The 48,239-nt window shown below is 38.0% G+C and carries 37 protein-coding genes; 18 read left to right on the plus strand and 19 right to left on the minus strand.

Going from position 1 to position 48,239, the window contains the following annotated elements; genetic code table 11:
* From rpmI to ACIQZ2_RS07695, 8 genes are all read right to left on the minus strand, one after another.
* Positions 1 to 189, minus strand: a 189-nt coding sequence (gene rpmI, locus ACIQZ2_RS07660) for a 50S ribosomal protein L35 (protein WP_395768264.1), incomplete at its 3' end; no start/stop codon positions are given.
* Between the two features lie 76 nt (positions 190 to 265).
* Positions 266 to 826, minus strand: a complete 561-nt coding sequence (gene infC / locus ACIQZ2_RS07665) for a translation initiation factor IF-3 (RefSeq protein ID WP_395768265.1) — start codon at positions 824 to 826, stop codon at positions 266 to 268.
* A gap of 100 nt (positions 827 to 926) precedes the next feature.
* Positions 927 to 2,867 carry a threonine--tRNA ligase gene (gene thrS, locus ACIQZ2_RS07670; protein WP_395768266.1) on the minus strand — a complete coding sequence of 647 codons (1,941 nt, stop codon included), beginning with the start codon at positions 2,865 to 2,867 and terminating at the stop codon, positions 927 to 929.
* Between the two features lie 63 nt (positions 2,868 to 2,930).
* The gene (locus ACIQZ2_RS07675) at positions 2,931 to 4,001 is read right to left on the minus strand and encodes a tetratricopeptide repeat protein (protein ID WP_395768267.1); all 1,071 of its coding nucleotides are present in this window, start codon (positions 3,999 to 4,001) and stop codon (positions 2,931 to 2,933) included.
* Positions 3,998 to 6,775, minus strand: a complete 2,778-nt coding sequence (locus ACIQZ2_RS07680; RefSeq protein WP_395768268.1) for a hypothetical protein — start codon at positions 6,773 to 6,775, stop codon at positions 3,998 to 4,000. The genes ACIQZ2_RS07675 and ACIQZ2_RS07680 overlap by 4 nt, the downstream gene beginning before the upstream one ends.
* Positions 6,742 to 8,157, minus strand: coding sequence for an aldehyde dehydrogenase family protein (locus ACIQZ2_RS07685; RefSeq protein ID WP_395768269.1), 1,416 nt, complete (start codon positions 8,155 to 8,157; stop codon positions 6,742 to 6,744). Before ACIQZ2_RS07685 ends, ACIQZ2_RS07680 begins: the two co-directional genes overlap by 34 nt.
* A gap of 11 nt (positions 8,158 to 8,168) precedes the next feature.
* Complete coding sequence (locus ACIQZ2_RS07690) at positions 8,169 to 8,942, minus strand: hypothetical protein (protein WP_395768270.1); 774 nt, start codon at positions 8,940 to 8,942, stop codon at positions 8,169 to 8,171.
* Positions 8,939 to 9,982 carry an AMP-binding protein gene (locus ACIQZ2_RS07695; protein ID WP_395768271.1) on the minus strand — a complete coding sequence of 348 codons (1,044 nt, stop codon included), beginning with the start codon at positions 9,980 to 9,982 and terminating at the stop codon, positions 8,939 to 8,941. The genes ACIQZ2_RS07690 and ACIQZ2_RS07695 overlap by 4 nt, the downstream gene beginning before the upstream one ends.
* An 83-nt stretch (positions 9,983 to 10,065) precedes the next feature.
* Between ACIQZ2_RS07695 and ACIQZ2_RS07700 the strand changes: the two genes are divergently transcribed.
* From ACIQZ2_RS07700 to ACIQZ2_RS07720, 5 genes are read left to right on the plus strand one after another with little or no spacing between them, the layout of a single operon-like run.
* Positions 10,066 to 10,515 (plus strand): DUF2452 domain-containing protein, encoded by a 450-nt coding sequence (locus ACIQZ2_RS07700; RefSeq protein WP_395768272.1) that lies wholly within the window; start codon positions 10,066 to 10,068, stop codon positions 10,513 to 10,515.
* Between the two features lie 6 nt (positions 10,516 to 10,521).
* On the plus strand, positions 10,522 to 11,346 hold the full coding sequence (gene menB / locus ACIQZ2_RS07705) for a 1,4-dihydroxy-2-naphthoyl-CoA synthase (RefSeq protein WP_395768273.1): 825 nt from the start codon (positions 10,522 to 10,524) through the stop codon (positions 11,344 to 11,346).
* 2 nt (positions 11,347 to 11,348) lie between these two features.
* Complete coding sequence (locus ACIQZ2_RS07710) at positions 11,349 to 11,753, plus strand: EVE domain-containing protein (protein ID WP_395768274.1); 405 nt, start codon at positions 11,349 to 11,351, stop codon at positions 11,751 to 11,753.
* Between the two features lies 1 nt (position 11,754).
* Entirely contained in the window at positions 11,755 to 13,374 is a 1,620-nt protein-coding gene (locus tag ACIQZ2_RS07715) for a hypothetical protein (RefSeq protein ID WP_395768275.1), read from the plus strand.
* Positions 13,374 to 14,282 (plus strand): class I SAM-dependent methyltransferase, encoded by a 909-nt coding sequence (locus tag ACIQZ2_RS07720; RefSeq protein ID WP_395768276.1) that lies wholly within the window; start codon positions 13,374 to 13,376, stop codon positions 14,280 to 14,282. The genes ACIQZ2_RS07715 and ACIQZ2_RS07720 overlap by 1 nt, the downstream gene beginning before the upstream one ends.
* On the opposite strand, the gene ACIQZ2_RS07725 is transcribed toward ACIQZ2_RS07720, so the two are convergent.
* The 3 genes from ACIQZ2_RS07725 to ACIQZ2_RS07735 all read right to left on the minus strand — a co-directional run bounded on the left by ACIQZ2_RS07725 (position 14,279) and on the right by ACIQZ2_RS07735 (position 20,061).
* The gene (locus ACIQZ2_RS07725; protein ID WP_395768277.1) at positions 14,279 to 15,169 is read right to left on the minus strand and encodes a bifunctional 5,10-methylenetetrahydrofolate dehydrogenase/5,10-methenyltetrahydrofolate cyclohydrolase; all 891 of its coding nucleotides are present in this window, start codon (positions 15,167 to 15,169) and stop codon (positions 14,279 to 14,281) included. The two genes, ACIQZ2_RS07720 and ACIQZ2_RS07725, sit on opposite strands and share 4 nt — an antisense overlap.
* Positions 15,170 to 15,172: 3 nt before the next feature.
* Positions 15,173 to 17,665 (minus strand): type I DNA topoisomerase, encoded by a 2,493-nt coding sequence (topA, locus tag ACIQZ2_RS07730; protein WP_395768278.1) that lies wholly within the window; start codon positions 17,663 to 17,665, stop codon positions 15,173 to 15,175.
* Positions 17,666 to 17,775: 110 nt separating this feature from the next.
* Positions 17,776 to 20,061 carry a DUF5686 family protein gene (locus ACIQZ2_RS07735; RefSeq protein WP_395768279.1) on the minus strand — a complete coding sequence of 762 codons (2,286 nt, stop codon included), beginning with the start codon at positions 20,059 to 20,061 and terminating at the stop codon, positions 17,776 to 17,778.
* 171 nt (positions 20,062 to 20,232) lie between these two features.
* Between ACIQZ2_RS07735 and ACIQZ2_RS07740 the strand changes: the two genes are divergently transcribed.
* The 3 genes from ACIQZ2_RS07740 to ACIQZ2_RS07750 all read left to right on the plus strand — a co-directional run bounded on the left by ACIQZ2_RS07740 (position 20,233) and on the right by ACIQZ2_RS07750 (position 24,139).
* The gene (locus ACIQZ2_RS07740) at positions 20,233 to 22,497 is read left to right on the plus strand and encodes an aconitate hydratase (protein WP_395768280.1); all 2,265 of its coding nucleotides are present in this window, start codon (positions 20,233 to 20,235) and stop codon (positions 22,495 to 22,497) included.
* A 72-nt stretch (positions 22,498 to 22,569) separates the two neighbouring features.
* Positions 22,570 to 23,511, plus strand: coding sequence for a ribose-phosphate pyrophosphokinase (locus tag ACIQZ2_RS07745; protein ID WP_395768281.1), 942 nt, complete (start codon positions 22,570 to 22,572; stop codon positions 23,509 to 23,511).
* Positions 23,512 to 23,572: 61 nt separating this feature from the next.
* On the plus strand, positions 23,573 to 24,139 hold the full coding sequence (locus ACIQZ2_RS07750; protein WP_395768282.1) for a 50S ribosomal protein L25/general stress protein Ctc: 567 nt from the start codon (positions 23,573 to 23,575) through the stop codon (positions 24,137 to 24,139).
* Positions 24,140 to 24,246: 107 nt separating this feature from the next.
* Here ACIQZ2_RS07750 and ACIQZ2_RS07755 read toward each other — a convergent pair whose 3' ends face one another.
* Together ACIQZ2_RS07755 and ACIQZ2_RS07760 are read right to left on the minus strand one after the other, a co-directional pair.
* Positions 24,247 to 26,427 carry a sodium-translocating pyrophosphatase gene (locus ACIQZ2_RS07755; RefSeq protein WP_395768283.1) on the minus strand — a complete coding sequence of 727 codons (2,181 nt, stop codon included), beginning with the start codon at positions 26,425 to 26,427 and terminating at the stop codon, positions 24,247 to 24,249.
* A 66-nt stretch (positions 26,428 to 26,493) separates the two neighbouring features.
* The gene (locus ACIQZ2_RS07760) at positions 26,494 to 29,040 is read right to left on the minus strand and encodes a DUF5686 and carboxypeptidase regulatory-like domain-containing protein (protein ID WP_395768284.1); all 2,547 of its coding nucleotides are present in this window, start codon (positions 29,038 to 29,040) and stop codon (positions 26,494 to 26,496) included.
* A gap of 78 nt (positions 29,041 to 29,118) precedes the next feature.
* Here ACIQZ2_RS07760 and ACIQZ2_RS07765 point away from each other — a divergent pair, with 78 nt between their 5' ends.
* Positions 29,119 to 30,321: an aspartate aminotransferase family protein gene (locus ACIQZ2_RS07765; protein ID WP_395768285.1), complete on the plus strand. Its 1,203-nt coding sequence runs from the start codon at positions 29,119 to 29,121 to the stop codon at positions 30,319 to 30,321.
* On the opposite strand, the gene trxA is transcribed toward ACIQZ2_RS07765, so the two are convergent.
* The 3 genes from trxA to ACIQZ2_RS07780 form a co-directional block, all read right to left on the minus strand.
* Positions 30,318 to 30,641, minus strand: a complete 324-nt coding sequence (trxA, locus tag ACIQZ2_RS07770) for a thioredoxin (RefSeq protein WP_315576240.1) — start codon at positions 30,639 to 30,641, stop codon at positions 30,318 to 30,320. The genes ACIQZ2_RS07765 and trxA overlap by 4 nt on opposite strands.
* A 68-nt stretch (positions 30,642 to 30,709) precedes the next feature.
* Positions 30,710 to 34,270 carry a DNA polymerase III subunit alpha gene (gene dnaE / locus ACIQZ2_RS07775; protein ID WP_395768286.1) on the minus strand — a complete coding sequence of 1,187 codons (3,561 nt, stop codon included), beginning with the start codon at positions 34,268 to 34,270 and terminating at the stop codon, positions 30,710 to 30,712.
* 13 nt (positions 34,271 to 34,283) lie between these two features.
* Positions 34,284 to 34,958, minus strand: coding sequence for a DUF2461 domain-containing protein (locus tag ACIQZ2_RS07780; RefSeq protein WP_395768287.1), 675 nt, complete (start codon positions 34,956 to 34,958; stop codon positions 34,284 to 34,286).
* A 142-nt stretch (positions 34,959 to 35,100) separates the two neighbouring features.
* Here ACIQZ2_RS07780 and trpS point away from each other — a divergent pair, with 142 nt between their 5' ends.
* A complete protein-coding gene (trpS, locus tag ACIQZ2_RS07785) occupies positions 35,101 to 36,072 on the plus strand; it encodes a tryptophan--tRNA ligase (protein WP_395768299.1) in 972 nt (323 codons plus the stop codon).
* Positions 36,073 to 36,624 carry a phosphatase PAP2 family protein gene (locus ACIQZ2_RS07790; RefSeq protein WP_395768288.1) on the plus strand — a complete coding sequence of 184 codons (552 nt, stop codon included), beginning with the start codon at positions 36,073 to 36,075 and terminating at the stop codon, positions 36,622 to 36,624.
* Here ACIQZ2_RS07790 and ACIQZ2_RS07795 read toward each other — a convergent pair.
* Entirely contained in the window at positions 36,597 to 37,595 is a 999-nt protein-coding gene (locus ACIQZ2_RS07795) for an acyl-CoA reductase (protein ID WP_395768289.1), read from the minus strand. The two genes, ACIQZ2_RS07790 and ACIQZ2_RS07795, sit on opposite strands and share 28 nt — an antisense overlap.
* Before the next feature lie 122 nt (positions 37,596 to 37,717).
* Between ACIQZ2_RS07795 and ACIQZ2_RS07800 the strand changes: the two genes are divergently transcribed.
* From ACIQZ2_RS07800 to ACIQZ2_RS07810, 3 genes are all read left to right on the plus strand, one after another.
* Positions 37,718 to 38,068, plus strand: a complete 351-nt coding sequence (locus tag ACIQZ2_RS07800; protein WP_395768290.1) for a 4Fe-4S dicluster domain-containing protein — start codon at positions 37,718 to 37,720, stop codon at positions 38,066 to 38,068.
* Between the two features lie 322 nt (positions 38,069 to 38,390).
* Positions 38,391 to 39,533, plus strand: coding sequence for a porin (locus ACIQZ2_RS07805; protein ID WP_395768291.1), 1,143 nt, complete (start codon positions 38,391 to 38,393; stop codon positions 39,531 to 39,533).
* Positions 39,534 to 39,569: 36 nt separating this feature from the next.
* Positions 39,570 to 40,916 (plus strand): ammonium transporter, encoded by a 1,347-nt coding sequence (locus tag ACIQZ2_RS07810; RefSeq protein WP_395768292.1) that lies wholly within the window; start codon positions 39,570 to 39,572, stop codon positions 40,914 to 40,916.
* Between the two features lie 270 nt (positions 40,917 to 41,186).
* On the opposite strand, the gene mtaB is transcribed toward ACIQZ2_RS07810, so the two are convergent.
* Both mtaB and ACIQZ2_RS07820 read right to left on the minus strand, forming a co-directional pair.
* Positions 41,187 to 42,506 (minus strand): tRNA (N(6)-L-threonylcarbamoyladenosine(37)-C(2))-methylthiotransferase MtaB, encoded by a 1,320-nt coding sequence (gene mtaB, locus ACIQZ2_RS07815; protein WP_395768293.1) that lies wholly within the window; start codon positions 42,504 to 42,506, stop codon positions 41,187 to 41,189.
* 91 nt (positions 42,507 to 42,597) lie between these two features.
* The gene (locus ACIQZ2_RS07820) at positions 42,598 to 43,611 is read right to left on the minus strand and encodes a glutamine synthetase beta-grasp domain-containing protein (protein ID WP_395768294.1); all 1,014 of its coding nucleotides are present in this window, start codon (positions 43,609 to 43,611) and stop codon (positions 42,598 to 42,600) included.
* A gap of 240 nt (positions 43,612 to 43,851) precedes the next feature.
* On the opposite strand from ACIQZ2_RS07820, the gene ACIQZ2_RS07825 reads away from it, so the two are divergent.
* From ACIQZ2_RS07825 to ACIQZ2_RS07840, 4 genes are all read left to right on the plus strand, one after another.
* Positions 43,852 to 46,059 carry a glutamine synthetase III gene (locus tag ACIQZ2_RS07825; protein ID WP_395768295.1) on the plus strand — a complete coding sequence of 736 codons (2,208 nt, stop codon included), beginning with the start codon at positions 43,852 to 43,854 and terminating at the stop codon, positions 46,057 to 46,059.
* A gap of 6 nt (positions 46,060 to 46,065) precedes the next feature.
* Positions 46,066 to 46,626, plus strand: a complete 561-nt coding sequence (locus ACIQZ2_RS07830; protein ID WP_395768296.1) for a hypothetical protein — start codon at positions 46,066 to 46,068, stop codon at positions 46,624 to 46,626.
* Between the two features lie 3 nt (positions 46,627 to 46,629).
* Positions 46,630 to 47,346: an RsmE family RNA methyltransferase gene (locus tag ACIQZ2_RS07835; protein WP_395768297.1), complete on the plus strand. Its 717-nt coding sequence runs from the start codon at positions 46,630 to 46,632 to the stop codon at positions 47,344 to 47,346.
* 94 nt (positions 47,347 to 47,440) lie between these two features.
* Positions 47,441 to 48,202: an acyl-CoA desaturase gene (locus tag ACIQZ2_RS07840; protein ID WP_395768298.1), complete on the plus strand. Its 762-nt coding sequence runs from the start codon at positions 47,441 to 47,443 to the stop codon at positions 48,200 to 48,202.
* The last annotated feature ends 37 nt before the right edge of the window (positions 48,203 to 48,239 follow it).

Here is a 48,239-nt window from a genome sequence, read left to right on the forward strand (position 1 = left end):
ACCTAACATTAAGTTAACGCGATCCATATCAGCCGGAGAAACTAAAGTAGCGTGAACTAAATTACGCTTTTGTTTCGTTGTTTTTTTAGTAAGGATATGGCTGTGAAAAGCATGTTTACGCTTAATATTACCAGTTCCCGTTACTTTTAAGCGTTTCTTAGCTCCAGAGTTGGTTTTAATTTTTGGCATTCTTAAATATATTAAATGTAAAAATTGGAACGCAAAAGTAACATAATTACCTCAAAATTCCACTTAAAAAGAAAAATTATTTCTTGGCTGCTTTGGGGGAAAAAATAATGCTCATACGCTTGCCTTCTAACTTGGGCATATCATCTGGCTTACCTACATCCTCCAGTCCCTTGGCAAAATTGAGTAGTAGCATTTCACCACGCTCCTTAAAAACAATGGTACGACCTACAAAATGAACATAGGCTTTCACTTTTGCACCTTCCTTAAGAAAATTTACCGCATGTTTTAACTTAAAGTTAAAATCATGCTCATCTGTATTAGGACCGAAACGAATTTCTTTAATAACCGTCTTTGTTGCGTTAGCTTTGATTTCCTTCTGCTTTTTCTTTTGATCATACTTAAATTTAGCATAATCAATTACCTTACATACAGGAGGGACTGCTTTAGGTGATATTTCAACCAAATCCAAGTTTTGAGACTCCGCAATTTCCAATGCTTTTGCGAAAGGATACACACCTATCTCAATGTTTTCTCCTACTAGTCGAACCTCTTCAACACCACGAATCAATTGGTTAATTCGATATGGTTCTTCTTCTCGCTTATTTCCTCGGTAATTGTTGTTGGGGCGTAAAGCCATAAATAAAAATTTGGTTTAAATAAAAATCACTTCGAAGCTAATTTAAAATGCGCGTAAAAGCAAACAAATATTGCCCAAGAGCTTAAATTATCAGTTTTTTCTAAGATGAATAAGAATGTTGATTAATTTCCTCTCCAGCCAATGCCATAAAAGCATCCAAGGTCATCATACCTAAATCACCTTCGCCTTTCTTACGGATACTTACCATTCCTTCAGCTTGTTCTTTTTCACCTACAATAATCATGAAAGGAACCTTGCCTACTTCTGCATCACGAATTTTGCGTCCCATTTTTTCATTGCGATGATCAACATAACCCCGCAAATCCCGTTCTTGTAAGCGTAAATATACCTCATTGGCATAATCTTCAAATTTCTCCGAAATAGGTAATACCGCTAATTGATCTGGTGATAACCACAATGGAAAATTACCTGCCGTATTTTCAATAAGAATGGCCACAAAACGTTCTAGTGAACCAAATGGTGCACGGTGAATCATCACCGGGCGATGTTTTTGATTATCTGAACCGGTGTATTCCAACTCAAATCGTTGTGGTAATTGGTAATCAACTTGAATGGTACCCAACTGCCATTTACGACCCAGTGCATCCCGGACCATAAAGTCCAATTTGGGTCCATAAAATGCCGCTTCGCCGTATTCAATAACCGTAGGTAACCCTTTTAATTCAGCTGTTTTGATGATGGCCTGTTCAGCACGATCCCAATCCGCATCATTACCTATGTACTTCTCATGATTTTCGCGATCTCGTAATGACACTTGCGCAGAATACTCATTGAATCCCAAAGCTTTAAAAACATAAAGAACCAAATCAATTACTTTCATAAATTCCTCTTCAACCTGGTCAGGACGGCAGAAAATATGTGCATCATCTTGTGTAAAACCACGAACACGTGTCAAACCATGTAATTCACCTGATTGCTCGTAGCGATAAACTGTTCCGAATTCTGCTAAACGAAGCGGCAAATCTTTGTAAGAACGGGGCTTTGTTTTGTATATCTCGCAGTGATGCGGACAATTCATTGGCTTCAATAAATACTCTTCACCTTCATCAGGTGTATGAATCGGTTGGAAGGAATCTTTCCCATATTTAGCATAATGACCCGAAGTCACATACAACTCCTTGCTTGCAATATGTGGCGTAACTACGGGGGAGTAGCCCGCACGCACTTGCGCCCGTTTTAAGAAATTCTCTAAACGCTCGCGTAAAATAGTCCCTTTAGGTAACCACAAAGGCAATCCCATACCCACCTTCTCTGAGAAAGCAAAGAGCTCTAATTCCTTGCCTAATTTCCGGTGATCACGACGTTTAGCTTCTTCTAACAAGAAGAGATATTCTTCCAATTCTTTCGCTTTAGGAAAGGTAATAGCATAAATACGCGTCATTTGCTTACGCTTTTCATCTCCTCTCCAATACGCTCCAGCTACGCTTAATAGCTTAACTGATTTAATAAATCCCGTAGATGGGATATGCGGGCCACGACATAAATCAGTAAAATTACCCTGCGTGTAAAAAGTAATAGAACCATCACTTAAACCCTCCAGTAATTCTAATTTATATTCGTCATCTTTCTCTTTAAAGTATGCGATTGCCTCCGACTTCGAAATAGATTTTCTAATGAACTCATTCTTTTGGCGAGCTAATTCAACCATCTTATCTTCAATAGCCTTAAACTGATCTGAACCAAATTCTTTTCCACCTAAATCAATATCGTAATAAAAACCATGTTCTATTGCAGGACCTATACCAAATTTTGTTCCTGGATATAAAGATTCAATCGCTTCAGCTAATAAGTGCGCTGATGAATGCCAAAACGTCTTTTTTCCTTCTTCATCGTTCCAAGTCAGCAATTGTAAACTAGAATCCGAATCTATCGGCGTTGAAGCATCTACAACTTCGTCATTTAATTTTGCTGCCAAAACATTACGTGCTAACCCTTCTGATATCGACAAAGCAACATCCATCGGTGTAACACCTTTTTCAAACTCACGAACCTGACCGTCAGGAAAAGAAATATTAATCATATAAAAAAATTTTAGCAAAGGTACGAATTTACCCGCATTTTAGACTTGATAACATGGGGAAATTTAAGGCGTATTTTGTTGGGTAGAATCTTTTTTTACCGAAACAGAATCCACTTTTTTCCCTACTATACGATCATAAAGGGCATTGAATCTCGCATCTTTCGTGTAAATCTTTCTTACCGAGTCCAACAAAGCTATACTTTTGGACTTTTGACCCGCATTCATTTGAAGTAAAGCACGTAAATACAAGGCTTCTTTAATTTCTACAGAATTTGGCCCAATTATATCCAACTGCTTATTTGCCGAATCATATTGCTTTCGATCGATATAAAAACGAGCTAGTTGTAATCGCACTTTCGGATGCTGCGGTAACCAAGCAACCACTTGTTTATATACTTTCTCGGCTTGTTTATTCTGATCCACATGTACAAGAAAATTCCCCCAAGCCCACATTAAATAAGGATCCATTGGATACTTCTTCAATTCTGCTAAAATACTCTTTTGATATGCGATGTCCGAAAGATGTCCTATCTGGTAAAAATAGTAAGCGTGCGACAAATCAGGATGTTGACGATTATTATTTGAAATGGATTGTAAAGCCCCAAGACTATCCGAGCGAAAAATTCGAGATAAGAACTTACAATATACCTCTTCACTTTTAGGAATTCCTACTTGCTGAACTTTTAATATATATGAATAACCTAAACGCTTTTCATGATTGAGTAGATGCAAATCAGCAAGAACCAAAAACAATTTTGCAGCAGATAAACCACTAGACTCAACTAATTTCGCATCCTCTATGGCTTCCGGAATTAATCCTAATTGTCCTTTTATTTGAGATGATAAAAGCAAAAAATCAACATCCCCCGGTATTTTTTTCAAGGCTTGCTCAATGTCAAACTGGGCTTTCAGATAAGCGCGCATATCAAAATATGCTTTTGCTCTTAAATAATAGAGATTAGCACCATCTTGACTCTCCAATAACTTACTGAGGTAAGCAACAATTATTTCGGGCTTTTGCGTTTTTTGAAATATGAATTGAGGAGGAATGGTTTCCCCTTTGGTGTCTTGTGTCTTTTCACAACTATGAACAACCAGTAATATGCCGCAAAAGAATAAGAACCGTTTGATCAAAATCCTATATCAATAACCAATGGAACAAATGCCCAAGTCTTGGATTCTGAAAGAAACATAGCTCGAACACCGAGTTCAAATCCTTCAGAAAATCTTAATGCATGAAATTGAGCAGACAAATCTACACCTAATGTATGAAAGGATTGCTTTGAAGACTCTGAATTATCTTTCCCAATTCCAAAATCAGCAAATAAATTTCCTTTTAATCGAGTAACATACAAAATCCTACCCAAATTGATATTGGTATTTACAATAGGGAAACGATAATCAACACCAAAAGTAGATAGTTGATTAAAGGACGTATACAAATAACCGCGAGGGAAGAATATAGAACTTGAAAAACGATAATTCCCCTCTGATTCTTGTTGGTAAGCATATTTCAACAAAAAACCATCGTGTTTAAAAATACCGGGCAAAAACAACTGCGACTGGACATTCCACAATTCACCAGATATCCTTTGTTTAAATGGCATTCCAGACCAATTACTCCTAATAATAAAACCTTTGCGAGGCTGAACATCCCGCAAGCTCCGATTCAATAACTTACTATAAAGAAATTGATGTTTTAGAAAACGATAATGGCCATTAAACGGCTCAGAAAAATACCGTTTCTTCAAATCGTATCCCTGAACATGAAGGAAACCAATATTGGAACCCAGCTGTAAATTTTCTTGATAGGCACTATGGGTTAAATTAAAAGGCAAACGAAAACCAATATCCCAAGTAGTTTGATTCCAAGTGTCGGTCCTTAAACTATCCAATGGACGCTTGTTATCAATGTATAACTGCGTTTTACGGTCTCCAGACTGATAATTTAAATCAAGAATTGGAAACCAAGCTTGATAAGAAAGACGTGCAAATTGGGTAATTTGCTTCTCATTCATGCCATACTGTAAACCAGCAGTTGCTTGCAGTGAGTTAAGAACATCTCGGGAGATAACACTGTACTCCAATTGATTTCCATTAGAACTTAACAAAGGACCCCATGAAAACGGATTTATCAAATTCCATTTTGAAACGGATTTAACTGGGTAATCATGCATTACACTATCCTTCCTTACTTGATTTGATTGAATAATCAATTCCATTCTTTTTGGCAGAATCAATTTGCGAACAATTTCATTTCCAGTCGCTTTATAGGCCGTATAAACCAAAGAGTCCGCCGAAGGAATTGCACTATATGCACCCCATCTTTCATCACTCAATATTTCAAACAAAGGCTCTTTCCAATTAAATCGAGCAATTTGATCTACCTCACCTGACGGAAAATTAAAGTAAATCCAATCGTCCTTTAAATAGGGGTGACCAATATTATGTGATCCAAAATCTTTTCTAAATACGATTTTCTGTTGAACAAAATCCCAAACACAAATAGACTTGTTCCCTTCCAGCTTACTGATATATACCAATAAGCCATTTTGTCCTATGCGCGGTTGTAAAAATTGTTCGCCAGGAAGGGCTTTAAGTTCAGCTAACGGTGAATTTTCTGCACGATCATGAACACGTAAAAATGAATGACCATTATCCAGCAAATCAATAAATGAAACCCATTTAGAATCAGCAGAAATACTAGGACTTATCCATTTTTTGCGGGGATTCCAATAGGTTTTTCTTCTCAACTTTACATCATAGAAAACGATGCGAGAAAACTGTTTTTGACCCCATCTTGGATGAAAATCAATTTCTGCCCAAGTCACATAATCATTCGAGGCGCTCAACATAGCCGCTTCTAATAATGGCCCAAAATAAGTTAATCTACGTTCTTTACCTTGTTTGAGTTCGACCAATTGTCTGATATCTGAAATACCTGTTTTTAAAGCAATAACGCGACCATCTGATAAAATATTTGGATACAAGTATTGATTAAATCCTAGCCGAGAAGGCTTTGGCCTTGGAGAATCATCCACCAAATTTCGCAAAGACTTCTTTGTATATTGATCGATAGACAGTCCTGAATGCTTTTTAAACTGCCTTGAAAATCCAAATAAATTCGGGTGATTAAGTGTTTCCTCCCATAATTTTGGAATAAATTCATCACCAAAATCTTTGGTCATTTGTTGACTTAAGTACTGACCAAAAAGATAATGGTTGGGCACCAAATGGCTATATGACTTCCCCATCATTTTTGCATAACTCGGTATACCAAAAGTCTCAACATATGCTCTCAAAGGGGTTTTAAACTGTGGTATTTGTGACCTTCCCATCGGATTAATACGCGATTCTGTCTCCACAGCATCACCTTCCCACAACCAATTCGGAATGAGTAAATTACTGTAGGCAGACTGACCATTAGCACCAAACAAACCGTGAACGAGTTTTGATAAACCGTGCCGACCAGCATTATTTTGATGAATATGACGTAATTCATGACTGACCAACAAAGAAAGCCAGTCATTTGTACCAATCAATGCGGGATCTTGCGATGACGTGGTGAAAAATTCAGCACGAGGAGCCATTAAACTGACAAAACCATTTGAAACCAATCCTTGATTTTGAAGAACAACTTTAAAACGGTTGTTGGTTGAGGCAAAACCCTTACCAATTCGTAACCATTGATTTTCCATAGACTGAGCCGTTACTTGTGCTACAGAATCGTAACCAGCTGGAAATAATAGATCCAATGGAGCATTTGTTAGTGAAATTTGGTTAAACTTCACCGCGAAAGGATTTTGGTCTAACCATGGAGATTGACCAAAAGAATTAAAAGAAAAAAGAAGAAAAAAGCTGTAAAAAAGCTTTCTTAAAACCATTTTAACACTTGCTCGATTAACCATTTTGTACGCAAGGTATAGGGTGGATAAAAGTACCGCAGAAAATTAGTTTTTTGAACTAAAACCGCCTTGAAATGAGAAAATTCTTCAAAGCCAAATTTCCCCCCAGATTTACCAATCCCAGAATTATTAACTCCTCCAAATGGAAGCGAAGAATGACCAAATTGTATTAAGCAATCATTTACTACGCTAGAACCTGACGAAGTGTTTTTCAAGATAAAATCCGTAAACACCTTGTCTTCAGAAAATACATACAAGGCAAGTGGTTTTTCTTCACGGCTTAAATAGTCTATTACTTCCTCCTCGGAGCGGTAAGTAAAAACAGGTAGAATGGGGCCGAAAATCTCTTCTTGCATAATGGCCATATCGAACGTGCATTGACTTAACACCGTAGGACTAATGTAATTTGTCTCGGGATTTAACTCGCCACCAAAAATAACTTTTGCTCCTTTCTCTTTTGCATCGTCCAATAATCGAACAACTCTGTCAAAATGTCTACGATTAACAATGCGAGCATAGTCACCACTATTTTCTATGCCTTTGGAATCTGCATTGTAAAATGAATTTATTGCATTTTCAAGACCAGCTAAAAACTGAAAATGAACCTTTTCATGAACAAAAACATAATCAGGTGCAATGCATGTTTGACCATTATTTAGGTACTTCCCCCATGCAATTTTCTGTACACTACTGTCCATATCTACGCTTGGGCCTATAATTGCAGGGGATTTACCACCCAGTTCCAAAGTCACAGATGTTAAATGTTTAGCAGCAGCGGCCATCACTATTTTGCCAATGGCAGGACTCCCGGTAAAAAATATGTGGTCAAATTTTTGCGCTAATAAAAAGGTCGAAACCTGTGCATCACCTTCTACGCAAAATACATCCGATGGATCATACAATGCCGTAATCATCTTTTTAATGTAGGACGAAGTATGCTCACTTAATTCAGATGGTTTTAACATAATCGCATTACCGGCAGCTATAGCATGAACCAAAGGGTTAATTGCCAAATTAAACGGATAATTCCAAGGCGCAATAATTAAACACAAGCCTTTAGGCTCATATTGAATATGACCTTGTGTGCCTAATAAGAGGAGAGGGGTAGTTACTTTTTGAGGCTTCATCCATGACCTTATATGTTTAATCATATGATCAATTTCCCGCTTTACCCCTAATAATTCAGCTAAGATTACTTCCGATGTAGGTTTACGAAAATCTTGATACAAAGCGTCGAATAGCTCTTGCTGATGGCTCAACATGTAATTTTGTAATTTCTGCAGTTTCTCTATGCGTTCATTCGCACTTGAGTTCTTTAGCCTTAGTAATGAAGACTTTTGCAAAAACAGAACCTCTTGGATTCTTTCTTCAATAGATTGATTCATGAGCTTAACTCTTAAATGGTAAACAATTCTCGTAATTTATCTTCAACAAAATCAAAATAACCTTTATTTCCGGATGGCCTAAACCAAGTATCTCCAGCTACATACCATTTGCCATCACCAGGATAAACTGCAAATTGGGTCTTAGGTTTTAAATCTTCAACACCTTTTTCAAATATAAACTCCCCTATAAAAAGTACTTGCATCAATTCTTGCAACTCAATCCATTGATCGGTAAATCGGACGAGGCCATTTTCTCCGCCAGACCGGTAGGTATACTTTAAATCAAAAAAAGACATTTCACCCTCTATACGGGTCCATTCACCATCGGCGTCTGTAAATTGAAAACCCAAATAAAGAGGCATTTCATTACCAGCTACCTCTAATATGGCCTGCATGAACTCTTGCAAGAGTGTATCCTCCGTTTCTAAACTAATCGGTACTGCGGTTGTCGTATCAGAAGATTCTAACGTGATGAATGGTTCTTCATCTCGTGGATTGCAAGAGCCCGATTGAAACAATAAAAATGACGTTTCTAAACGGTTTCTCCAAGCTATAGAAAGATTACCTGACCAAACAAATTGATCTTCAACGTTTAATCCTTCCGCCATTAATTCCTCCCGTGAAAAATCATCCCGGTCTATGTATTGAATAGAAACTTCAACGCGTGGATTTTCTGTTAAGAAGTCTTCAAAAATAAAAGCTGCCTCCAAATGGTAAGGGGCTGGAACGTTATTCGGACTCTCATAAAACAATTGAAATTTCTTCTCTAAACGCGCTGATTTCATTTTTTCGATTTAAGATACAAATCTACTGATTTCAATCTATCTATTTTACCTGAGGAAGTAAATTGAAAATCTGACAAGTGAATAAATTGCTTAGGTAACTCCCAAGACTCAAAAGTTGAACGTAAAATTTTTGTTAATGCAACTTCTGCTTTTTTGTCCCAAGCTCCCTGGTAAAATAAAGCAACTTGTTGGCCATAAACCTCATGCGGTAAGGAATCAATAAAAAAAGCTGACGGTTGTAAATCCTGTTTGGATATAAATTCTTCTAACTTTTCTGGATGAACTTTTCTACCTGCTGAATTGATAACTCGATCCAAACGGCCAATAATTTCAAAAGTATTTGGGGATAAAGCCTTAACAATATCATTAGTTTGAACCCAATCAAACTCAGTAACCGCCCCCTTTATCAGTAAACATCCTCGGTCATCAACGCCAGTTTCAATACCATCCAAGGTTTGAAAATAAGCTGAGCCAATCGGCCTAAAGGCTACATGAGAGACCGTTTCCGTCATTCCATACGTTTCAAAAATTGGCCATTGAAAATCCATTGATGCCATGACTATTTTTTCAGATAGAGCAGAACCACCCAATAAAATACCTTTGACATTTTGAAAAAAGTTTGTCAAGTCAATTTTAGAATTTAAAATCGCGTGCCATTGATTGGGCACAAATGAAGCCATATGTAAGGAAACAGGACTTAAATCGAGCAAGGGGTTTCCGGATGGCTCGACTAAACATAATTGGAGATTTAATACCAAAGCGCGAACAACAACCATAGCACCAGCAATATATTGCACGGGTAAACAAGCAAGTGCCACATCATGAGGCTTTAATTGCAACCAGTTTCCCGTACATAAGGCCGATACTTCCATGGCTTTCCGATCCAACCAAATAGGTTTGGGCATTCCTGTAGAACCAGAGGTATGAAACAAAAAAGACGACTTCCCACTTTTCCATTGGACACAAAAATCCAACACCTCCCGTTCAAATTCTGAACGCGGTTCAAATAAAACATCAGAAAGGGGAGAAAATAGCTGCATAAATCGTCAAATCATTCCAAAATTAACCAAACATTCTCTAATTTCGTGAGTTAATAGAAGGTTAATCAAATAACCTTGCCTAAATGAAAGAAGATCCATTTTTAAATCCGATCAATCCTGATAAGGTTGCCCAAAATCCGGGATTACTTCCTTATGCACACACGGCTGGAGGTGCTGTCATCAAACCAGAAGATACGGGTAAAACAAAAGGGCGGAGTATTTTAGCGATGCGCCAACAAACGGATCGCCAGATGAACCAACTTTACGAACAAATGGAGGTTTTAGCTAAGCAAGCGAAATTGATTGCGGATCGTAAAGAGATTTCAGAGCGCATTTATGATGCGGCTATGGGATTCGAACCCATCATTTCTGAAACCTACTACATGTATGAAAAGGAAGATGGAACCGACTTGCTTTCGCTTGTTGCTCCTCATGAATGGGGTAGATCATTTAAATACAGTCGATATTTAGCTAAAGTCATCCTATTGGCAGACCATACTTGGGATGTTACTTACAACGAAGAATCAAATTAATACATTATGACATCAAAATTTGCTTGGAAAACCATTAAAGAATACAAGGAAATATTATTTCAGCAATACAATGGCATTGCTAAAATTTCCATAAACCGTCCCCACAAGCACAATGCATTTACTCCACTGACCGTGCAAGAGATGTCAGAAGCAATGGAATTAGCAAGGCAAGATACTTCCGTGGGGGTAATTATTTTAACCGGAGAAGGAGGAAAAGCATTTTGTTCAGGTGGAGATCAAAGTGTCCGTGGTGAGGGAGGATATGTAGGTGAAGATTATGTGCCAAGACTAAATGTGTTGGATTTACAACGCCAAATACGAACAATTCCGAAACCCGTAGTTGCCATGGTAGCTGGGTGGGCAATAGGAGGTGGACATGTTTTACATGTTATTTGTGATTTATCAATTGCAGCAGAAAATGCCCGATTTGGTCAAACTGGACCAAATGTAGGTTCTTTTGATGGAGGGTTTGGTGCATCGTATTTAGCACGAGTTGTTGGCCAAAAGAAAGCACGAGAAATATGGTTTCTTTGTGATCAATATGATGCAGCAGATGCACTACAAATGGGCTTAGTAAATAAGGTAGTTCCACTGGATGAATTGGAAGCTACGACTGTTGCTTGGTGTGAAAAAATCTTAGAAAAAAGTCCATTAGCTTTACGTATGTTAAAATCGGCATTCAATGCCGAGCTAGATGGTCAAGCTGGTATTCAAGAATTAGCCGGAAATGCTACACTTCTTTATTATTTGTCTGATGAAGCAAAAGAAGGGAAAAATGCATTCTTAGAAAAGCGCAAACCTGATTTCTCAAAATTCCCTAAATTCCCGTAAACATGAATTATTGGCTTGTTAAATCAGAACCATTCAAATATTCTTGGGATGATTTCGTTAAAGAGGGGAAATCTGTTTGGGATGGTGTGCGTAATTACCAAGCAAGGAATAACATGAAGGCCATGCAAAAAGGGGACTGGGTATTCTTTTACCATTCGAACGAAGGAATGGAAGTGATCGGATTAGCTGAAGTGCATAAGGAATTTTATCAAGACCCTACAACGGAAGATCCTAGATGGGTGGTCGTAGAACTTGTTCCAGTTAAAAAATTTGCAAAAGCAGTTACTTTGAAAACGATGAAAGCTGATGAACGGTTAAGTTCATTGGCGTTAATTAAACAGTCAAGATTATCTGTAACACCTGTCCAAAAGGCAGAATTCGATATCATTCTAAGTTTAGCAGAATAACATGAAAAAAGCTTTCTTGATTCTAGCGGCCCTTTTTTTCATTCTGTTTGAAGGAAAAAGTCAAACGAATAAACGGATTGAGTTTCCCATGGAAACGAGCCAAGTCGAAACCTTTACGATTCCATTAGGAAAAAAGGGAGTAATTCTAATGAGCCAGCTTAACAAGCAGTCGTTTAGTTTGCAGAAATTTTCAACCGACCTGGAACAAGATTGGACAACAAATGCGAACATTGAAACCAATCAAGACTATGTTACCCACAGTTATGATGGAGATGATTTATATCTTTTATTTAGTCGCTTTAAAAGTAATTCATATGTTGTTTTTCGCGTAAATACTGACAAAGGTAAAATTGAAAAATATCAAATCATTTCTGTAGATCGAATTGAGATTTCCAACTTTAAAGCACTCAATGCCTCATTATTTATTGCTGGGATGGTTAATTCGCAACCCGTAATCTTGTATACCAATATAAATGAGAAAAAAACGCGCATTCTTCCATCCGTTGTGAAGGGGCAAGCAGAAATTCAATCAATGGATTTAGACACCGCGTATCACCAAATCAATGTTACTTATTCCGTAGGCAAAAAAGCCAAAGATTATCAATTGGTATTTAAATCATTCGACGAAGATGGTAACCAAGTAAGTCAAGTATTGATGAAGTCAAATGACGAATATGCGATGATGAATGCTAAATCGGCTCAAATTAATGACTCCCTGCAGGTAATTGTAGGAACCTACGGTCATAAAAACTCGGTAGGATCATCAAGAGGACCAAGTTCACAAGGCTTGTATTTTCAATCATTTTTAGATGGGGAATTAGCAAATGCATCCTATACTAGTTTTACAAAATTTGCCAATTTTTTCAACTTCCTAAGCCCTAAGCAACAAGAACGCCAATCGAAAAAAATAAAGGATAAGGAAGAGAAAGGTGAGGACTTACGTTTAGATTACCGCCTACTCATGCATGACATAATTAGAAAAGGTGATCATTACCTCATTGTGGCAGAGGCTTTTTACCCGGATTATAAATACAATAATTTTGGTCCCTATGGCGGTGGATTTTTTCCTGGAATGATGAATATGGGGGGATTTTACTCCCCTTGGAGCATGTTATATAATCCTTACCGATGGGGATATGGAAATTATGGGCTTTATTCTCCATTTTCTAGCTATTACAGCCCATGGGGTTATCGAGGATTCAATTATTACGGAAACCAACAGCAATTTGATGGCTGGGTTTATACCCATGCGGTCATTGCAGAATTAGATGCTCAAGGGAATTTATTATGGGATCATTGCATATCGCTTCAAGATATAAAAGAGCCTAAACTCATACAAAAAATTAAAACCTCAGTCCAGGATGATCAGATAATTTTGAGTTATAGCAAGGAGAATCAGATAATTTCCAAGATTATTAGTGAACAAGGGACGAAAGAAAGTGAAAGCGCGATACCAATCGAAACAAATTTAGAAGGAGATCGGGTACGAAAATCCGATGACTCCGATTTAACCTATTGGTACAATACGTATTTTTTAGCCTACGGAACACAAAATATCGTTAACCAATCAGAAGGAAAACGGAATGTTTTCTATTTAAATAAAATTCAATTCAAACCTTAATGTCAGTTAATCACCCGTCTATCGCCATTGAAACGCCTCTACATTGGGGCAATAGTTATGAATTAATTGATTCAGGAGGATTTGAAAAATTAGAACAGTTCGGTGAATTTGTTGTGAGACGACCAGAGCCTCAAGCTCTTTGGACAAAATCTTTATCTGAAGAATTTTGGACAGTTAAGGCTAATGCACATTTTCGCAAGGAGAAAGGTAGTACAGAACGAGGTGTATGGGATATTAAGAAAGGGGTCCCTGATAAATGGTTTATTCCATATAAATCTGAACGTTTAAATTTAACGTTCAAGATCAGTTTGTCTTCATTCAAACACGTAGGACTATTTCCCGAACAAGCATCAAATTGGGAGTTTTTGGCCAAAAATATTCCTTTGTTGAGTAACCCAAAACCCAAGTTTCTCAATCTATTCGCTTATACCGGTGGAGCAAGTTTAGTTTGTCGACAAATGGGTGCAGATGTAACGCATGTTGATTCTGTAAAACCCGTATTGTCTTGGGCGCGTGAGAACATGGAAGTTTCAGATCTAGATGCTATTCGTTGGATGGCGGAAGATGCCTTAAAATTTGTAAAAAGAGAAGCAAGACGAGGCAACCATTATCAAGGCATTTTATTAGATCCTCCAGCTTATGGTCGTGGTCCAGATGGTGAAAAGTGGGTTTTGGAAGAGCAAATAGATGATATGTTACGATCAGTCAAGGAAATTTTAGATCCGAAAGAACACATTCTATTAACAAACGTCTATTCCCTTGGATTTTCAACGCTAGTGGTAGAAAACCTGGTCAATGGGATATTTAATGTACCAGAAACAGCGGAATCAGGAGAGCTATATTTAAACGACCAATATGACAAAAAACTCCCATTGGGCGTTTTTCATCGCTATTTATATAAAGGTTAGTTCTTCGGATATATTACTCCTTTAGCAGCTAACAAGGTGTTTTTCATAAGAGAAACAATGGTCATGGGACCCACGCCTTTAGGAACTGGAGTTATATACGAGCTTATCGGGAATACAGAATCAAAATCTACATCCCCTTTCAAGGCAAAACCTGATTTTTTACTGGAATCTTCCACGCGCGTTAACCCTACATCAATTACTACCGCACCAGGCTTGACATGAGCCGCTGTTATAAATTCAGGTTTGCCTAATGCGGCAATGATGATATCAGCTTGTTGGCACATTTCCTCTAAATTAGCTGTACGCGAATGCGTTAATGTAACGGTACAATTACCTTGGGGATGATTACGTTGCATCAAAATAGACATAGGTAAACCTACAATTTGACTACGCCCTACGACAACGCAATGTTTCCCAGCAGTTTCAATTTTATAATAGGCTAATAAATCGAGAACGCCTTGCGGAGTTGCTGAAATGTAGGCAGGAAGTCCTTTGGCCATCCGTCCAATATTAATGGGATGAAACCCATCCACATCCTTCGAAGGGTGAATTGTTTCCATAACCCGATCTGGATTGATGTGAGAAGGCAAGGGTAACTGAACAATTAAACCATCCATTTCAGGGTTATTGTTCACATCGATAACCGCTTGCAACAAATCATGTTCGGTAATGGATGGATCAAATCGCAATAGGGTAGATGAAAAGCCCAATTCTTCGCAAGACTTAACTTTATTGGCAACATAAGTCTCAGAAGCACCATTATTCCCAACCAGAATGGCGACTAAATGAGGAGCACGCTTGCCTGAGGCAACTAATTCTTGAACCTCGCTAGCTATCGATGCTTTCATCGATTCTGCGACCATCTTTCCATCAATAATCTGACTCATATTTTATTTTTTTCTCGTTGTCTTTTTAGGAGCAGGAGTCGCATCGCCTAATGCAATACAATCATCTAAAGTTAAACTAGCGGGATCTTGACCCTTAGGAATTTTAACATTGCGTTTACCAATTTGGATATAAGGGCCATACATTCCATTCACAACTTTGATTGCCGCATTTTCAGGGTATTCCTTAATAATCTTATTTGCTTCAGCATTTCTTTTGGCAAGGATTAATTCAATTGCGCGTTCTTGAGTAAGTGAGGTTAAATTATCCGTTTTACTCAATGAAATATATTTTCCATTATGCTTAACATATGGACCAAATCTACCCTTACCCGTTTCAATTAATTGATCTTCAAAATAGCCCAAGCCTGCAGACTCCGCAGCTTTTTGAGCGGCCTGCATAACCAATACCGCTTGGTCTAAATCGATTGTAAATGGATCATTAGGTTCAGGTAAGCTTGTGAATTTTCCATCGAATTTAATGTATGGTCCTAATTTACCTGCACCAATAATTACCGGCTTATCATCTAAAATACCTATTTCGCGAGGCAATTTTGGTCGAGCTAATAACTTAATTGCATCTTCAAAACTTAAGGTAGCAATGGATTGATTCTTCGCAAGATTAGCAAATACGGGCTTTTCTTCTTCGCCAGATTCTCCCAGTTGAACAAAAGGTCCAAACTTACCTAAACGAACTGATACTTTTTTACCTGTCTCGGGATCAACGCCAAGTTCACGCCCTCCACCCACAGAACTACGCGCGATTCCTTTACTTTCTTCAATGGTCTTGTGAAATGAACCATAAAAATCTTTCATCAATTTAACCCATGGCAATTTCCCTTGCGCAATATGGTCAAATTCATTTTCCATTTCAGCAGTAAACGTATAATCGACAACCTCTTGGAAATTTTCAACTAAAAAGTCTGTGACAAGTGTACCAATGTGTGTAGGAAACAATTTCGATTTCTCGGCACCAACCATTTCCGTTGATTTAACGCCAGCAATCTCGTTATCTTTCAACGTCCAAGTTTGAAAGTTTCTTTCCCTTCCAGCACGATCCTCTTTCTCGACATAAGCGCGCTTGATTATCGTAGAAATAGTAGGCGCATAAGTCGAAGGACGACCAATACCTTTTTCTTCTAAAGCTTTCACTAAACTTGCCTCTGTATACCGCGGGGCAGGTCGAGAAAAACGTTCCTGTGCCTTAATCTCATCTAATTGTAAAATTTGCCCTACCGCCAACGGGGGCAACATATCTTTATTTTCATCCTCATCTTCATCGTCTTTGCCCTCTAAATATGCTTTTAAGAAACCTTCAAATGCCACAACTTCCCCCTGAGCAACTAGCAGTTCTGTTGTCGTAGAGATTTCGATTTGTGCCGTGGTTCTTTCTAGCAATGCATCGGACATTTGAGACGCAATAGAGCGTTTCCAAATCAATTCATACAATTTACGCTCTCTGGAATCGCCCGATAAGGTAGAGAGACCAAAATCCGTGGGACGGATTGCTTCGTGAGCTTCTTGTGCACTATCAGATTTTGTTTTGAATTGACGTGCATAGTGAAACTTTTCACCATAATTTGATTCAATGGCAGCTTTAGCTTTATCACGAGCTTCTTGAGAAAGCATAGTTGAATCGGTACGCATGTACGAAATTCGCCCTGATTCATACAATTTCTGAGCTATAGACATGGTCGTTGCAACGGCATAGCCTAATTTTCGTGAAGCTTCTTGTTGGAGCGTTGAGGTTGTAAATGGAGGAGCAGGCGTCTTTTTCGCAGGTTTAGTTTCTAAACTTTTAATGGAAAAAGTAGCACCCACACATTTCTTCAAAAATGCTAAGGCATCGCCTTCTTTAGCAAAATTTTTGGCTAATTCAGCCTTCAGGACCTTTTTACCGGGCAAATCAAACAAAGCACTAACCTTAAAGGTAGCGATGCTTTCATGGTGTTCTATTTCTTTCTCTCTTTCGACAATCAATCGCACCGCAACTGATTGAACACGTCCAGCAGACAAACCTTTCTGTACCTTAGACCACAACACAGGTGATAATTCAAAGCCAATCAAACGATCCATTATTCTGCGCGCTTGTTGTGCATTCACTAAATCCATATCTATACCCCGCGGTTGCTCGATTGCTTTTAAAATAGCGGATTTGGTAATTTCACGAAATACGATGCGTTTGGTGTTATCCTTAAGGTTCAAGGCTTCTTTAAGGTGCCAAGAAATAGCCTCTCCCTCACGGTCGTCGTCAGTTGCTAACCATACCTCTTCACATGACTTGGCTAATTTTTTTAATTCTGAAATAACCTGCGTCTTATCTGCTGAAACTACATAAGTTGGCGTGAAATCATTTTCTACATCGATAACCTTATCACCCTTGGTAGGTAAATCCCGCACATGACCATATGAAGATTTTACAATAAAATCCGAACCCAAATAACCTTCTATCGTTTTTGCTTTTGCGGGGGACTCAACTATGACCAAATTTTTTGCCATTAGATAAATGTTACAGGTTAAATTTTTCGATAAGACCTCAAATATAGTTGCTTAAAATGTATTTGTTTGCAATTAGTGTGAAAGCACCAAAAAAAATCTAAAAAATTATATTATTCTGGAATATTGCCGATTCGTATTCGTGAATTTAGATTAACCCTAAAGCCTAGATAATTAAATCTACCATTAGAAAAATTTGCAATAGCTTCTAACCTTAAAACTTTAAATACTCCATCTAGTCCATATCCTAGTTCTTGATAAAATAGGTTTTGCTTGGGAAGATACACGGCATTCGTAATTAACAATTCCTTCACATAAGCTTTCTTAGTGCCTAACAACGGTTTAAGCCAAAGGTTTGAAAATTGGAATTGAGAAAGTGCTTCTACAAAATTACCCGACGTACTAAAGGCATAATGATTGACATTTAAGCGTTGATTGGCGCCATTTGTAAAATTCTGGTAATAGCCAACCAATCGATGTGAAGCCAGCATCTCACCAGTCTGTATCAAATTGAGGGTTCCATTAAAATGTTTATAATCCAAAAAATGTTGGGGTGCATGCCCAAAAAATGTACCCGCATTTAGTATAAAGCCAGATTTTGCCCATGGTGATAAGGCTAAATTTTGCACGTAGGATAGTTCAAGCATGTGAAAATCAACTTTAGATGCAAATAAAGTCGGCCAACCAGCTCGATATTTAACAAGAAACAAAGGAGAGGAGCCCCAATCACTTTGGCGCGTAGAATTAAGATAAGATTGCGTTAAAAATGGACGAAAACCAACCGAAAATTGAGTTATAAATGCTTTATGCGAGGCAAACCCTTCCGTTACATATTCAGAATTGGTAGGATTATTACTGCCAAAATCCCGATCTAAGTAATTGATCCATTGATAATTGGTTGTATTATCCATTTGGGACCTAAAGGCAGACTCTACCAAGGCTTTGAAAAAAACACGTGAAGAAAAACGTTTTAGTATAGAAACATTCCAAAAACGCCTACTGTAAATTTTCATTTGATTGTTCTTCAACAACAAGGTGGCCAGTGAATTCATTTCAGGTGCTATCGAATTTTCAGGATTGTACTGAGCGACAAAATCCCCTTGCATAGCAGAAATATCTAAATTCTCTGTCCTGTAACGCAATTTTATATACCCTGTATTGCTATTTAGCCCAAATGATCTTCTACCCAAAACCTCCGTTTCCAACATATGATATCGAGCCCAACGTTTTCTAAATACCAAACCAGTATTTGCAACAAAACCTTCAACTGTATTATAATTTGAATCAAATACGGGAGACCTGAAATATATCTCAAAAGGGAAAAAATCTCTTTTCTTTTGACCGAAGAAAAAAGACCTACTAAATACCAATTGGTCAATTCGAAAAGGCACTCTTCGTAAGGTATCATAATTTGCAACGATAGAAGAATCTAGCGATACCGGGAAAAAGTCCTTACGAATAGCTAGCCGATTAGCGTGTGTATATTTTACAGAATCAATAGAAACTAATGCGGACTGAGGTCTTTCCTTCCATTTTCGAATTAAACCTCCATGGAGATTTGTTAACAACTGGCTAACAAATGTTTCATCGAATGCTCGATCCGCAATATTTAATACCTCTTTAACCGTATGGGGTTTTTCGAAATCTTGCACCTTGGGTTGCCAAAACTGTATTTCTCCTTTGACAAGCTCTTCTAACTCATATTCGCCTGTGATTCCCATTACCCCACCCTTAGCGTAAAAGTGTGCTCTCAAGGGTAACCAAATCTCATATTTATATTGATTTTGAATATTAACAAGGTAATTAATCGCATCGGATTCAACGGTACCCTCAAAACCGACAAACATTCCTTCTTGACTCAAAGTCAGAATTCCTGAAAATAAATGATCAGTCTTCATTTTTGGACTAATGGTAAATTGATACACCGCTTGCCCTTGTAGCAGGAATGTTTGCTTGAAAGTAAATTCATAATAACTCCTTGCATGAAAATTCAATGGCGAAACACATTGACTACCAACAAAATCTTGATAAAAATCAACCCAGAAAAATAAGGTGGGTTTAGGATATTTTATTTGACTTCCATGAACTTGTTGGATTTCGTGAATTAATTGATTCATGGCACCCAAATACACATGGGAATTTGTTTGCTTACCGTACCATTGTCCTATTTTAATCCCTTCTAGTTTTTGTAAACGTTGTTTTCCAAAATAAGGAAATCGATCAAAGCGACCTTTTTCAGCAATTTCTGCATCAAATTGTATATGACGAATTTGAGCTGCATAATTAGGGGCTTTTGCCAAGGCTAAATCCACAACCGCTTGAAAATCATTCATTTGAGCAGTTATAACGCGTGGAAATAACAGCAATAAAATGACAAAGAATCGTTCAAGAATTTTCAAATTGAAAAGGCTTATTAGCTAACAAAAACAGCAAAAAACATTATTTAACAAGGAAAGGATTGCCAAATTTCAATAATTTATGAAGCTAAGGAAATCATACATGTCAAAATTGGCAATTTTCAAGCGAATCTATTAATTTTGTGAGCAATTTCTTAAATAAAAACTATTAACATGGCCTTTGACATTGAAATGATTAAAGCTGTTTACGATAAAATGCCTGCACGCATTGCTGCTGCTCGCGCTTTAACGGGAAAACCGCTTACGTTAACTGAAAAAATCCTTTATAGCCATCTTTGGGAAGGAACTCCTTCTTCGGCTCATGAACGTGGCAATTCCTATGTAGATTTTGCTCCAGATCGTGTTGCTATGCAAGATGCTACTGCGCAAATGGCTTTGTTACAATTTATGCAAGCTGGTCGGCCGCAAGTTGCTGTACCATCTACCGTGCATTGCGATCACTTAATTGAGGCTAAAGTAGCATCTACCACAGATTTAGCAGTTGCAGTAGATAAAAATAAAGAGGTTTACGATTTCTTGTCATCGGTTTCTGATAAATATGGTATTGGTTTCTGGAAACCAGGAGCTGGTATTATTCACCAAGTAGTATTGGAGAATTATGCGTTCCCAGGTGGAATGATGATCGGGACAGATTCACACACAGTAAATGCAGGTGGTTTGGGTATGATCGCGATAGGCGTGGGTGGTGCAGATGCTTGCGATGTCATGGCAGGATTAGCATGGGAATTGAAATTCCCTAAGTTGATCGGTGTTAAATTAACAGGTAAATTAAATGGTTGGACCGCACCAAAAGATGTAATCTTAAAGGTGGCGGGTATATTAACGGTGAAAGGTGGCACAGGATGTGTGGTTGAATACTTCGGAGAAGGCGCAACTTCTATGTCTTGTACGGGTAAAGGTACAATCTGTAACATGGGTGCTGAAATCGGCGCAACCACATCTACTTTTGGCTATGATGATTCGATGGCGCGTTATTTACAGTCAACGGGTCGTGCGGATGTAGCTGCCATGGCAGATCAAGTACGCGAGCATTTAACAGCTGATCCTGAGGTTTACGCAAACCCTGAAAAATACTTTGACCAAGTAATTGAGATCGATTTAGATACATTAGAACCACATTTAAATGGTCCTTTCACACCAGATTTGGCTACACCAATTTCTAAAATGAAAGAATTGGCTGAGAAAAACGGTTGGCCTACGAAAGTGGAAGTTGGCCTAATCGGTTCATGCACCAACTCATCTTACGAAGATATCGCACGTGCTGCTTCTTTAGCGAAGCAAGTAGCTGCCAAAGGACTAAAAACAAAAGCCCAATTCACAATCACACCTGGTTCTGAATTAGTGCGATATACGATTGAGCGTGACGGATTTATTGATACATTCAATACCATTGGTGCAACTGTATTCTCGAATGCTTGTGGACCATGTATAGGTCAATGGGCTCGTCCAGGAGCAGAAAAAGGAGAGAAGAATACGATTGTTCACTCATTCAACAGAAACTTCGCGAAACGTGCGGATGGCAATCCAAACACATTTGCATTCGTGGCTTCACCAGAAATGGTTACTGCCTTAGCAATAGCGGGTGATTTAACATTCAATCCATTAACGGATACCTTGACAAACGAAAAAGGAGAACAAGTTAAATTGGATGCTCCATCAGGAGATGAATTGCCAAAATTAGGATTTGCTGCAGAAGATGCGGGATATCAAGCTCCGGCAGCTGACGGTTCTGGTGTGCAGGTTAAAGTTTCACCTACCTCAGATCGTTTACAATTATTAGATCCATTCGCTGCTTGGGAAGGAACTGATATTTCAGGCTTGAAATTATTGATTAAAGCCAAAGGAAAATGTACAACTGATCATATCTCGATGGCAGGTCCCTGGTTGAAATACCGTGGTCACTTGGATAATATATCAAATAACATGTTGATTGGCGCTGTCAACTTCTTTAACGAGAAGACTGACAATGTAAAAAATCAGTTAACGGGTGAATATGGTCCAGTACCAGCAACCCAACGAGCATATAAAGCGGCTGGCGTTGGTACGATTGTAGTAGGAGATACAAACTACGGTGAAGGATCTTCGCGTGAGCATGCGGCTATGGAGCCACGTCACTTAGGTGTTCGTGCGGTTCTAGTAAAGTCATTTGCTCGTATTCATGAAACCAACTTGAAAAAACAAGGTATGTTAGCATTAACATTCGCAAATGAAGCAGACTATGAAAGGATTCAAGAAAACGATAGCATTAATATTGTTGGTCTAAACACATTTGCTCCAGGCAAGCCATTGACCATTGAATTAGTTCATGCAGATGGTTCGAAATATAGCTTTGCTGTGAATCACACGTATAATGAACAACAGATCGAATGGTTCAAAGCAGGTGGTGCATTGAATATTATTCGTGCTTCTGTAAAATAGATTTGATTTAAGGCGTAAAATGTCTAATTTTGCGCCTTAATTTTTATAATTAAGCCCTTTTTAAACACACACATGGCAGCGATTAACGCAGTTAAAATATTTTCTGGATCTGCATCAAATTATTTAGCAAAGGATATTGCCAAATATTACGGCAAGGATTTGGGTGCAGTAACTATTTTAAAGTTCTCAGACGGTGAAATGTCACCGAGTTTTGATGAGTCTGTACGTGGGTGTGATGTATTTATAATTCAGTCCACATTCCCTACAGCAGATAATTTAATGGAGTTACTTTTGATGATTGATGCTGCTAGAAGAGCATCAGCCCATTATGTAACGGCTGTTATTCCGTATTTTGGATATTCCCGTCAAGATCGTAAAGATCGTCCACGTGTAGGTATTGGGGCTAAATTGATTGGAAATTTATTGACTGCAGCTGGAGCGGATCGTTTAATGACGATTGACTTGCATGCTGGTCAAATCCAAGGATTTATGGATTTCCCGGTAGACCACTTGGAAGGAAATGCCATCTTTGTTCCATATTTGAAATCTTTAAATTTAGAAAATATAGTATTTGCTTCTCCTGACGTGGGAGGGGTGGTACGTACCCGCAACATGGCCAAATTCTTCAATGCAGAAATGGTTATTTGCGATAAGCACCGGAAACGTGCCAATGAAATTGCGTCAATGCAATTGATTGGAGATGTTAAAGGCGCAGATGTCGTTCTTGTTGACGATTTAATTGACACCGGTGGAACTTTATGTAAAGCTGCTCAATTAATCATGGATAAGGGTGCAAACTCCGTTCGCGCGGTGGTAACACACCCTGTTTTATCAGGTAAAGCGTATGAGAACATCGCCAATTCAGTGTTAACGGAATTACTGGTTACTGATACAATTCCTCAAAAACAAACAAGCGATAAAATAAAGGTTTTATCGGTTGCTGAGCTTTTTGCTAAGGCAATTGGTCGTATCCGAGATCACGAGTCTATCAGTTCATTATTTATAAAATATTAATTTCAACCGTTTTCAGGGGATAGCCTTTGTGCGAAAGACTGGAAACACTAACAAAAACAAAATGAAAAAGTTAGAAATCGTAGGGTATAAACGCGCTACATTAGGTACCAAAGGTTCAAAAGATTTACGTGCAGAGGCACTGGCTCCATGTGTATTGTATGGTGGTAAAGAGCAATTGCATTTCGCTGTTCCAATGATCTTGTTCCGTGAGTTATTATACTCTGCAGATGTTTATGAAGTAGAATTGAATATTGAAGGTGATATTCACCGTGCTATCTTACAAGATGCTCAATTTCACCCAGTAAATGAAATGATTCTTCACGTTGACTTCTTAGAAATCACGGCAGATAAGCCTATCAAAATTGAAGTTCCTGTAAAAATCATAGGAAATTCTCCTGGCGTTATTAAAGGGGGTAAAATGGTTCAAAAATTACGTAAAGTATCTTTACGTGGTTTAGTTGGAAATATTCCTGATTTTGTAACTGCTGATATCTCAGGCCTTGATTTAGGTCAAACAGTTAAAGTAAATAAGTTAAAAGTTGAAGGTTGCGAAATCTTGAATCCACTAACGAACCCAGTTGCAACAATTGATATCCCAAGAGCTTTAAGAGGTAAATTAACAGCTTAATACTCCTTGTGAATTTCTGATAGAACTAAAAAAGCCAGGCTATAAGCCTGGCTTTTTTTATTTTATGTATAGCGATTCGCGTTTATGCGAATCGCTAATTAACCTACTTAATGCTTTGCTACCATCTTGACAATAGGAGCAGGAGATTTTACACTTGAATGAGCAGGACTCTTTCCAACGTGTATATAAGGCGCAATAACCAATGAAACAATCGACATCAATTTAATCAAGATGTTCATCGATGGTCCTGACGTATCTTTAAATGGATCACCAACTGTATCACCTGTTACCGCGGCTTTATGAGGCTCAGAACCTTTCTTGAAAGTTTGACCATCTATGAGAACACCCTTCTCGAAAGACTTCTTAGCGTTATCCCATGCTCCACCGGCATTTGATTGGAAAATTCCCATCAAAACACCCGAAACAGTAACACCGGCTAATAAACCTCCTAAAACTTCAGGTCCCATGGTAAAGCCAACAATAACTGGAACAGTTAAAGCGATTGCTCCTGGTAAAATCATTTGACGAATAGAGGCCTCGGTTGAAATAGCTACGCATTTCTCGTATTCTGGCTTGGCCTTGTATTCCATAATACCCGGAATCTCACGGAATTGACGGCGAACTTCATTCACCATTTCCATAGCAGCTTTACCTACCGCTGAGATACATAACGCGGAAAAAATAAATGGAATCATACCACCCACAAACAATCCAGCCAAAACATCTGCTTTATAAATATCGATTGCATCAATTCCTGCAATACCCACAAATGCTGCAAACAATGCCAACGATGTTAACGCTGCAGAAGCAATCGCAAATCCTTTACCAGTTGCTGCTGTGGTATTTCCTACCGCATCCAAATTATCCGTACGGTCACGAACCTCTGAAGGCAATTGAGACATCTCAGCAATACCACCAGCATTATCAGCAATAGGACCGAATGCATCGATTGCTAATTGCATAGCCGTTGTTGCCATCATACCTGCAGCAGCGATTGAAACACCATATATACCTGCAAAATGGTAAGAAGCAATGATACCCGCGGCTAAGACTAAAATAGGCAATACCGTAGACTCCATACCTACAGCTAATCCGCCAATAATGTTTGTTGCATGACCCGTTCCTGATTTCTGTACAATAGAATCAACCGGGCGCTTGCCCATCGCTGTGTAATATTCTGTGATAATCGACATCAAGGTACCAACAACCAATCCTACAATAATGGCATAAAATACATCCATTGCAGAAAAAGTCGTTCCACGAAGTGTTAAACTTTCAGGTAAGATATTCGTTACTAAAAAATACGAAGTAACGAATGTAATTGCAATAGAAGCATAATTACCAACATTCAAAGCATTTTGAACTGAATCAGTTTCCTTAGAAATACGTACAAAAAACGTAGAAACCAAAGAAGCGATCAAACCTACACCTGCAATCAACATAGGCAATAAAACAGGGGAGAAGCCACCATAGTTATCTGTTACTTCAATTTCTTGACCCAATACCATAGTTGCCAAAATAGTAGCAACATAAGATCCAAACAAATCGGCGCCCATACCAGCCACATCTCCCACGTTATCTCCCACGTTATCTGCAATGGTTGCCGGATTACGCACATCATCTTCAGGAATACCTGCTTCTACTTTTCCAACTAAATCAGCACCTACGTCAGCAGCTTTCGTATAAATACCTCCACCTACACGAGCAAATAAGGCAATAGATTCTGCACCTAATGAAAATCCAGCTAAAACTTCAATAGCCGTTTTCATTTCAATGGAAGTCAATGCTTTTCCCTCAGCGAAAATTTGATAAAAAGCAATAAACAAACCGCCTAGTCCTAAAATTGCTAGACCTGCAACTCCCATACCCATCACTGAGCCACCGGTAAATGAAACATTTAATGCTTTCGCTAACGATGTACGAGCTGCTTCCGCAGTACGAACGTTAGCTTTAGTAGCCACAATCATCCCAATATATCCTGCAGTTGCTGAAAATATTGCTCCAATTAAAAAAGCAAGGGCAATTAATGGAGATGAATGAATGGGATTTTCAATCGAACCTGTTTGTGCTCCTAACCAAGCCAATAATATAGAAGTAGGAATAGCGAAATAGGCTAAAATTTTCCACTCAGCTTTTAAAAATGCAATAGCACCATCTGCAATGTAACCGGATAATTCCTGCATTTTATCATTTCCGGCATCTTGTTTAGATACCCAACTAAATTTCCATGCTGTGTAAAGCAATCCTACCAAACCAAAAGCAGGAACTAGGTAAACAATTTGATTCATAAAGTTCAATTTAGATTATATCAAAAAAATTTAGCACAATTTAGGTAAAAATGTGCAAATAAACAATTAGAATGGCAATTTGACAAGAACTTTCCATTTTTCAGGAACGACATTCCCCATAGGGTATACCAAATCAATACCAAAAATTTTCCCAATACCAGAAAGTCCATAAGTAAGCTCTTGGTAATGAATGGTTTGAGAATTCAAAGAAGTTTGAAGATACGAATAACCTACTTTTTCTTTCAGGCCATAAAGTGACAGAAAAGCATTCTGAGTGAAGATGAATTTTCTAGGCTCCCAAGATAAAAAAGCTTTAATATGACCTCCAGGATTTGAAAGTGCATAATAGGGTAAAGCTAAAAAGCTTGCTTCTCCACTAGAAATATTAATTTCATTTCCTTTAAAATGTTGATAATCCAAAATCAAAGATGGTTTATGAATAAAATGAGCCGCTGTAATGCGGTAGTTTAATTCCCCCCAATTTGCTAACGAAATAGTCTGTGATACTTGAAGAGATACTTTAGTAAATGCATTATCACCTAATGCCTGTTCGTATCCACCGGAAATGGTAGGTCCTACCTCGTTCGATAATCTACGGGATCCATTGTAACGTCTCCAGGTTGCAAAAGGTTGATAACGCATAAATATATACGCATAAGCTTGCTTGCTTGTAGCAAAAGGTAATCCATTGGAAGCAAAACGACGTTCCTTAAAGAATAAACCATTTTCCTCTTGATTAACTAAACTAGTTCGAGACCTCAATTCCAAATCCGTACTCAGTCTCCATTTAGCATTTAATTGTATGGCATAGGAAGCTTTGATAAAATCTTTCTGATAGAGCCTCAAAAAATTCTGGGATAAGAATAAGGCATAGTATCGATTAATACTGGCGGAAATTGGCTCTGTTGAATTGATTTGCTCAATAGTGGAGCCGCCGGAAAAACCTAACCTTTGGCGATTCTCATCCCAATTACGAACGAAATGCACAGATCCATTGAATGCCTTTCTTGAAAAAGCATATCGAATATCAAATCCCGTTTCCCAATAATCAGACAATTTATTGGTAAATCGGTAATCTAAACCACGACCCAAATGGTATCCATCCACTGCATTATAACCAGACAGAATTCCACTCAAAGTTAAACGAGCGCCTAATCCTTTTTGGCCATACGAATAGGTTCTAGCAGTCACAATATCGCCAAATCGGAAACGAGGTAATGAATTAACCGAATCTTTTAATCGTTTTTTCTCATCTTGAACAGATAAACTATCAGCTTCCTTATATCCTTTAACCTCAGCTTCTGTTAAGGGAACTTGACGTTCTGCTTCCCAGTAATCCTCTTTTTTAAAGGAGGCTGAAGAATCAACCGTAATGGTATAATCTGAACTAAACTCTTCACTTTTTACTTCTTTCTTCTCTTCCTTCTCTATTTCTTTCAGTACTTTCTTCAGCTTTTTACGAGTTAATTCTTTACCCAAAGCCAATTTAGGGGAAGCTATTTTTTCTTTATTTATTTCCTTAGCCCAATCCCTATGTAATCGTTCTTCTATAATAGTTGGCTTAACTACAAAAGCCGGATTAACTTTAATTGAATACTCTTTAACCTGCGTGATGTAACGGAAAGTTGCACCGAATCCCATCGCATCAAAATTTATATTCACATCATAATTTACTGGCATCCAAACTCCTTGAAACAAGGCGTTTTGTTGCTGAAATGTATAATAACCCTGTGAATTTCGAAAAGCTAAACTGAAGGAATAGATACTCCAAGTATCTTCTACAACGGAAAGTGTACCTTCAAACAAATCATTCGATGATGACTTTGGTTTCACTTGAATCTTCGAAACGGTTTGTCCATTTAACTGAAAACTACCCAAATAGGCAAAATTGTAAAATGAAAATGCCGAGGGAGAAATCGGGGAAATCAGAGATCCCCAAACCTTAGGTAAATAAAAATTCGTTTGCGTAATTCGTAAATTGGGAGCCCCAGAATTCCTAATTACTGCGGGTAAATTATTTCGATTTGAAAGTACTTTTTCATCTAACTTATTGGGCCGCGTATAGGTTATCTGATTTATTCCCTCTAAAACATAGGTCGAACCCACCTTAATTCCAGCCTCCTTTTCCAACTGTTTACCTACGAGCGCATTCATCACTTTAGATATGGAGGTAATTTTACCCGCCCCTTTAACATAGCCTTTAGCCGAATACCGATCAATTTCCTTTAAATGAAATGGAGCCATGGATATCATCCTACGCATAATCCCAATCGCTGGATCCTCCTTCAAACCTCCAACATTGACATCCTGAAGCGTGACTGCTTCATCAGTTAGAACAACATCGAGCGACACGTTTTCTGAAATCGTGACTTTATGTGGTTTTGGCGTATGACCAAGAAAACGAAAAACTACCTCATGCTCACCTTTAGGTAATTGAATGGCATATTTCGCGTCTTCATTCGCTAATGTCCCCTTGTTCAAGTTGGTAACCCAAATCGTAGCAAAAGGTAAAAGTTCTCCATTTTTGTTTTTAACAACGCCCGACAATGTTTGGCTTATAACCCAAGAAGATGTAAACAAAATAAGGAATAATGTAATTAGCGGCTTTTTCATGATGCAATAAAAAGGAAAATCAGACAAAACACCATACTAGAAACTGATATTTTGATAAAAGGCTGTAAATTTGGGTGAATGGGACTTACGCATCGACAACTTTTTCAAAAACATGTAGCGCCAACCTCGGATACACCATTGGCGTTAGAAATTATATCAGCAGAACATATCTATTTAACAGATTGTTTTGGCAAAAAATACATTGATTTAATTTCAGGAATAGCCGTTTCAAATGTAGGACATCGTAATCCTGCAGTTGTTCAAGCCATAAAAGATCAAGTAGATAAATACATGCACCTGATGGTGTACGGTGAGTATATTCAAAGTCCTCAAGTGTTATTAGCCGAGGCCCTCGTTAAATCAACAAAAACACAACACCTGAACCAAGTATATTTTACGAATTCAGGAACTGAGGCACTTGAAGGTGCGATGAAGTTGGCCAAGCGATATACCCGAAGAACGGAATTTATATCCTGTTTAAATGCTTACCATGGAGCCTCTCAAGGTGCATTATCCTTAGCCGGTGATGAAAATTTTAAAAATAGCTTTAGGCCACTCTTGCCTGATATCAAACATATCAGACACGGAAATATGGATGACTTAGTTCATATAACGACAAAAACCGCGGCCATTGTTATTGAAATCGTAGCCGGTGAAGCAGGCGTGAAGCAAGCCTCAAAATCTTATTTTAAAGCGTTACGCGAAAAGTGCACCCAAACAGGTTGCTTATTAATCATAGATGAAATACAAACTGGTTTTGGGCGGACAGGCACTTTTTGGGCCTATCAAGGCATGGACATCCTACCTGATATTCTGCTAACAGCCAAAGGAATGGGGGGCGGGATGCCCATAGGAGCATTTATTGCCAATGACTCTTTGATGCGAACCTTGTCTTATGAACCCGTTTTAGGACATATAACTACTTTTGGTGGACATCCTGTATCCTGTGCAGCATCTTTGGCTACATTGAATTATATTCTAAAAAATAATTTACTCGAACATATTCAGAAAAAGCACTTACTTTTTAAGGATTTATTGATACATCCAATCATCAAAGAATTTAGAGGGGTAGGCCTTATGATTGCTGTCGAAATGCAAGATTACAAAACGGTCAAAGCAGTGATCGATGAATGTATAAAAAATGGCTTAATCACCGATTGGTTTCTCTTTTGCGACAATTCACTACGCATTGCCCCCCCATTGGTTATTTCCGAAGAGGAAATAAAAATGGCTTGCAACATTTTGTTACAAGCCATGAATAACGTTTATAAAGCAATTTAAGCGTGCTTTAATAAGGTTTCTGCCAATACAGATTTTGGAATATTTCCACCCACTAAACGCTCAACCATTTCGCCGTTTTTAAATACCATCAATGTAGGAATTGAACGAATTCCTAATGACGCAGGAACTGCTGAATTAGCATCTACGTTCATTTTAGCAACAACAGCTTGACCTTCCACATCGCCCGCTAATTCCTCTACAATTGGTCCAATCATTTTACATGGCCCACACCATTCAGCCCAAAAATCCACTAATACAGGTGTCGGTCCACTAATTAATTCTTGAAAGTTGGCATCTGTTGCCTCTACATATTTTCCCATTTTCTAGTTTATTTTAAAATTCAAAATTATAACAATTCATTTACAAGATTAAGTTCCCAACAAATAATTTATGAAATTAGTCTAAATCCTACGGTATCTAATTTCATTAAATCAGCAATTAATGATTTACCAATTCGGATTTGCATCTTTCTTGATAAAAAGTCCATTTGCAATTTATCTTCTTCATCAAAAACCTCTATAACTAATTTTTTGCTGCCTTTGTTACGCTCCAAGACACCATATAAATTTTCTAGTAATGTGGGCGTCAAATGTTTTAGGTGTAAAGACAATTTCATTTCTTTTGTACGTTCTTCTAAAACTTCAGACAAAAGCTCAATAGACTGAATCTTAAACACCATTTGTTCGACATAACGATTCTTTTTTTGGTAAGAACCTTGCAAAAACAACATACGATCTTGACCGATAAATCGCTCAAATTCAATGTAATCTTTTCCAAACAAAGCAAATTCATAGTTCCCCGAATAATCCTCCAGCGTGAAAATCATGAATTGATTTCCATTCGCAGAGGTGCGCACATTAACTTTTGTAACAATACCGGCCACAGACTGAACAGCGCCAGGTTTTGAATCTAACTGCGTAACAGTAGAATTCGTAAAATTCTGAATTTCTACTTTATACTCATCTAAGGGGTGCCCAGAGATGTAGACACCAACAACCTCTTTTTCATTTTTCAATTGCTCCATTACCGACCAAGTATCCGAAGTAGGTATTCGAGGTTTAGCGATATCATTACCCGTTCCTGCACCCAGGTCACCAAACAATGATTGCGTAGCTTCTGCCTTCAATTCGGACATTCTTGACGCATATCGAACTATTTTATCAATAAATGAAGTTCCATCTTCGATTGTAAAATATTGAGGACGCTGTACTTCTGGAAAACAATCAAATGCGCCAGCCAAGGCCAAAGCTTCCATACTACGCTTGTTTACCTGACGTACGTTGACGCGAGAAACAAAATCAAAAATATCTTTGTATTCTCCATTTTTTGCACGCTCCTCAACAATTACATCGACAGCAGCTTCACCAACACCTCGAATAGCTCCCATACCGAAACGAATATGTCCTTTTTTATTTACTGCAAAAGAGCGCGAAGATTCATTCACATCGGGTACCAACAAAGGAATTCCCATCCGCTTACACTCATCCATAAAGAACGTAATCTTCTCAATATTCCCTAAAGAATTTGAAAGAACCGCCGCCATGAACTCTGATGGGTAATTAGCTTTTAAATAACCTGTCTGGTAAGCAACTAGTCCATAACAGGTCGAGTGAGATTTATTAAAGGCATATTGTGCAAACGCTTCCCAGTCAGTCCAAATTTTTTCTAATTTCGGTGCAGGGTGATTATTGGTTTGTCCACCTTCCATGAACTTACCCTTCATCTTATCGATTGTCGCCTTATCTTTCTTACCCATCGCTTTACGAAGGACATCGGCGTCTCCTTTAGAGAAATTCGCCAATTTCTGCGAAAGCAACATAACCTGTTCCTGATAAACTGTAATTCCATAAGTATCATGCAGATACTCTTCCATTTCGGGTAAATCGTATTCAATAGCTTCCCGACCGTGTTTACGAGCAATAAAATTAGGAATATAGACCATCGGACCTGGACGGAACAAGGCATTCATGGCAATTAAATCCGTAAATTGATCGGGCTTTAAATCGCGTAAATGCTTTTGCATGCCGGGTGACTCAAATTGGAAGGTTCCATTGGTTTCGGCACGCTGGTATAATTCAAAAGTACGTTTATCATCCAAAGGCAAATCATCCAAAACAATAGAAACACCATGATTTTGTTTAATCAACCTAACCGCCTCTTTTAAAATAGATAAGGTCTTTAAGCCCAAAAAGTCCATTTTAATTACACCAGCATTCTCGATAACTGATCCATCATATTGCGTAATAAGTAATGAAACGTCTTTGGATGATGCTACAGGTAAAATATCCGTCAAATCTGATGGTGCAATAATAATTCCAGCGGCGTGAATACCTGTACCCCGAACAGAGCCCTCCAAAACCAAGGCATTTTCGATAACAGACGCAGGCAAACCTCCAGATTCCTTGATTTGACGCAATTGCTTTACTTGCTCAATTTCTTCCGGATTCAAGCCTTCTTTATCAGCCAAACTCTTATCGCCGTTCAGAGGAGCATTAAAAATACGTTCTAAGGTGATCTTTGGCTTTTCAGGTACCAACTTAGCTAAGGCATTTGACTCAGAAAGAGGTAAATCCAAAACACGGGCTACGTCTTTAATTGACATCTTAGCAGCCATCGTACCATAGGTAGCGATATGTGCCACTTGATTCTTCCCGTATTTATCGACAACATAGTCAATCACTTTTTGTCGGCCTTCATCGTCAAAGTCCGTATCAATATCAGGCAATGACTTCCGATCAGGATTCAAGAAACGCTCAAAAAGCAGATTATATTTAATCGGATCAATATTCGTAATTCCTAAACAATAGGCTACGACTGAACCTGCAGCAGATCCACGACCTGGCCCTACATACACACCTAAATCTCGTCCCGCTTGAATAAAATCGGCTACAATTAGAAAGTAACCGGCAAATCCCATCGTTCGAATCGTATACAATTCGAAACGAAGTCGTTCTTCAACTACTTGTGCAATATCAACATAACGCTTTTTTGCGCCCTCCATGGTCAGATGTTCCAAATAATCATCTTGCGATTGAAAACTCGTGGGTATCTGAAAATTAGGAAGCATGACATCTTTGGTCAAATTCAATGTTTCGACCTTACCAACAATTTCATTCGTATTATCAATTGACTCTGGTATGTGAGACCAAAGTTTAGTCATTTCCTCTGTCGTCTTGAAATAAAATTGATCATTATAAAAAGCAAAACGCTTGCCTTTCATTTCGGAACCATCATCAATATCCTTGTAGGTAGGAGTGGCCTGTTTTTCTCCAGTATTAATACACAAGAGAATATCATGTGCATTGGCGTCTTTCTGATCCAAATAATGACTGTCATTGGACGCTATAACCTTGACATTGTACTTCTTAGCAAACTTTAACAATACCTCATTAACTATCTGTTGCTCAGGTATATGGTGATTCTGCACTTCAATATAATAGTCCTCGCCAAACAGGTCTAACCACCATTTAAATTCCTTTTCTGCTTCTTCCTCACCTGAACGTAAAATTGCTTGAGGAACCGAAGCTCCTAAACAACACGTCGTAGCAATCAATCCTTTGTGATATTTTAGTACGAGTTCCTTATCGATTCGAGGATATTTCGAATACATACCCTCCATAAAGCCTAAAGAACATAGCTTGACCAAGTTTTGATATCCTTCCGGATTTTTCGCAAGAAACAGTTGATGATAACGCTTATCTTTTTGCTCTTTCGTAAAACTCTGCTTATGTCGGTCTGTTACCAAATAGAATTCACAACCCACAATCGGTTTAACACCATGCTTTCCTGCTTCAGCAACAAATTGGAAAGCACCAAACATATTTCCGTGGTCAGTAATAGCCACTGCAGGCATATTATCTTCTTTCGCCTTTTTAAACATCGAAGAAATTTTCGATGCGCCATCCAATAATGAAAACTGCGAGTGATTATGTAAATGCGAGAATTGCATATATTAAAGGAAATTAAAAAGTTTCTTTATCAAAAAAAGTGGTATTCAAAAAAATTAAAAAAGGCTTCATCACTTTGGAATCAGCCATTAATTGTTCTGAAAAATTTGGATGTACAATTTCCTTATCGGTATAATGCTTCCAATAAAACAACTGCTTGCGACGCAAATAAGGAGCATCTTCTGGCGAAGGATCAAATCCTTTGGGAACTTTCTGAAGCATTTCCCCTTCCGCGGCACCAAAGGTTTTAACAAAAATAGAAGATTCTACAATTTTCCTCAAAGCTGCCCCATTATAATCTACCTCTTGGCGATATTTAGCCATTTGTTCGGGCGTTGGATTATACATACCGCCACCTAAAAACGACTTTCCACCAGGTTCGATGTGTAGGTAGTAGTCCATAAATCCAGATCGCCGACCACCTTCTGAAAAACTAGCTGAAAACCAGGTCTTATAAGGATCCTTATTTTTTGAAAATCGGACATCACGGTAAATACGATAGGAGCAATGCTTTCTTTCAACACCATCCATGTTTTCAAATTCGCTATAGGCAACGATGAGCGAATCAATTAATTCATCAAATTTTCCTTTTTCAAGGTCATACACCCCTTTATTGGCTGCAAACCATTCCCGCGAATTATTCGCTTTCAAATCAGACAAAAAGGTTAAAAGACCAGGGGAGATGGACATGTAAAATCGACAAATTATAGGTAAACGAAATTAGGGAAAAATTAGCAGAAAGCCCATGAGAAAAGAAGACAATTTAATGACAAAAAATATATTGGGAGATTTGAATGAATTTCGTGATTTTTGTAAAATTATTAATGGATTTATGCGCATTTTAACTGGTATTCAATCTTCAGGTAAACCTCATTTAGGAAATATTTTAGGGGCAATCATGCCCGCTATTGAACTTTCAAAAAAACCGGGTAACGAGTCATTTTTGTTTATCGCCGACCTGCACACCTTGACAAGTCTTCGAGATGGTGAACAAATTCGCGCCAATACATTATCTATTGCAGCCGCTTGGCTAGCTTTTGGGTTTGATACCGACAAAAACTTTTTCTATCGTCAATCTAAATTAGCTGGTTACCATACCGAAATCATGTGGTACCTAAATTGTGTCACACCTTACCCGATGTTGGCAAATGCCCATAGCTTTAAAGATAAAACAAGCCAAATGGCGAATGTCAATGCGGGTTTATTCACATACCCCGTTTTACAGGCGGCAGATATTGTTCTATATGATGCTGAAATCATACCTGTAGGTAAGGACCAACAGCAACATATCGAAATGACGCGTGATATGGCTGGTGCATTTAATCGAATGGCGAATAAGGAAATTTTTGTGATTCCAGAAGCAGCGATTAATAAAGACGTCATGACCATTCCAGGAATTGATGGCAACAAAATGAGTAAGTCATTGAATAACTACCTCGATGTTTTCTTACCTGAAAAGGATCTTTTAAAGCAGATTAAGAAAATCGAATCGGATTCAACGCCTTTGGAAGACCCAAAGAATCCTGAAAAAGACATAACATTTACCTTATATTCATTATTAGCAAGCCCTGAGCAAATAGCAGAAATGCGACAAAACTATCTTGCCGGTGGTTATGGTTACGGTCACGCTAAACAAGCTTTACACACTTTGATGTTGGAACATTTCAAAGAAGCGCGCGAAAAATTCGATTATTACATCAACAATCCCAAACTAATCGAAGAAAAGCTTGAGATTGGAGAAAAAAAAGTTGAAGTCATTGCCGCGGCGACCTTATCTCGCGTTCGTGAAGTTTTTAAATTTTAAATGATGTTTCCAACTTGGGATTCAACCTTGTTTAGAGTAATCAATGAGTGGCATAGCGATTCATGCGATGTATTCATGATCTTTCTATCGGATAAATTGGTTTGGATTCCCTTGTACATTATATTGATTTGGAAAATTTATCAGTCCAATCCAAAGGTATTTAAATCAGCTATTCTATATGTAATCTTGTCAATTGTTTGGGCAGATCAAATCTCATCGAATTTATTAAAACCCCTAGTAAAACGTCTTCGACCAAGCCATGTTGAAGATTTTCAATCCTGGATACATTTACCAAACGGAGCAGGGGGCATGTACGGATTTTGTTCATCGCATGCAGCGAATTCATTTGCTATCGCTATGTGCATTTATTTATTGACTAAAAACAAGCCCTTAGGTATATCCTTATTCATTTGGGCTGCACTCATTTCATATAGTAGAATCTACTTGGGCGTACATTATCCATTGGATGTCATTACCGGAGCGTTTGTTGGCCTTAGCGGCGCATACATTCTCAAAAAAGTCGTCTATGACAAGTTAACCAAGAATTCATAAGTATTTACCCCGTCGGCAAAATCATCCAAAGCCGGTGATTGAGCATGACCAAAGGGTATGTGTTGTGTCCCCACGACACATTGAATCTTTTCTTTATGTTGATCCAACCAAACCTCTAGATCATTTTGAGAAGCATAACGGTGGATATGCAAAACACCGACAGGGGAGACGAGAGACTCATTTTCGCTAACAATTAGATTACCTAAATCAAAGTGCGGAACTTGATTAAGTAATAGCAAGGTTTTGTGATATTGGTAATTATTTGAATACTTCGTATGATCTAAAACCCAATCAACCTGAGTTAGCACATCAAATAATGGAATTAAATCAAAATCCAACGGAATAGCTAAGCTTGAAACATTTCGACAACCTAAGCCATAATAGGTAAATACATCCTTTGCAAGTCCTTCAAAATCAGAAACAGACTCACTACCAGTAAAAACAGCTACCGAGCTCCTATTTTTACGAATAATGTGCGGAATTTTAGCGAAGTAATTCGAAAAATAAGAAGACGAAAAGTCGGAACCGGTGGCGATAACCGCATCAACTTTTGATAATCGCTCAACAACATCAATTGAGACAGAAGCATCGATTGACCGGATAGCGTCTATATATAAAAGCATCAAGGCTGAATCTTGAGAACTTAATTTAACGACGGCCTGATTTCCAGAAGCAATAACCATTAATAAATCATGCATACCAACAGCCGGCAAATTACCAGAAAGAATCAAACCAACCTTTGCTTTGGAATCTTTAGGCAAACCATATTTATCAAAAAAAGATATCCAAATAGCTACATCCAAAAACTGTGATTCAATTGCTTTCATGGCATCACGAATCAATGAATCCGAGAACCATGCATTTTCATTTTTCGCTTTTTCTATAAATAGTTCAATTTTATCTTCATTCGTTGAATCCTGAAAATACAGACTCAAACGATAAATTAGCGACTCAAACTGTTCTTTAATCATTATATAGGGACTTTGGAAGAATAATCTAATTACAAAGTTGCCAAAAAATTATAATAGTCTTCATAAATTATATACTATTCAAAACTTCTTGTGTAAATTGCACAAAATTTTTAATACTTGTTATGGCAATTATCATTACTGACGAATGTATTAACTGTGGGGCTTGTGAACCAGAATGCCCAAACACAGCTATTTATGAGGGAGGCGTAGAATGGACATGGGCAGGAGGGACCTCACTAACTGAGGTTGAACTAGAAGATGGTTCTGCAATGGATGCTAAATTGCCTATTGAACCCGTATCTGAAGAATTTTATTATATCGTTCCAGATAAGTGTACTGAATGCACAGGCTTTCATGAGGAACCTCAATGCGCTGCAGTTTGTCCAGTTGATTGCTGCGTGCCGGATCCGGACCACGTAGAAGACTTGCAAACATTAGAAGCGAAAAAAGCTTGGTTACACGGAGAAGCGTAAAACAGCAAAATACATATCATACTAAAAGAGCCCGAAAAACATCGGGCTCTTTTTTTTGTCCAAGTAAATTATTCTCATTTCCAAATCTCCTCTTTGTAATATTCTAATATAAAAATATTTTCGGTTTAAAATCATTGTGCTTTTTCATGTTTTTTTGCAAAATCAATAAATATTGGTTTAATTTTTAACCTATTTTCTTTTATTTTTTGAAAATTAATAAAAAACAGGTTTAATTTTTTAGCAAAAAGCTTGCGTGTTAGTATTTTTTGTTCAATCTTTGATAAGTAATCAAGCACTTATAAACTTTTAAACAATTAAGCTCATGAAGAAATCTATCCTAACAGCATTATTCTCAGCAATAGCATTTTGTGGATTTTCCCAAGAAAAAGAAGCTGAAGCTCCAAAATTTACTTTCTCGGGTTACATTGATTCGTACTATATGTTAAATTTTAATAGCCCGTCGAATCGCAGTAATCTTGGATCATCCGGTTATGAAAGAGCATTTGATCAAAAGTCAAATCAATTTTCATTAGGACTCGTACAAACAAAGTTCGGCTATGCTACAAAAAATTCAGATGTGGTTGTTGACTTAACCTTTGGACCTAATGCAGATTTAGGACAGTACGGAAATGTCATTGGCCCTTTAGGTGCTGGCAAAGCATCTACATCCTTAGCAATCAAACAAGCTTATTTCAATTGGAAGGCTTCTGACAAATTAACCTTAACGGTTGGTCAGTTTGGAACTCACATTGGTTATGAGGTAATCGATGCTCCAGTTAACTACAATTACTCACTTTCTAATTTATTTAATAATGGTCCATTTTATCACATCGGAGCTAAAGCGAATTATGCATTTAGTGACAAATTTTCTACCATGGTTGGATTGGTCAACAATGTGGATAATTTAAATGATAATAATTCAGCTAAAGGATTGATTTATCAAGTATTTACATCACCAGTAGCAGGATGGAATGTTTATGTGAATGGCATCACGTCTAATGAGTCAGCGCCATTAGCTTCCGGTAAGAATGATTCAGGAAGTTATAATTTATTAGACTTAACTACTTCATACCAAGTAACACCAAAATACTTATTAGGACTTAATGCGGCCTATGGATCACAAACGGGAGACTTTCAAGGCGGCGGTAATGTAGGTGATAGCAAAACATGGGGTGGTGTTGCCTTATACTCAAATTATGCTTTCACTGATAAGTTTAGCATCGGCGGTCGATATGAAGTATTTGACAACACTTCAGGTGCAAGAGCATTGCGCGCCGCAGATGGCTCAGGGACCGATGTAAGTTCACTTACCCTGACAGCAACCTTTACTGCAGCTGATGGTCATTTATTGATTAAGCCTGAACTACGTTCTGATTCATACAAGACGGCTCAATTTGTTGACGGAGACGAAAAAGAACAGAAGTCGCAAACGACCGTAGGCTTACACTTTATTTATAAGTTTTAATTTTCACATTTTTTCACTCTATAATTCAGTAAGAACATGACTTCACAAAAACCAACATGGATTCCAATGCTTGTATTATTAGCTATTGCAGTCCTAGCTTTATTTACAACATCTGTACCAGGAGCAATGCCAACAGAAGGATTAGACACAGGAGATACAGCCTGGATGATAGTAGCCTCAGGATTGGTATTATTAATGACTCCAGGGCTCGCTTACTTTTATGGCGGTATGGTAAATCACAAAAATGTCATTTCTACCATGTTGCAGTCTTTTATTGCTATGGGCGTTATTTCGGTAATTTGGATTGTTTTTGGATTCTCCTTGGCCTTTGGTGATTCCTTAGGTGGCTGGATAGGTGACCCTAGAACTTTTTTTATGTTCAATGGTGTATTTGACCACAAGTTATCACTAGGTTCATCTGATCAATTAAAATTCACCATCCCTTTTGCTTTGTTCGCATTCTTCCAAATGAAGTTTGCCGTTATTACTCCAGCCCTTATTTCAGGAGCTTTGGCTGAGCGAATTAATTTCCGCGCTTTTGTATTGTTTATGGTTTTATTCTGTGTGGTGGTTTATGCACCGTTGGCACATTGGACTTGGCATCCTGACGGTTTCCTTTTCAACCTTGGTGTCCTTGATTTTGCTGGAGGAACAGTTGTTCACATGTCGGCAGGTTGGGCTGCATTAGCTGGTGCTTTGTATTTACGTCGTCGTAAATCGCACATCGAGTCAAATATTTTGCCTCCAGCTAACATTCCATACGTATTATTAGGAACTGGTTTATTGTGGTTCGGTTGGTTTGGCTTTAATGCAGGTTCAGCTGTAGGAGCAAATGGATTAGCTGTAACAGCTTTTGCAACAACACATGTGGCAGCGGCTGCAGCAGGTTTATCGTGGATTCTATTTGATGTTACACGTGGCAAAAAAGTTTCTGCCTTAGGTTTTTGTATCGGTGCAGTTGTTGGCTTAGTAGCTATCACACCTGCATCAGGGTTTGTAACTGTACCTGTTGCTATTTTCATTGGTGTCATTGCTGCCATTGTTTCAAACATAGCGGCACATTGGCGTGCGAGCTCAAATTTAGATGATACATTAGACGTATTCCCTTGCCACGGATTAGGTGGCATGGTAGGTATGCTAATGACCGGAATATTCGCAACCAAAGCAGTGAATTCAGCGGTTGCAGGAGAAGGCTTATTTTACGGTGAAACCGATTTATTCATAAAACATTTATTAGCCCTGGCAATAGTATCTGCCTTTGCTTTTGGTTTATCATATTTATTATTAATAGTGACAGATAAAATTATCCCTTTACGTGTTAACGAAGAAGAGGAAAGATTAGGATTGGACATCTCGCAACACGACGAGTCGATTGCAGAATAGTCTAAAAAGCTGAGCCGCAAGTAATGGTTCTTGTGGTTTTGTTTCAATCAAAAAGCCGACGACTTATGGTTGTTGGCTTTTTTGTTTGCTGGATATTAAACGTTGGACATTAAAAGTTGGACATTAGACTTTGGACGTTAGACTTTGGACGTTAGACTTTGGACGTTAGAAGTTGGACACTAATCGTAGGGCCCTAATCTACTTAGACCAACTGCCAAAAATAAAATAGACGCAAATTTTCGAGTCTACACAAAAAATATATGCCTGTACCTAGCGACCAACTATCAATATTTCTCCTTTTACATGACCCGAATCCATGATGGATTTATAACGAACGGGCTGTACGGTATTGATTAACAAGGGGTCATATGGAACCGCAAGTCGAACATAATTTTCAGAAAAACCTTCCATGAGACCATTATCTGTTGACTCCTCAAATAAAACATTTCCTGTTTTATTTAATTGGCTTTCATAAAAAGCCCTCCTTTTTTTATCAGATAATATATGAAGCATTTTGGACCGTTCGGACTTTTGCATTCCATCGACTTTGGGAAGAATGTCTACCGCATAGGTATTTGCTCGTTCTGAATATGGAAAAACATGTAAATAGGAAACAGCCAATTCAGTAATAAATTGGTATGTTTCTAAAAATAATTCAGGTGTTTCCCCTGGATGACCTACAATCACATCGACTCCTATACAGGCATTCGGCATAACTGACCGAATTAAACTCACACGATCTTGGTAGAGTTCTCTTTGGTATCTTCGCTTCATAAGCCTAAGAACAGCGTTAGATCCCGACTGAAGTGGAATATGAAAATGCGGAACAAAACGTTTTGAACTTGCTAAAAATTCAATCATTTCTGACGTAAGCAAGTTGGGCTCTATACTCGAAATACGAAAACGCTCTATGGAAGCGTTGGCATCAATGGCTTTAATTAGATCAAAAAAGCTTTCTACACGTTTACCTTGTTGGATACCAAAGTCACCAATATTAACACCGGTCAAAACGATTTCTTTTACTCCATTAGCAGCAACTTCTTCAATCAGTGACAATACTTTTTCTATAGAATCCGATCGTGATTGACCACGTGCTAACGGTATCGTACAATAGGAGCAAGGATAATCGCAACCATCTTGAACTTTTAAAAAGGTTCTCGTACGATCATTAACACTATATGAAGCATGATAATCTAAATCATAGCGAATATCAGAAGCAATTAATTTAGGTAAATCAGAAACAGTCCGATCCAAATAGGGTGGGAGCAACTGGGGCAATTGAAATTTCTCATTGGCCCCCAATACTAAATCAACACCCGGAATAGCTGAAATCTCTTCTGGTTTCAACTGAGCATAGCAACCTATAATAACAACCGTTGCGGCAGGATTAATTTTTTTAGCCTCCCGAACAACTTTCTTACATTTCTTGTCAGCCTGTTCAGTGACACTACAAGTATTGATAACAAATAAATCGGGTTCATCTTGAAATTCGGCACGCACAAACCCCATCGGTTCTAAAGAACGTGCTATCGAGCTAGATTCCGCGAAATTTAACTTACAACCCAGTGTATAAAAGGCGACCTTTTTCATTTATCCAATTCAGGATGCAAAATAAAACAAAAATGGCGGGAAAACCCGCCATTTTAAATCATAAAGTATATAAATGCAAGATTAAATCGCGTTAAACTTTCGCTGTTTTTACCGTCTTAATGATACGGGCAGCTACTTTATATGGATCAGCCGCCGAATTTGGACGACGATCTTCTAACCAACCTTTCCATCCTTTTTCTACAACCGCAATAGGTATGCGGATTGATGCACCACGATCCGATATTCCATAAGAAAAATCATGAATAGAAGCTGTTTCGTGCTTTCCAGTCAATCGCATATGATTATCAGCACCATAAACTTCGATGTGTTCCTTAACAAAAGGCGCAAATGATTGACAAATTTTGTCATAAGCCTCTTTGTTTCCAGCCGTACGCAATGTGGTATTTGAAAAATTCGCGTGCATTCCAGACCCATTCCAATCTAACTCACCTAGAGGCTTACAGTGCCAGTTAATTGCAACACCATATTTCTCACCTAAACGCTCCAAAATATAACGTCCTAACCAAATTTCATCACCAGCTTGTTTTGCTCCTTTTGCGAACATTTGGAATTCCCATTGTCCAGCGGCAACTTCAGCATTAATACCTTCTATATTTAAACCTGCGTCGATACACAAGTCCAAGTGCTCTTCAATAATTTCACGACCAAACGCATTCTTAGCGCCTACTGAACAGTAATAAGGTCCCTGAGGCCCTGGGTAACCATTTGATGGAAAACCTAAAGGCTTATTCGTTTCTGGATCCCATAGGAAATATTCTTGTTCAAAACCAAACCAAAAATCATTATCATCATCATCAATTGTTGCACGTCCATTTGACTCATGTGGCGTACCATCAGCGTTCAAAACTTCACACATAACTAAGTAACCATCGCGACGTGCTGGATCTGGACAAACATAAACAGGTTTCAATAAACAATCGGAAGAACCACCTTCAGCCTGAAGGGTAGAAGAACCATCGAATGACCACATATCGAGGTCTTCTAATTTGCCACTAAAATTATTCTCAATTTTAGTCTTAGAACGTAAACTCTGCGTTGGCTTGTAGCCATCCAACCAAATGTACTCTAATTTTGATTTAGCCATGATGTTAAACTTGATTTCGTAAAAAAAATACTTTTTAGGGTGATTATGTAGCAAAAATAATCCTCTTTTTGACAAAAACAATAGTATTTTTGGAAAAATAGTATAAAATCAATCCTAAATTTTACAATAATTCAAAAAATCCAAATATTAATTGGAAAATTCAATCAATTTATTTTCATTTTTTGACATTTTTTATCCCGCCACAATTCGCTATTTTTACCTAACGAATTAATAATTATTATGGCAATAACTAGATTTAAGGCACTTGAGCTGGCTCAATCCCGTACAACAACTCCAGTAAAGCTTCCTACTGAAAAAGTATCAGACTATTACGGAAGTATGACCTTCAGCGATGAGGTAATGAGATCACTCTTATCTCCTGAAGCTTATCTTAAAATAAATACCGCAATTCAAACGGGTTCTAAAATAGATCGTGATGCTGCTGATGAAGTTGCTGCAGCCATGAAATCATGGGCTATTTCAAAAGGGGCAACGCATTACACGCACTGGTTTCAACCATTAACGGGTACTACAGCAGAAAAACATGATTCATTTTTTGATATCGATTTAAGTAATGGAAAGGCTGTTGAAAAATTCAAAGGTTCAGCCTTGGTTCAGCAAGAACCAGATGCCTCTTCTTTCCCGAATGGAGGTATCCGTTCCACCTTTGAGGCTCGAGGCTACACGGGTTGGGATCCTTCTTCACCTGCGTTTATCATGGAAAACGCCGCGGGAACAGCTACATTATGTATACCTTCTGTGTTTGTATCGTATACTGGCGAAGCATTGGATTACAAAACTCCTTTATTGAAATCCATTGAATTAGTTGATAAAGCTGCAACTGCTGTAATCAAAGAATTTTTTAGTCGTGACGTTAGTAAAGTCATTCCTACACTAGGAGCAGAGCAAGAATATTTTGTAGTAGACGAAGCCTTATTTAATGCGCGTCCCGATTTAGTTATGGCAGGACGTACGGTATTTGGTCATGCACCTGCAAAAGGCCAACAATTGGAAGATCACTACTTTGGATCTATTCCAAACCGTGTAAATACTTTTATGGTAGATTTTGAAATCGAGGCACTAAAACTCGGTATGCCTGTAAGAACGCGTCATAATGAAGTAGCACCAGCTCAGTTTGAGGTGGCACCAACCTTTGAAGAGGCCAACTTAGCTTGCGATCACAATGCATTGTTAATGGATTTAATGTCCAAGGTTGCTTCAAAACATAAATTAAAAGTGTTGTTCCATGAAAAACCCTTTGCTGGAATAAATGGCTCAGGCAAGCACAATAACTGGGCATTAGCAACGGATACGGGAATTAATTTATTAGCACCGTCTTCTAAGCCCAAAGAAAATTTACGTTTCTTGACTTTCTTTGTTAATACGTTAAAAGCGGTGCACGATCGGGCAGATTTATTACGTGCATCAATTGCCTCAGCTGGAAATGAACATCGCCTAGGTGCTAATGAGGCTCCACCAGCTATTGTATCTGCATTTTTAGGCAGTACAATGAGTCAAGTGTTGGACGATATGGAAAATATGGATGGGCTGGATGAGATTCAACTGGAAAAAGGGGATAACGTCTATCTCAAATTAGGTATCAATAAAATCCCTTCTTTGATTTTAGATAATACAGACAGAAACCGAACTTCGCCTTTTGCATTTACTGGAAACAAATTTGAATTCCGCGCAGTAGGATCGTCAGCTAATTCAGCTGCACCGATGACGGTTTTGAATACCATAGTAGCTGACCAATTGATTAAATTCCGCAAAGAAGTTGAAGTTATTCTTGAAAAAGGTGTCAAAAAAGAATTAGCCATTATGGAAGTTCTAAAACGCTATGTAAAAGAATCGAAAAATATCCGATTTGAAGGAAATGGTTATTCAGATGAATGGGTAGAAGAAGCTGCGCGTCGTGGATTATCTAATTTAAAGACAACACCAGAAGCATTAGCCGTTTATGCACGTCCAGAATCTATTGAATTATTCACTAAACATGGTATATACTCAAAAGAAGAGATGCATGCTCGCCATGAAATTGAGTTAGAAAACTACGTGAAAAAAATTCAAATTGAATCGCGTGTTATTGGAGATATGGCCATTAACCACATAGTATCAACATCGTTGAAATATCAAACGCAATTGGTTGAAAATGTAAAAGGTCAAAAGGAAATTGGCATTGATCCACAATATTATGCACCGACGGTTGAGATGATTAAGAAAATCTCTGAATACACTTCCAGCATCGTTCGTTTGCAAAATGAAATGACTGAAGCGCGTAAAGAGGCAAATAATATTGAAGAACTAGAGGAAAAAGCAACTCTATACGGAACTAAGGTCAAAGGATTCTTTGAAGAAATTCGCTATGCGGTAGATAAATTAGAATTAATAGTAGATGATGATGAGTGGCCATTACCAAAGTACCGTGAATTACTACTTGTAAAATAATCCTACATGGCAAAGCAACCAAACCCTGGTTTTTTAAACGAGGAAATCCAAACGATAAAAGATCAATGCAGACAAGCAAATAGATCCTTTATTGTTATTGAGGATGATGATTTACCTACAGGTAATGAAAAGGAAATGGTTCATATTCAGTTTGTGGGCACTTTCAACAAGCAAGAAGTCATTTATGATGCAATACTTTGCACATTGCAATTGCATTATGCTAGCGCCATTTATGAAGCTGCAGAACAGGAAGCTATTCATCATTTTCCTCTGTACGTTCCGATTGAAAATAGAGACGAAACTTACATAGAAAACGAATCTCTGGATGAGGAAGTTGAAGTGATGATCCTTGAAATCATCGACGAACTTGAAGAAAATGATGAAATTAAGGTAAGTGAATATATTGAAATCGATGAAGATTTCGAATTTGGTATCGGGCTTGAAGCAGCATTATACGTTCCATCACTCGAGGATGAGACCATAGAAAAGTTTATTTCTGATTTCAATGGAGGGACACTTTCCTTAGACCCATCACGTTTCTCTTTCCGATCCGAAGATCCCGAATAATACATGAGTAAATATGTATTTTATGCACCCAACCCGACAAACAATGGATTTTTATCTGAAGAAGAATCCTTTCATGCTTGTCGGGTTTTACGCATGCGAAATGGAGATACCATTCGCTTACTCGATGGCAAAGGGGGGCATTTTGAAGCTTTGGTGGATGTGATTGATTCAAAAAAAACGTCATATTCCAACTTGACATTACTTGAAAAACAAGAAAAACCAGCCTATCAAATCCATCTATTTGTAGCACCTACCAAGCAAATGGAGAGAATGGAGTGGATGGTGGAAAAATGTTGTGAATTTGGAATACATCAAATAGGTTTTTTTATTTCAAAAAATTCTGAGCGAAAAGAATTAAAGGGAGCACGCTTGGAAAAAATAGCCATCGCTGCATTAAAACAATCGAAAAATTTGTTCCTACCGCAAATACGAGCGATTGAATCGCTTAAAAGCGTTATTGAAGCAGCGAAAAAAGAAACAAGAACTCAATCATTTTTTGCACATATCAGTAATCCACCTGTAAATACACTGCATAAACAGATTAAACTAAATCATTCCTATAATGTGTTCATTGGTCCAGAAGGTGATTTTACACCTGAAGAAACCCAACTGTTTTTACAAGCCGATTTTGTTCCATTCAGTTTAGGTAAAGCTATCTTACGGACAGAAACAGCTTGTATTGCTACTACGCATGCAATCCATTTACTTCATGAAATTTAGTAAACTGACTAAAATCAGAAAAGAATTACGTTATTTTGAACAAAGTAGAGAAATTCATGTTTAAATTTGCGAACAGTCATTTTAAATTTTACTTATGCAATTAGTACTTCCAGCATTTATCATTCATTGGTACGTGTCATTGTTTAGTCAAACTTTCTTTTTACATCGATATTCTGCTCATAAGATGTTTTTAATGAGCAAGTTTTGGGAGAAATTTTTCTACTTTTTAACCTACTTGTCTCAAGGTTCTTCATTTTTAAGCCCAAGAGCTTATGCCATTTTGCACCGTATGCATCATGCATTCTCTGATACAAAAAAAGATCCGCATTCACCTATGTTCTCAAGTAACGTGTTCACGATGATGTGGAAAACGAAGGATATTTACAATGCCGTGCTTAACCGTAAGGAAAAAGTAGAGGAGCGCTTTGAGCATGATTATCCCGTATCAAAAACCATTGAACGTATAGGTGATTCATGGGTCTCACGTATCGGATGGGGAATTGCTTACGCATCCCTTTACATTGTAGCTTTCGTTTATTTTGACATGCATTGGGCATTTTTCTTTTTATTACCCGTGCATTTTTTAATGGGCCCAGTTCATGGTGCTATTGTTAACTGGTCGGGTCATAAATATGGCTACCAAAACTACGATAACCACGATCACTCGCGCAATTCATTGGTTTTTGATGTTGTAATGATGGGAGAATTATTCCAAAATAACCACCACAAACTACCTAATCGGGTAAACTTTGCAACAAAATGGTTTGAATTTGATCCTACTTATCCGATGATTAAATTACTGACTTGGTTGAAAATCATTCGCCCGAATGTAAAAGATCCAGATGCTAAATTTTAAGTATCAAAATAAATTAAAAAGGCTATCAATTTGATAG

The organism is Aquirufa sp. (assembly GCF_044342065.1).
Classification (GTDB): Bacteria; Bacteroidota; Bacteroidia; order Cytophagales; family Spirosomataceae; genus Aquirufa.

What these genes read in the sequence shown, in the direction of transcription:
- infC (WP_395768265.1), bottom strand. Translation starts at nt 826, where the DNA reads ATGGCTTTACGCCCCAACAACAATTACCGAGGAAATAAGCGAGAAGAA.
- thrS (WP_395768266.1), bottom strand. Translation starts at nt 2,867, where the DNA reads ATGATTAATATTTCTTTTCCTGACGGTCAGGTTCGTGAGTTTGAAAAA.
- ACIQZ2_RS07680 (WP_395768268.1), bottom strand. Translation starts at nt 6,775, where the DNA reads ATGGTTAATCGAGCAAGTGTTAAAATGGTTTTAAGAAAGCTTTTTTAC.
- ACIQZ2_RS07685 (WP_395768269.1), bottom strand. Translation starts at nt 8,157, where the DNA reads ATGAATCAATCTATTGAAGAAAGAATCCAAGAGGTTCTGTTTTTGCAA.
- ACIQZ2_RS07690 (WP_395768270.1), bottom strand. Translation starts at nt 8,942, where the DNA reads ATGAAATCAGCGCGTTTAGAGAAGAAATTTCAATTGTTTTATGAGAGT.
- ACIQZ2_RS07695 (WP_395768271.1), bottom strand. Translation starts at nt 9,982, where the DNA reads ATGCAGCTATTTTCTCCCCTTTCTGATGTTTTATTTGAACCGCGTTCA.
- ACIQZ2_RS07700 (WP_395768272.1), top strand. Translation starts at nt 10,066, where the DNA reads ATGAAAGAAGATCCATTTTTAAATCCGATCAATCCTGATAAGGTTGCC.
- menB (WP_395768273.1), top strand. Translation starts at nt 10,522, where the DNA reads ATGACATCAAAATTTGCTTGGAAAACCATTAAAGAATACAAGGAAATA.
- ACIQZ2_RS07710 (WP_395768274.1), top strand. Translation starts at nt 11,349, where the DNA reads ATGAATTATTGGCTTGTTAAATCAGAACCATTCAAATATTCTTGGGAT.
- ACIQZ2_RS07715 (WP_395768275.1), top strand. Translation starts at nt 11,755, where the DNA reads ATGAAAAAAGCTTTCTTGATTCTAGCGGCCCTTTTTTTCATTCTGTTT.
- ACIQZ2_RS07720 (WP_395768276.1), top strand. Translation starts at nt 13,374, where the DNA reads ATGTCAGTTAATCACCCGTCTATCGCCATTGAAACGCCTCTACATTGG.
- ACIQZ2_RS07725 (WP_395768277.1), bottom strand. Translation starts at nt 15,169, where the DNA reads ATGAGTCAGATTATTGATGGAAAGATGGTCGCAGAATCGATGAAAGCA.
- topA (WP_395768278.1), bottom strand. Translation starts at nt 17,665, where the DNA reads ATGGCAAAAAATTTGGTCATAGTTGAGTCCCCCGCAAAAGCAAAAACG.
- ACIQZ2_RS07740 (WP_395768280.1), top strand. Translation starts at nt 20,233, where the DNA reads ATGGCCTTTGACATTGAAATGATTAAAGCTGTTTACGATAAAATGCCT.
- ACIQZ2_RS07745 (WP_395768281.1), top strand. Translation starts at nt 22,570, where the DNA reads ATGGCAGCGATTAACGCAGTTAAAATATTTTCTGGATCTGCATCAAAT.
- ACIQZ2_RS07750 (WP_395768282.1), top strand. Translation starts at nt 23,573, where the DNA reads ATGAAAAAGTTAGAAATCGTAGGGTATAAACGCGCTACATTAGGTACC.
- ACIQZ2_RS07755 (WP_395768283.1), bottom strand. Translation starts at nt 26,427, where the DNA reads ATGAATCAAATTGTTTACCTAGTTCCTGCTTTTGGTTTGGTAGGATTG.
- ACIQZ2_RS07760 (WP_395768284.1), bottom strand. Translation starts at nt 29,040, where the DNA reads ATGAAAAAGCCGCTAATTACATTATTCCTTATTTTGTTTACATCTTCT.
- ACIQZ2_RS07765 (WP_395768285.1), top strand. Translation starts at nt 29,119, where the DNA reads ATGGGACTTACGCATCGACAACTTTTTCAAAAACATGTAGCGCCAACC.
- trxA (WP_315576240.1), bottom strand. Translation starts at nt 30,641, where the DNA reads ATGGGAAAATATGTAGAGGCAACAGATGCCAACTTTCAAGAATTAATT.
- dnaE (WP_395768286.1), bottom strand. Translation starts at nt 34,270, where the DNA reads ATGCAATTCTCGCATTTACATAATCACTCGCAGTTTTCATTATTGGAT.
- ACIQZ2_RS07780 (WP_395768287.1), bottom strand. Translation starts at nt 34,958, where the DNA reads ATGTCCATCTCCCCTGGTCTTTTAACCTTTTTGTCTGATTTGAAAGCG.
- trpS (WP_395768299.1), top strand. Translation starts at nt 35,101, where the DNA reads ATGCGCATTTTAACTGGTATTCAATCTTCAGGTAAACCTCATTTAGGA.
- ACIQZ2_RS07790 (WP_395768288.1), top strand. Translation starts at nt 36,073, where the DNA reads ATGATGTTTCCAACTTGGGATTCAACCTTGTTTAGAGTAATCAATGAG.
- ACIQZ2_RS07795 (WP_395768289.1), bottom strand. Translation starts at nt 37,595, where the DNA reads ATGATTAAAGAACAGTTTGAGTCGCTAATTTATCGTTTGAGTCTGTAT.
- ACIQZ2_RS07800 (WP_395768290.1), top strand. Translation starts at nt 37,718, where the DNA reads ATGGCAATTATCATTACTGACGAATGTATTAACTGTGGGGCTTGTGAA.
- ACIQZ2_RS07805 (WP_395768291.1), top strand. Translation starts at nt 38,391, where the DNA reads ATGAAGAAATCTATCCTAACAGCATTATTCTCAGCAATAGCATTTTGT.
- ACIQZ2_RS07810 (WP_395768292.1), top strand. Translation starts at nt 39,570, where the DNA reads ATGACTTCACAAAAACCAACATGGATTCCAATGCTTGTATTATTAGCT.
- mtaB (WP_395768293.1), bottom strand. Translation starts at nt 42,506, where the DNA reads ATGAAAAAGGTCGCCTTTTATACACTGGGTTGTAAGTTAAATTTCGCG.
- ACIQZ2_RS07820 (WP_395768294.1), bottom strand. Translation starts at nt 43,611, where the DNA reads ATGGCTAAATCAAAATTAGAGTACATTTGGTTGGATGGCTACAAGCCA.
- ACIQZ2_RS07825 (WP_395768295.1), top strand. Translation starts at nt 43,852, where the DNA reads ATGGCAATAACTAGATTTAAGGCACTTGAGCTGGCTCAATCCCGTACA.
- ACIQZ2_RS07830 (WP_395768296.1), top strand. Translation starts at nt 46,066, where the DNA reads ATGGCAAAGCAACCAAACCCTGGTTTTTTAAACGAGGAAATCCAAACG.
- ACIQZ2_RS07835 (WP_395768297.1), top strand. Translation starts at nt 46,630, where the DNA reads ATGAGTAAATATGTATTTTATGCACCCAACCCGACAAACAATGGATTT.
- ACIQZ2_RS07840 (WP_395768298.1), top strand. Translation starts at nt 47,441, where the DNA reads ATGCAATTAGTACTTCCAGCATTTATCATTCATTGGTACGTGTCATTG.